A 57,671-nucleotide genomic window follows, 5' to 3' on the forward strand; every position below is an offset into this window, starting at 1 on the left:
AGGCGAACGCGAAAGCCGAGTCGGCCAGCGTGAAGATGAAGCCGCCATGGGCGATGCGCTGGCCGTTGACCATGTCGGGGCGCACCGTCATCGCCAGCGTCGCAAAACCCGGACCGATCTCGACGATCTCCATGCCAAGGCCTTTTGAGGCATCGTCCTCCGCCCACATCGCGTCGGCGCAGGCGCGAGCCACGTCTTCGGGCGACAAGGCTGCTTTGACGTTCACGCGCACCTCCCGGCTGAATGTTTTCCCATGATGTTCTGCTGCCTGGCGAAGGCTGTCAAACGTGGTCGTAATCGACCAGCACCCGCTCCGAGACGGGCTTCGCCTGGCAGGTGAGGACGAAACCGGCCTTCAGCTCCCAGGGCTCCAGCGAATAGTTGATGTCCATCGGCGCCTCGCCTTCGACCAGCTTGGCGCGGCAGGTGGAGCACATGCCGCCCTTGCAGGCGAAGGGCAGATCGACACCGGCGCGCAGTGCAGCATCGAGGATCGCCTCGTCCTCGGCGACCGGCACGTCGCGGCGCTTGCCGTCGATGATCAGCGAGGCGATCGCCTTCGGCGGCGCATCCACAGCGACGACCTTCTTCGGCCGCGGCTTGCCGCCGAACTCGGAGACGAAGCGTTCGACATGGATGCGGTCCTCGGCGATGCCGAGATCGCGGCAGGTTGTTTCGATCTCCTCGCTCATGCCGAGAGGACCGCAGATGAAGACGTGATCGACGCTGTCCGCCGGCACCAGCGCGCGCAACAGCACCCTCACCTTCTCGCCGTCGAGCCGGCCGTGCAGGATCGGGATGTCCTGATCCTCGCCCGAGATGACGTGGAAGATGGAAAGACGATCGATGAAGCGGTCCTTGAGCTCCTCGAGCGCCTCCAGGAATATGATGTTGGCACTCACGCGGTTGCCATAGAACAGGAAGAAGCGGCTGTTCGGCTCGCGCGCCAGCACGCCCTTGACGATCGACAGGATCGGCGTGATGCCAGAACCGGCGGCAAACCCGACATGGATGCGCGCATCTTCGGCGGGCGGGATCGCGCCGAAGCGGCCGGTCGGCGTCATCACGTCGAGCTCGTCGCCGCGTTTCAGCTCGTCCGCGGCCCAGCTCGAGAACGCACCGCCGTCGACCTTTTTCACGGCGATGCGAATCTCGCCGTCATCCGGGCCGGAGCAGATCGAATAGGAGCGACGCACCTCCTCGCCATCGAGCGTGGTGCGCAGCGTGAGGTATTGGCCGGGCGTGAAACTGTAGTCGTTCTCGAGCCCCTTCGGAATGGTGAAGGTCATCGACACGGCGTCGGAGGCCTCGCGACGGAGATCGTTGACGGCCAGGCGATGGAAACGTGGTGCAGCTGCGGACATCAGGGACACCCTAAATTTGAGACGCTGTCATTGCGAGGAGCGCTTGCGTCGAAGCAATCCAGATGAGGCTGGCATCGTGCCTTCTCAATGACACTTGAAGTAATCAAAGGGTTCGCGGCAGGCCTTGCAGCGCCACAGCGCCTTGCATGAGGTCGAGCCGAATTCGGACAAGAGCTCGGTGTTGCCCGAGCCGCATTGCGGGCACGTGACCGCCTGCTCGCCGAACAGAGCGCGGCGGGAGCTGGAGGCTTGCGGCGGCGCGATGCCGTAGGCGCGCAGCTTCTGGCGCCCCTCCTCGCTCATCCAGTCGGTGGTCCAGGCCGGTGAGAGCACGGTGCGCACTTTTGGGCGATGGAAACCAGCACGTTCCAGCGCGAGCTCGATTTCCAGCGCGATCATGTTCATGGCCGGACAGCCCGAATAGGTCGGCGAGATCAAGACTTCGATCTGATCACCATCCAGGGCGACGTCGCGCAGCACGCCAAGATCGGCAATCGTCAGCACCGGGATCTCCGGATCGACGACACCCGCCGCCGCATCCCAGGCGCGCTGGCGCAGCTCGGCGTCGCTGTCGAGCGCGGTCACCATGTCAGACCCGGGAAGGTGCGCTGCATCGATTGCAGCTCGCTGAGGAGATGGCCGAGATGCTCGCTGTGCCGGCCCGAGCGGCCGCCCTGCTGCATCCAGTCGTTTTGCGGCAAGGCGAGCGTCGCCTCGTTGATGATGCCGGTCACTGTCTTCAGCCAGCGATCGCGCAATCCCGCCGGATCGATGGCAACGCCGGCATCGATCAGGCCGCGCTCGCTGTCGTCGACGGCAAACATTTCGCCGGTGAAGGCCCAGAGATGATCGATCGCGGCCTGCGCGCGGGCGTGACTCTCGTCGGTGCCGTCACCGAGCCGGATGATCCATTCCGCGGAATGGCGCAGGTGATAGGCGCTCTCCTTCTCCGACTTGGCGGCAATCGCAGCCAGCGTCGCATCGCGCGAGGCCATCATCGCGCGCCAATAGAGATCGGCAAAGGCGGAATAGAAGAACTGCCGCACCAGCGTCTGGGCGAAATCGCCATTCGGCTGCTCGACCAGCAGCAGGTTGCGATACTGCCTGACGTCGCGCAAATACGCGAATTTGTCCTCGTCGTTGTCCTTGCCTTCCGCCTTGGCTGCATAGCTGTAAAGCTCGCGGGCCTGGCCGATGAGATCAAGCGCAATGTTGGAGAGCGCCATGTCCTCTTCCAGCATCGGCGCATGCCCGCACCATTCCGACAGCCGATGGCCGAGAATCAGCGCATCGTCAGCGCGGCGCAGCGCGTAGAGCACCAGCGGCGTTTCGGGGACCTGAATGTTGGCGATGGACATTGCTTCAATCCGCTGTTCACTTGCCGCTTGTTCCGACCTCATCCTGAGAAGGCGCGAAGCGCCGTCTCGAAGGATGGGCCACAGGATCCCGGGCCTCCATGGTTCGAGACGCCGCTTCGCGGCTCCTCACCATGAGGAGAGAGAGCGCTACATGTGGCCCACTTCTTCAGGCACCTCATAGAACGTCGGGTGCCGGTAGATCTTGGATTCCGCCGGCTCGAACATCATGCCTTTCTCGGCGGGATCGCTCGCGGTGATCGCGGTTGACGGCACCACCCAGATGGAGAGGCCCTCGCCGCGCCTGGTGTAGATGTCGCGCGCGGCCTGCAAGGCCATGGTCGCGTCGCTCGCATGCAGCGAGCCGACATGCTTGTGCGCGAGCCCGTTGCGGCTGCGAATGAATACTTCCCACAGCGGCGTGTTCGGCGTGGCCATCGTGATCTCCCTATTCCGCAGCTTGTGCGGTCTGACGGTGCGCGCGCTTGGCGGCATAAGCGGCTGCGGCCTCGCGCACCCAGCTGCCCTCATCGTGGGCCTTGCGGCGCGCGGCGATGCGGTCGCGGTTGCAGGGGCCGTTGCCGGCGAGCACCTGCTTGAACTCGGTCCAGTCGATCTCGCTGTAGCGCCAGTGCCCCTCGGCATCCTGCGTCATGCCGGGATCGGGAATGGTGAGGCCGAGATATTGCGCCTGCGGCACGGTGGCGTCGACGAACTTCTGGCGCAGCTCGTCATTGGAGAAGCGCTTGATCTTCCACTTCGTCGAGGTGTCGCTGTGCTGGCTGACGCCGTCCGGCGGGCCGAACATCATCAGCACCGGCCACCACCAGCGGTTCAGCGCGTCCTGCGCCATCGCCTTCTGCTCGTCGGAGCCGCGGCATAGCGTGAGCATGATCTCGTAGCCCTGGCGCTGGTGGAACGACTCCTCCTTGCAGACGCGGATCATCGCGCGCGCATAGGGGCCGAAGGAGCAACGGCACAGCGGGATCTGGTTCATGATCGCAGCGCCGTCGACCAGCCAGCCGATGGTGCCGATATCGGCCCATGTCAGCGTCGGATAGTTGAAGATCGAGGAATATTTTGCCTTGCCCGCGAGCATGGCGTCGACCAGCTCCTCGCGCGAGGAGCCGAGCGTCTCGGCGGCGGCATAGAGATAGAGGCCGTGGCCGCACTCGTCCTGCACCTTGGCGAGCAGCGCGGCCTTGCGGCGCAGGCTCGGTGCGCGCGTGATCCAGTTGCCCTCGGGCAGCATGCCGACGATTTCGGAATGGGCGTGCTGGGAGATCTGGCGGGTGAGCGTCTTGCGATAGGCCGCCGGCATCCAGTCATTCGGCTCGATGCGCTCCTCGGCATCGATGCGCGCCTGGAACTGCGTGGCCTTCGCCGCGTCCTCGAGGCCGCGATCCTCGGCCTCGGCCGTGTTCAGCGCCTGCGTATACATGCGCATCCTCCCGTTTGGTTGGAAGGCAATATATAACAGAAATTAGATCATGCAAGATATTTCTGTAACATAAAATCAGACACCGAACCTCCGCTCGAGGAGCTTGCGCGCCGGCGGCAGCGGCCCTGTTTCATTGGTTCCATGGCCATCGAGCCATCGTTCCGATGGGGCAAGCAGCGCGCGATAGATCTCGCCGCAGAGCTCGCGGGCGGCCCTGCCCGGCCAATCCCCCGGCAGCAGGCTGTCCGGCAGCAGCGGATCGCGCAGCACGACGCGGCGGTAGTAGTGGATCAGCAGAATCCGCGCGGTGAAGGCATCGGCGTCGGACAAACCCGTGCCGCGGCCGATCGCTGCGTGGAGCGGCTCGAACATCTTCATGAACTTGAGATAGGCGTCAGCCGTGCGATCCAGCGGCCAGCTCGCGCTGAGCAAACGGCGTCCGCTGTCATCCTCGGCTGAGACTTCGAGGCGAATGGCACCGGCAGCCTCATCCGGCACGGGCACGCCCGACGGCGCGACCCAGACGCCCGGCAGCGGGCTGCCGAAGCCGGCATTGCGCAGCGCCTCGCGCGAGGCGTCGCGACCCTCACCATTGCCGATCAGCAGCAGCTCGAAACGCCCGGTCCAGTCCGACGGCGGCGGATCGTAGATGTGGCGCGTGGCGGCCTCGAAGGTCTGCCGCCCTTTCTCAGCGAGCCGGTAAAAGCTGTTGCGGCCGACCTTTTCGCGGGTCAGCCAACCGTCGGCCGCAAGGCGCGACATTGCGGTGCGCACGACGCTACTGTCGACGGCGAGACCTTCGAAGAATTCGAGCAGCGTGCCAAGCCACACCGAGCCGCCACGCGGCACGATCGCGTCGCCGAACACGGTGATGACGATGGAGCCGGTGCGCGACGGCTCGCGCTTGAGCTGGTCGATGATGCGAGAAAGCGGATGCGCCATGCACGAGGCATAGCGCGTTTGCTGCGGGCGGGACAATGGAGACAGCAGGGCAGTCATCCTTCGAGACGGCGCTTCGCGCCTCCTCAGGATGAGGTCTGACGGTCTGTTTCGCGGAATCAGTCGCTCTCAACCCTCATGGTGAGGAGCGCGGCAACGCCGCGCGTCTCGAACCATGCAAGCCCGCTCACCGATGCGGGTCGGGATACGCCAGGCTGCGCCAGCCGCTGCGGTCGAAGGGCCGCCACTTGCCCTCCTCCTGCGCGAGACGATCCGCCACCGCGTAGACAGCGGCCGGGTGATGACCCATGCCGCAATGGCTGCTCTCGACCTCGATGCTCTCGCTCTGTGCGCCCGTCTTCTCCATGCAGCCCTGCCAGGCGCAGACGCCGTCGGTACGGCTGAAGATGGCGGTGGTCGGCACCGGCGGCGGGACGGCGAGCTCACCGCCGAAGCGCGGATCGACCTCGTCGGCCTTGCGCCCGCTCGCCCATTCATAGACGCGCCAGGCGTTGGTCGAGCGGGGGTCGCCCGCGAACGGGCTGCCGAGCGTGATCACATGGCGCACGCGCTCCGGCATCATCTTGGCGAGCTGGCGCGCATAGAGGCCACCGAGGCTCCAGCCAACCAGGCTGATCTTGCGGCCATGGGTGTCGCTCAGCTCCTCGACGAGGTCGACCATGGCATGCTGCACGCCCGGACGCAGGCCATAGTTGCGGCCCTGGCGCCAGCCGCTGACGGCATAGCCCTTGCTCTTCAGGAAAGCGCGCAGCGGCCGGGTGGAGATATCGGATGCAACGAGGCCCGGCAGCACCAGCACCGGATGGCCGTCGCCGCGGGGCGCGAGGCTGAGCAGCGGCAGCGCGCCGAGGAATGCGCCGAGCTCGTGGATCGCCCGCCCTTCCAGAAACATCAGGGTGCGGGACGGCGGGCTCAGCGTCTGGGCAGTAGCGGTCATCAATGTTTCCCCTGGAAGTGCCGGCCGCGATGCCGGCAATGGACATGAATTCCAATACGCCGGCTTCTTGGACGTTCCGCAGCGCAACATGAATCAGCTAGGCGGCCGGTTCCCGACATTCAAGCCGGAGAGGCAGCACGCGACAATAGGCGCGCGCGTTAATGCTAACGGCCGTGACGCAAAAGTCACAGCAATCGCAGCAGGAATTCGCCGGTGTAGAGGGCAAGCCCGGCGAGCCCGCCGATCAGAGAGCCGTTGAAGCGGATGTATTGCAGGTCGCGGCCGATGTTGATTTCGATCAGCGAAATCAGCTGCGTCATATTCCACGACTTGACCTGGTCGGAGATGAAGGTCGAGACGCCGCTCTTCTGGTCGGCGACGAAGCTGCGCAGCACCGTCACCAGGCCCTTGTTGATCTCACCGCGCAGCTCGGCATCGCCGGCAAGCGCTTCGCCGGCTGCGACGAACATGCCGGCGAGATGATGTTGCAGCACCTGCGTCTCACCGCTCGCGCTGCGCTCGATGAAGGAGCGCGTGTTGGCCCACACGGTGCGCGCCAGATCGGCGAGTTCGGGACGTGCGAGCAGATCGCGCTTAAGCCCGTCGATGCGGTCGATGTAAGTCTGATCAGTACCGAGCCGATCGACGAAGGTCAGCACCATGCGGTCAAACTCGCCGCGAAACGGATGCTTGGGATCACTGCGCACTTCCTCGAAGAACGCGGTTGCCGACGCCACGATCTTGTTCACCAGGAATTTGTCGGCGCGATAGAGCCTGAGCAGGGTCGGCAACTCCGCGCGCACCTTCTCGCGGATCATCGCCATGGTCTCCTTGCCGGTCAGCGTGTCGTGCATCACGCGCAGGAGATCGTCGAACAACACCTGGTGCCGCCTCTCCGCCACGAAGCCGCGCAGCGTGCCGGCGGCAAGCGGGGCGAGATCGATCGCCTGCAATTGCGACGACATGCGGCGGATGATGAAGGTCATCAGCCCCGAGCTTTCCGTCGCGGAGAACGCTTCCGGCAACAGGCGCAGCGCAAAGCGCGCCAGATCGTCGCTGCGTTTGCGGTCGCGCAGCCAGTCCGCGACGAAGGAGCCGAAATCGATCTCCTTCAGCTTGGCCTCGACGGGACCTGCCTCGAGGAAATGCACCTGAATGAATTCACCGAGCTTGTCGGCGATGCGGGCCTGGTTGCTCTGGATGATCGCGGTGTGCGGGATCGGCAGGCCGAGCGGCCGCTTGAACAGCGCGACCACGGCGTACCAATCGGCAAGGCCACCGATGGTCGCGGCTTCCGCGAAGGCGGCGATGAAGCCGAACACCGGATGCACATTCAACAGCGACTTCGCAACCACGAAGAGGAGAAGCGTCGAGGCCAGCACCAGCGTCGCCAGCGCCTTGACGCGGCGCAGTTCGGCCGCGCGTTCGGCGTCGCCTGGGGCATCGAAGGAGAAGGTGCTTGGTGGGGTCATGACTGCGTCACAGTAGCCGTCATTGCGAGCGAAGCGAAGCAATCCAGAATCTGCCCGCGGAAAGACCCTGGATTGCTTCGTCGCTTCGCTCCTCGCAATGACGGTCGCACAAAAACCAAGGCCCGCCGAAGCGGGCCTTAAAAATTCAGTTTCTCAACTCAACGTACAAATCACGCAGTCTTGTAGACCTTGGCGAAATTGTCCTGAGCGGCCTTTGCGCCGTTGGCGGCGAGCTTGCCGAAATAGTCGGAGGTCGCCTTGGCGCGCGAGACGAGCACTTCGCCGCGGGCACGGAGCAGACCCGACTGGATCTCGACGGCTTCGCTGATCGACTTGGCCGACGCGAGCTTGTCGATGCCGGAGAAGAACGCCTCGGCGTCCTCGTAGATCGCCTGCTGGATGTTGCGGCTGATCTTGCCGGCCTCGGTGACGGAATCGGTCACCGCGTTCTCGATGGCGGCGGTCACCCGCTCGGAGCCAGCGAAAACCTCGGCAGCACGGTCCTTGGCAGTGTTGGCAGTCTTCTTGACGAACTCGCGGGCGGCCTCGGGAACTTCCAGGTTCTGGATGTTCTTGAAAGCGTCCTTGAAGCCCTCGAAAGCGGTGTTCGTTTCAGTGGTCATGGGGTTCTCTCCATCCTCATTGGTCTGAGCTATGGGCTCACCCCGTCCGGATTGGCCCGGGGCACGGCTTATATGACACAGTTAATTGTGCGATGCAATATTCGTATTGCACTGCGATATCACGAAATCGTGAACAGCCTTAAGGAGAAGCATCCCTGATGCCTTCCTGGCCATTTTGGCCCTGAAGGTCCGTTGGGGGCTCTTTGAGTGCTGGACCGCGCTCTTTAGTTCTGGACGGCGCCTGGCAGCCCGTAAGCCTCCATCTGGGCCTGGACCCGCGCGATGTTGTGCCCGAGCACGACGATATCGTGGGTCTTGCCGTCGACATCCCGGACATGGTCCCGCAGCAAGGCCTCCGCCTTGAAGCCGAGGCTTTCGAACAGCGCGATCGCCGCCTGCTGGTCGACCGTCATCTGGACGGAGAGCTTTTCGAGGCCAGCGCCGAGCGCGAGCGCAAAGGTCTCCTGCGACAGCGCCCGCCCGACCCCCTTCCCGCGCACGTCGAGCGAGACCACCATGCGGATCTCGCCGACATGGGGCGACCAGGAGTGCGGATCGCGCACCAGGGTGCCGCAACCGACGACCGTGCCACCCCTGACCGCGAGCAGGCTCGTGATCGCGCCACGCTCGATCTCCTTGACCCAGGCCGAGAGCACCTTCGGCTCGCTGATGTTGCGCGGGAGAAACAACAGATCATGGGTCGGCAACGCCTTGCCGAAGGCGAGTACGGCGGCTTCATCCGACGGTGACATCAGGCGGATCTCGATATCGCCGGCATCCGTCTTGACGTGACGCGGATAGGAACCTGCTACGCTCATGTCGATCTCTTCCCCAGCCAGGAGTCCAGCTTCGGCCACAGCCGCTTCACCGCGTTGGCGCCGGCGACGAGGGAGACGTGACCGCCCTTCAGCATCACCTCCTCCTTGTCCTCGGACCCGATCTTCGCGATCAGGTACTTTGCCGCGTCATAGGGCACGATGTGATCGTGCTCGGCGACCGCGTGCAGGATCGGCACCTTGATGTTCTCGAGCTTTGCCGCACGGCCACCCACCGACATGGTATCGTTGAACAGCTTGTTGTCCCACATCAGATCCTTGGTGATGGCGCGGAAGTATTCGCCGGCCAGCGGCAGCGTGTCGGTCGCCCAGCGGTCGAACATCCGGTAGGACTTCACGAACTCGTCGTTCCAGATGTTCTCCCAGAGCTGGATCTGGCTCACCGTGCGCGAGGCCGGCCGCAGCATCTCGAACGATGACAGGATCATCTCCGGCGGCACGTTGCCGACGCTGTCGACGAGGCGGTCGACATCGAAATAGCGGCGGTCGGAAAAATTGGAAAATAGCTTCATCTCGCGGAAATCGATCGGCGTGGTGAAGCAGATCAGGTTCTTCATCGGTCCGTCATTGACGATCGAGCCATAGAGCAGCGACAGCACGCCGCCGAAGCAATAGCCGATGACGGAGACGTCCTGCTCGCCTGAATCCTGTTGCACGCGACGAACGCAATCTGGGATGAAATCGAGGACGTAGTCCTCCATCCGAAGGCTCTTCTCCTCCGGCCGCGGCGCGGTCCAATCTAGCATGTAGACGTCGTAGCCGCGCTTGAGGAGGAACTCTACAAAACTCTGGCCGGGAACGAGATCGAGGATGTAGCCGCGGTTGGTGGTCGCCATCACGATCAGCACCGGGACGCGGTAAATCTCGTCCGACATTGGACGATAGTGATAGAGGCTCATCGTGCCGCGCGAATGCAGGACGTCCTTCGGCGTCGAGCCGAGCGTCGGACCGGAGGTCGAGAAATATTCGACGCCCTTGATGCTGCGCATGATGGCGCGCTGCACTTCGGACTGGATGCGCTCCGGGATCTCTGCAAAATCAAGTCCCGTCGGCGCATTCATTTTCGCTCTCCGCCTTCGGAGGGGGGACGCTTGGTCCGCGGCGGCCGCGGCGCGGCACCGATCTGCGATCCGCCAGAAGCGGCTGACATCTGGCTCAGCATGGACTTGATCTCTCCGAGCTGCCCTTCGATCGATTGCAGCCGCTCGGCAATGCCGGTCATCTGCTCGCGGCTCGGCAGGTTCATCGAGAGAAGATATTTCTCCATGAGATCGCCGAACTGCTTCTGAGCACCCGCAGCAGCACCGCCGGCCCGATTCATGGCCTGCGAGAATTCGGGCGTCTCCATCGCCTTGGTGGCAAGCGAGTTGAAGCCTTTCTCCATCTCACCAATCATCCTCTGCCACAGGGCGACAGGATCGTTCATCTTGTCGGTCATCGGCGTCCTCCAGGTCACGAGGGCTCTTGGCGCCCTTCTTTTCTCGCCATACCACACCGTTGCGACGGGCCGGTCAACGGGCAAGCGGCGACCTGGTGTCGCGCGCACGGCTTCTTTGCGGCGGCAAACCGTGCGATACAACATCTGTCTACCTGCAAGGGGAACACGCCCGTGAACGCCTCCGCCCATCAGCCGCCGCAGACCGTGCGCGCCAACGGCATCGACATCTGCTACGAGATCTTCGGGAAGGACGATGCCGAGCCGCTGCTGCTGATCATGGGTCTCGGCGCCCAGATGATCCACTGGGACGACGGATTCTGCGAGCAGCTCGCCGCGCGCGGCTTTCGCGTGATCCGCTTCGACAATCGCGACATCGGCAAATCCAGCCATCTGACTGGCGGCAAGCGGCTGACGCCGCTCGAGCTGTTGAAGCTGCGCTTCCTGAAAATTCCGGTGGCCGCCACCTACAGGCTGATCGACATGGCCAAGGACACGGTCGGTCTGATGGACGCGCTCGGCATCAAGTCGGCGCATCTGGTTGGCGCCTCCATGGGCGGCATGATCGCCCAGGAGATCACGCTGTCGTTTCCGCAGCGCGTTCGCTCGCTCACCTCGATCATGTCGACCACGGGCAATCCGCGCGTGCCGCCGCCGACGCGAGAGGCGGCCGCGATGCTGATGGCACCGCCGCCGCGCAGCAAGGAGGAGTTCATCGTTCGCTTCGGGCAGACCTGGAACATCTTGCGTGCGGGCTCCTTTCCGGAAGAAGAGGCGCTCGATCCCGGCCGCGCAGAGCGCGTGTTTGCGCGCGGGCTCAATCCGGCCGGCGTGGGGAGGCAGTTCCGCGCCGTGCTCGCTTCCGGCAGCCGCAAGGAGCGGCTCTACACCGTCAAGACGCCGACGCTGGTGATCCACGGCACCGTCGATCCCCTGGTGCGGCCCGAAGGCGGCAAGGACACGGCAGCGTCGATCCCGGGCGCAAAGCTCCTGATGATCGAGGGCATGGGCCACGCGCTGCCGATGCGGTTCTGGAACGAGATCCTCGACGCCATCGACAAGCACGCGCAGGGCGCAGCGGCCAAGGCGGCGTAGAGCGACGCGAGCGGTCTCCTCACGGTAACTATGTGAGCTGGCGGATACTCTCTTACCGCGCACCGGGGCGAAAGCTATACAGACCTCCGTTAATCGCCAGAGACAGAGGCAGCGGCCTCTTGGAGTTCACATGCATCTCATCTTCCGGTCAGGCGCGATGATCGCCGCGTCAATTCTCATGCTGTCCTTCGCAAGCGGCGGCGCGATTGCCGGTAACGCGCAAGAGGAAGCCAATCGCAAGACCGTGCTTGCCTTCTACGAGAAGGGCCTCAATCAAAAGGACGCCGATGCAGCGCTTGCCTATGTCGGCGATCGTTACGTCCAGCACAATCCGAACGCAGCTGATGGCCCGGACGGCTTCCGAAAATTCATCGGCTTCCTGCGCGAGAAATTCCCGAACTCGCACAGCGAGATCAAGCGCACGTTTGTGGATGGCGACTATGTCATCCTGCACGTTCATGCGGTTCGCGAGCCCGGCACCAGGGGCAACGCGATCGTCGATATCTTCAAGCTGGAGAACGGCAAGATCGTCGAGCACTGGGACGTGGTGCAGGCCATTCCCGACAATCCCGCAAACAGCAACACGATGTTCTGACGAGTGGAGCTGGCGGGCGGGCAAAGGTGCGCAGCAGCCTAACTCTTCTTCGCCATCCAGATCACATGGCGCGCGCCACCGCCTTTGCCGGTGGCGCGGACGTTGATTTCGTTGACCTCGAAGCCCGCGGTACGAAGACGCCGTGAAAAATTCGGATGCGGCCCGGACGACCAGACTGCGAGCACTCCGCCGCGCCGCAGCGCGGTGTGAGCTATCTTCAACCCGGCGATATCGTACAAGGCGTCATTGGCCTTGCGGGTAAGACCTTCCGGACCATTGTCGACATCAAGCAGGATCGCATCGAACCTGAGCGGATGCCTTTCGATCAGCTGCGCAACGTCCACTTCACGAATGTCAACGCGGGGGTCACTGAGGCTGTTGCCGAAAAGCTCGGCCATCGGTCCTCGCGCCCACGCCACCACGGCAGGGACCAGCTCAGCCACCATGATCTGCGCCTTGCTTCCGAGCACGGCGAGCGCCGCACGCAGCGTAAAGCCCATGCCCAATCCGCCGATGAGGACAACCGGCTTGACGACCTTCTCGATGTGCTTTGCCGCGAGCGTCGCGAGCGCGGCTTCGGAGCCCGACAGGCGGCTGTTCATCAGCTCGTTGGAGCCGAGCTTGATGGAGAACTCCTTGCCGCGGCGCATCAGGCGAAGCTCGCCATCAGAGCCGGGTATCGCGGCGGTATCGATTTTTTCCCAGGGAATCATGCGTGAGCTTTAGCACGATCGGAAATCGTAGGGTGGGTTAGCCGAAGGCGTACCCCACCTCTTTGGACTCCGCTTGTCGATAGAAGGTGGTGGGTTACGCTTCGCTAACCCACCCTACGATCCACAATCTGCGGCTAGCCGCCCGCCCAGACGTCAAGCACATAGCGGTTCCCTTCACCCAACTTTTCGATCCAGCGCGTGCCGGCGGCAGCATCGCTGCCGCTCTTCTCGCGATGGATCGCGACGAGTGCCGCCTTCACATCGGGCTCCATCTTGCCACCATCGCCGCAGACGTAGATGATCGCACCCTGCTCGATCAGGGCCCAGACCTTGTCCTTTTGCGCTGCGAGCAGATGCTGCACATAGGTCTTCGGACCGTCTGCGCGCGAGAACGCGGTGAAGAGCTCGGTGATGCCGCTGGCCTCCAGCGCCTTCAATTCCTCCCTGTAAAGATAGTCCTGGTCGGGATGGCGGCAGCCGAAGAACAGCATCGCAGGACCAAGGGCGGCACCCTTGGCTTTCCGCGCCGCGCGCTCCCGGAGGAAGCCGCGGAATGGCGCCAGCCCCGTGCCGGGGCCGATCATGATGATCGGGACGGATGAATCATCCGGCAGACGGAAGCCGGCCTTGGTCTCGCGCACGGTCGCATAGACCGTATCGCCCGCACGGCGATCGCTAAGATAGTTCGAGCAGATGCCCTTGTAGATGCCGCGGCCCGAGGCGGCCGGCCCGCCGACCACGCCGACGGTGACGCTGCACCGCGCGGGATCGACCGACGGCGAGGACGAGATCGAGTAATAGCGCGGCGCGAGCAGTGACAGCATTTCGAGATAGACGTGGAACGGCAGCTCGCAGGCCGGATGTTCGATCAGCAGGTCGAACACCGATTTGCGTTGCGCCAGGATCTCGCCTCGGTAGCGCTCGCCGGCCTCCGCATCATCGCCGACGAAGGCGAGCAGCTTCGGCTTGGTCACCGGGCAGCGCGTATGCTCCGACATGATCTGGATCTGCTTGCGCGTTGCCACCTGCTGCAGCTCGACGAAATCGGTCAGGAGCTGGCCGACCGAGACACTCTCGCCGGTCGGCAATTGCGCGCGGCGTCCCTCGGCGACCTGGAGCCTGACCTGGTCAGCGGGCAGGAAGCCGAAGCGGCGCGCCACCGCCTCGACCAGCGCCGGGTCGTTGCGCGGCACCACGCTGAGATGGTCGCCAACGCGGTAGCTCGTGCCCCGCGGCAACTGCACCTCGATGTGGCGCGTCGAACGATCCGACGGATTGGGACCGTTCCTGTTCTGAAGCTCGTCGTTGACCAGCACCTTCATCGCGACAGTGCCGCCGAGCGCCGCGACCGCGTTGACGGCGCCAGGCGCAACCGGCTCGACCTTGTAAAGCGGCTCGTCGTCGGCGCTGCGGCTGAAGTTTTGAGTCAGCCCCCACTCATTCATCGCCGCGGGCGCGGCGACCGCGAACCATTTTTCGAACTGGCCGTCGAGATCGCTGCGCGCGTCACCCTCACCACGGACATAGAGGCTGCGCGCGCCGCGGGCCGCAAGCTGCTCGTCGATGAAGCGCGGCACGGATTGGTAGGTCGCGGCCCAATCGCTGTTGCCGCAGCCGAACACGACATAGCGCACCTTGGACAGCGCATCCTTCGAGGCCTCGCCGTGCAGCCATTTGACGAACTGCGTGGCGTTGTCCGGCGGCGCGCCGTTGTAGGAGGCGCAGAAGATCAAGACGCCGCCCTCTTCCGGCAGCTTGCCGGCATGGTCGTCGAGCGGCGCGAGCCTGGTGGCGAAGCCGTTGACCTCGGCAAGATCGGCGACACGCGTCGCCAACTCTTCGGCCGTGCCGAGATTGGAACCGTAGAGCACGAGCAGCGGCGTGTTGTGACCGGGACGCGTCGTGGCGCGCGGCGCGGCCGTACCGGCACTCGTCGTCACAGCCACCGGGCCAGCATAGGCGCCGCGCTCGCGATCGGCGCGCGGGCGGACCTTGAGCTTGAATCCCTCCGGCTTGATCGTCAGCGTCTCCTTCAGATGCATCTGGTAGCGCTGATGGTCGACCAGCCGGAAGCGCTGGAGGATCATGCCCAGCGCGAGCGCGGCCTCGTGCATGGCGAAGCCGCGGCCGATGCAGGCGCGCTGGCCATTGCCGAACGGCTTCCAGGCATTGACCGGCCGCTTGGCCTCCGCCTCACGGCTGAAATTTTCGGGATCGAACGCATCGGGATTGGGACCCCATACGCTGGGATCGCGATGCAGCGCCGTCACCAGGATCGTGGTGAAGGTGCCCTTTCTCAGCCTGTACTTGCCGCCGCCGATGTTCTCGTCCTTGAGCGGCGAAATGCCATATGCCGGCGCCGGCGGCCACAGCCGCAGCGCCTCTTTCAGGATCTGGGTGATGTAGGTGAGCTGCGTTACCTGCTGATAGGTCGGCCGGGCGTTGACGTCGGGGCCGAAGACGCGGTCGACCTCGTCATAGGCCTTCTTCAGGATCTCGGGATGCTTGAGCAGCGCGTAGATCGTGTAGGACAGAAGGCCGCTGGTGGTCTCGTGGCCCGCGATCAGGAAGGTGTTGATCTGGTAGCGGATGTTGACGTCATCGAGCTGCTCGCCGGTCGAGCGGTCAACGCCGGTCATCATCGCCGCGAGCATGTCTTTCTTGTCGTCGACGGCCTCCGCGCTCTTGCGCCGCTCGGCGATGATCTCGTCGACCATCTTGTTCATGAAGGCGACGTCTTCGCCCAGAGTCTTGCGCCGCTTCTGCATCCAGAGCTGCTCGAACGGCAGGCCGCGAGTCATCATGATCGTTTCGAGCGAGCGCACCAGCGACTCGACGAAGGGATGGTAGTCGCGCCGGTAGAAGGAGTTGAAGCGGTAGTCGAAGCCGCACAGCCCGATCGTATCCAGCGTCAGCGCAGTCATGTCGTGCACGACGTCGATCTCGTCGTCGGCGTTGAGCCGTTCCCACTTCTTCACGAGCTGCTCGGCAATGTCGACCATGCTCGGGTGATAGGACTGCATGGCGCGATTGCCGAACGGCTGGAGCAGGATGTTGTGCGCCTTGCTCCAGTTCGGCTCGTTGGTGTCGGCCGTGAACAGGCCGTCGCCGCCGACTGCGCGCACGCGGCGCAGCGCGCCGCGCACCGTCTTGTCGAACCGCTTCTCATCGGAGAGTTCGTCGACCAGATCATGGCCGGAGACGACGACGATCGGCGAGCCCATCATGTCGAGCCAGAAGATCGGCCCGAGCTCCTTGGCGAGCCGCGTCAGGTGCTGCACGGGCGCAGCCGAGTCCAGCGACAGCATATTGCCGACCACCGGCTTGGTCGGCGGATGCGGAATCGGGTCCAGACGGTTCTTGGATGACATTGACGTGCGTATCCCCCTGACTCAGTCGGCTATCTCGTCATTGCGAGGAGCCACCCGGTTCGGCCTTCGGCCGGCCGGATGATAAACTCCGCGACGAAGCAATCCAGACGATCCCCGCAGCTAAATTTCTGGATTGCTTCGCTTTGCTCGCAATGACGGGCTATCCAAACCGCCTTCTACGCCATTCGATCAGCTTGGCACTGACCTCTTCCGGCTTCTCCTGCTGCGTCCAATGGCCGCTGTCCTTCACCAGATATTTCTCCAGGTCCGGCACCAGCTTCTCCATGCCGTCGGCCGCCGACGGCGGCAGCACCGCGTCGTTCTCGGCCATGATCATCAGCGACGGCACGTTAACGTGATGGTCCAGTCCCTCGGAGCGCTGCCAGTTGCGGGTGTAGTTGCGGTACCAGTTGATGCCTCCGGTAAAGCCGGTCCTGGTGAACGTATCAACGAACACCTTCTTCTCCTCCGCCGACAGGATCGGCGTGCGCGGGTCATGCCTGGCATCGTAATTTTCAATCATCTGCGGAAACGCCAGGTTGATCCGGGGCGAAGCCCCGATGCCGGCGATCGGCTCTTCGGCTGGCGCGCCTGCGGGCCGCGCAACCGGCTTGCGCATGAAGGCATCAAAGGTCTCTTCGACGCGGCTGCCGAAGATCCTGTCCGGCTCGCGCGCGGGATCCTGGAACTGCACGATGTACATGTGATCGCCGAAGCGCTTGCGGAACAGCGCGATCGGGTCGGCCGGCGCGCGGTCCCAATGCGGCGTATTGACACCGACGACGCCAGCGACGCGCGCGGTATGCCGCAGCGGCATCTGCCAGACGAGGAAGCCGCCCCAGTCGTGGCCAACGAAGATCGCCTTGTCGATCCCGAGATGATCGAGCAGCCCGACGAGATCGCCGGTCAGATGTTCCAGGTCGTAATCCTCGACCTGCTCGGGCCGGTCCGTCGCGCCATAGCCGCGCTGGTCGGGCGCGATCACCCGGATCCCGGCTTCGCTCAGCGCCTTGATCTGGTGGCGCCAGGAGAAGGCGAGCTCGGGCCAGCCATGACAGAGCACCATTGGCGGCTTGTCGCTCTTCGGGCCCGCGTCGTAATAGCCCATGCGGATTCCGTTCGTCTGCACGAACTCAAGCTGCGGCATTTCAATCATTGCAAACGTCCTATTCAGCAGCGCCTTTGACGTCGGCTGCCGGCGGCGCGTAGGCGGCTTCCAGCGCGGCGAACTCCTCTGGCAGCATGTCGCACATCACCTGCACATGCGGAATGATGTTGGCGCCGACGATGAAGCCGAAATCGAGCTGGTCGCGATAGCTCTGCACGGTGATGTTGAGCGCCTGCCCGTGCGTCGAGATCGATACCGGGAAGATGTGCAGGAGCTCGGCACCGGCGGCATAGAGCGTCTGCCGTGGACCCGGCACGTTGGAGACGGTGATGTTGGCTGGCGGCGGCAGCACGTCCGAGAGGTTCGAGCGGCTGTAGAGCAAGGCCAGGATCTGCACCATGATCGGCGCGCCCAGCATCGAGATGTTAGAGACCTGCGGCATCAAGGCGCGCAAGGGGTGAGACATCTCCTTGGATTTGGTCGATTGCGCGATGATCGCCTCCAACCGCGCCTTGGGATCATCGATGTTGGTGGCGATCGAGCAGATCATGCCGAACACCTGGTTGTTGGCCTCGGTGTTACCCTCCTCGCGCAGCGAAATCGGCACCGCCGCCGTGAGCGATTTCGTCGGCAGCGTGCCGTACTGCTGGAGGTAGCGGCGGACCACGCCGGAGGCGAGAGCCAGCACCACGTCATTGAGCTTGCCGCCGGCCTGCTTGGCGAGCGCCTTGGCCCGCGACAGGGAAATCGACACGCCAGCGAAGCTGCGCTCCGAGGAGATGGTCTTGTTGAGCATGGTCGGCGGCGACACCATGCTCGCGAGGCTCTCGCGCGACCTCGGATCGGCGATCTTGCCGAGCACGTCAGAGACGCTCTTGAGCACGGTCGGGATGTTGCCGGCGAAGCGCACCGCGCTCTCGATCTGGTACATCGCGTTGTCGAACAGGATCGAGCCGATGTCGCTTTTGCCGGTGCGCGGCAATTGCAGGTTTTTCGCGGCGGCCGAAGCATCGAGCGGCTGGCTGAAGAGTTGCTGATAGGAATCGAGCAGGTTCGCCGCGATGTCGCGCGGCTCCTGTCCGGGCTTCGCGCCGCCGGTCGGCGGCTCGACCTTCCGCGGGATCGGCGAGATGTCGTAGATCATGTTCGTCAGCGCCGCGCCGGCACCGCCGTCGATGGCGGCATGGTGCATCTTGGAATAGAGCCCGACCTCGTTGTCCTTCATGCCCTCGAACACGTAGAACTCCCAGAGCGGGCGGGCGCGGTTCAGGAGCTTTGCATGCATCCAGCCGACAATGCGCTCGAGCGTGGCGCGGTCGCGTGGCGCAGGCAGGCTGGCGCGGAAGATGTGGCGATCGATGTCGAACTGACCGTCCTCGACCCAGGTCGGGTGATCGATATCAAGCGGCGCCTTCTCCAGCCGCGCCTTGAGGATTGGCGCGATGTGCAGGCGCGAGACGATCATCGCCTTGAAGTCTTCGAAGAAGTCGCCCTTGTAGTCGTCGGGCAGGCGAAAGATCGCCATGCTGCCGACGTGCATCGGCATTTCCGGCGTTTCAAGATAGAGAAACGACGCATCCAGTGACGACAGCTTCTTCCCGTCAGCCATTTATCCCTCCCGCAAATCCAACGGGCGCCTTGGTTGGCGCTTCTCGTCAGGCCGATACTGCCTGTTCCGGCGGGGCATATGCAATGGCAAACGGCCCCTCCCGGTCAAATGGCCAGAATTCCCCTTCCGGTTGCGCCAGGCGATCCGCAACGGCCCACAGGGCGGCCGGATTCACCCCGAGCCCGATGTGGCTTGCAAGGTACACCTCGATGTTCTCGGCACGCTCGGATGGGCGCAACAGACAGGTCCGCCAGTTCACGACGCCGTCGGCGCGCGAATAGAGCGAGCTCGCCGGCACCGGCAGGTCGCCGGCGATCGCCGCACGCAGCTCGGCAAAATCCTCGACGCGCTCGCCGGACAGCGCTTCGTAGAGCCGCGTGGCATTGGTTGCCCGCACGTCGTTGGCAAAGGGGCTGCCGAGCGTCACCACGTAGCGGACCATGTCGGGCGCCTGCAGCGCCAGATCGCGCGCATAGACACCACCGAGACTCCAGCCGACCAGGCTCACCTTGCGCCCCGTCGTGGCATGGATCTCGGCCAGGCGAGCGCGCAACGCATCCCGCATCCGCTCCAGGCCTCCGAGATTGCGGCCCATCCGCCAGGCATGCGTATCGTAGCCGAGCTCGCTCAAATAGCGCCGCATCGGCGCCATCGAGAGATCGCTGGCCAGAAAGCCCGGCAGCGCCAGCACCGGATGGCCGTCTCCTCTCGGCGCACGCATCAGAAGGGGCGACAAGAGGACGCTGGCATTGAATTCGAACAGGCCGCGTGCTTCGGCAAACAGCAGCCCGAGGCCCGGCGGACGAAGCCGGCCTGACGCCAGGGCTCCGTCCGGTTCGGGCGGCATTATTTCTTCTTATCGCTGCTGCGGGTGCCGCCGAGACCGGCCATCGTCACGAACATGTTCTGAAACTGCTCGGCAAGCTTCGGATCGAAGGAGAACCAGCTCTGGATCAGCGATTCCGGCGAGACCTTCTCGATGTTGCTCAGCACCTGCTGCTGCAATTTGTCCATCACCGCCGTCTGCATCGGCGCAACGTCGGGTAATCCGAAGAACTGACGGGCCTCTAAGGGGGTGCAGTCGATTTCGATGTTAACCTTCATGTCCCCTCCTAAAGAAACGGATTCGGGCGGCTGGCCCAGTATCGCCGCGACTTGGTGTGCGACGCAAGCGACCTGACGCAAGCGGCAGACCGCCGGTTTCGGCAATCGGCGGATATGGTCAATCAAATCGCTCCGCACGAATGCGCTGAGATCGCCGGGCGCATCCCCGACGAGAGTCCGGACGGACGGCCGGGGTGCCACCATTCTGGGACCTCATGGGCCGAAAGTCGAATGTCTGCCCACAGCCGCCCGCCCTCTTCATTGTTGGTCAGCATTGCTGCACAGCGGCGCAAGTTGGCGCGTTCCTTGCTGGAATGGCGCTTGCACGGGTCAGCAACTCTGGGCAACATGGATCAATAAGCCCGCCGAACAATCAAAAATCACCGGCGTGGCAGTGTGGAGAGGGTCACGGATGTCAGTAGGTCGTAGTCTGTTTGCGGCGACGCTCGCCGGTATACTCGCGTTGACGCTCTCGCCAGCGTCGGGCCAGACGCTGCGTTACGCCAACCAGGGCGAGCTCAAATCACTCGATCCGTACACGCTGAACGAAAGCACCACCCACGCCCATCTCGGTCACGTCTATGAGGGTCTGGTCGAACGCGACAAGGACCTGAAAATCATTCCGGCGCTGGCCGAAAGCTGGGAAACGCCGGAGCCAACCCGCTGGCGCTTCCATTTGCGCAAGGGCGTCAAGTTCCACAACGGCGATCCCTTTACCGCCGACGACGTGGTGTTCTCCGCCGAGCGCGTGCGCGCACAGGGCTCCAACCTGCTGAACCGCCTCCCCGCAGACGCCAAGGTCGTCAAGGTCGACGACTACACCGTCGATTTCATCCTCAGTTCGCCCAATCCCATCCTCATAGGGCAATGGGACGTCTGGTACATCATGGACAAGAAATGGGCGGAGGCGAACAATGCGGTGGCACCGACGCCGGCCGCGGCCACGACGCCGAGCTATGCCTCACTGCACGCCAACGGCACCGGCCCCTTCATGATCGACAGCCATCAGCCCGGCGTGAAGACCGTGTTCAAGGCCAATCCGAACTATTGGAAGAAGCCGGAACATAATCTCAAGGAGATCGTGTTTACCCCGATCGCATCGGACGCCACGCGCGTGGCCGCGCTGTTGTCCGGCGAGGTCGACGTGATCGAGCCGGTTCCGATCCAGGACATCCAGCGCGTCAATGCCAGCCCCAATGCGACGGTGCTGTCCGGGCCGGAACTGCGCACGATCTTCATCGGCATGGACCAGTCGCGCGACGAGCTTCTGTTCTCGAACATCAAGGGCAAGAACCCATTTCAGGACATCCGCGTCCGCGAGGCCTTCTACAAGGCGATCGATGTCGAGCTGATCAAGAACCGCGTCATGCGCGGGCTCTCCACTCCGTCCGCGCTGATGATCGCGCCGGAGCTCTATCCGCTGTCGAAGGAGTTCACGCGGCCGAAATTCGATCTCGATGGCGCCAAGAAGCTGCTGACGGAAGCAGGTTACCCCGATGGTTTCGAGGTCACCATGGATTGCCCGAACGACCGCTATGTCAATGACGCCGCGATTTGTCAGGCCGTGGTCGGCATGCTCGCCCGCGTCGGGGTCAAGGTGAACCTCTTGGCGCAACCGAAGGCGCAATATTTCGCCAAGGTGCTGAAGCCCGGCGGTTACAAGACGTCCTTCTTCCTGCTGGGCTGGACGCCGGCCACGATGGATTCCCAGAATGTGCTGCACGATATCATGGGCTGCCGCGACGATCCCAAGGATCCCAACCGCGGTGAGGCCAATCTCGGCGGCTATTGCAACAAGCAGCTCGACGAGCTCACCGACAAGGTTCTGGTAGAACCCGACATGACCAAGCGCAATCTGCTGATCAAGCAGGCGTTCGAGATCGGCAACAAGGACTGGGCCTATATTCCGCTGCATCAGCAGGCGCTCGCCTGGGGCGTGTCCAAGAAAGTGAAACTGGTTCAGCGTGCGGACAACCAGGTCCTGCTCTACTGGGCCACCAAACAGGAAGAGTAAGTATCGAGAGGTTGTGAAGTCCCGGAAGCCTTGAATTCCGGGACTTGTCATTTCGCACCTCACGCAAATGATGCGCACGTCTGAAGAGACGTGAAAGGACCATATGCTCGCTTTCACCGTTCGTAGGGCAATCCAGGCCATCGGCGTCATGATCGCCGTCGGGATCATCTCGTTCTCGATGTTCCGCTTCGCCGGAGATCCCGTGAACCAGATGGTGTCGATGGACACCTCGGGCGCCGAACGCGCCGCGATCCGCCAGTCGCTCGGGCTCGACGATCCCGTGATCGTGCAGTTCGGCCGCTATGTCGCCAATGCCGCGCAGTTCAAATTCGGTGTCTCCTACCAGTTCCGGCTGCCCGTATCGCAGCTCCTGTCGGAGCGGATGCCGGCGACGCTGGAGCTGGCGATCTGCGCCACCATCTTCGCGATGGTCTGCGGCATCCTGATGGGGGTCTATTCGGCGCTCCGCCGCGACAGCTGGCTCACCCATGCGTTCCAGGCGATCTCGCTGATTGGCATCTCGCTGCCGACCTTCCTGATCGGCATTCTCCTGATCTACCTGTTCTCGGTGACCCTGGGCTGGCTACCCTCTTTCGGGCGCGGCGAGGTCGTGCGTATCGGCTGGTGGACGACTGGCCTTCTGACGCTGTCGGGGCTGAAGGCGCTGATCATGCCCTCGGTCACGCTCGGCCTGTTCCAGTTGACGCTGATCATGCGGCTGGTGCGCGCCGAGATGCTGGAAGTGATGCGCACCGACTACATCCGCTTCGCCCGCGCTCGCGGACTGACCACGCGTGCGATCCATTTCGGTCATGCGCTGCGGAACACCCTGGTTCCCGTCATTACCGTCGCTGGCCTGCAATTTGGCTCGGTCATTGCATTCGCGATCATCACCGAGACCGTGTTCCAGTGGCCGGGAATGGGGTTGTTGTTCGTGCAGGCCGTCCAGAATGTCGATATCCCGATCATGGCCGCCTATCTGATGATGGTGTCCCTGATCTTCGTCACCATCAATCTCGTGGTTGATATCCTCTACACCATCGTCGATCCGCGTCTGCGCTCGACGGTCAGCCGGGCGCACTGAGATGAGCGAGGCAGTCGTCCCCCACAAAGTCGAGGATCGCGGCTCGCGCGCCTCCCCAGGCTGGTTCAGGCGCGCGCTCGACAGCGATCTGTTCTACTCGTTCCGCCGCTCCAGGATTACCATGATCGCGGCCGGCGTCACGCTGCTGTTCTTCCTGCTCGCAATCTTCGCCTCAGTGCTTGCCGTGCAAAATCCGTTCGATCCGGCCCAGCTCCAGTTGCTGAATTCGCGCATCTCCCCGCTGTGGACCGCCGACGGGCAGAGCCCATTCCTGCTCGGCACCGATGAGCAGGGCCGAGACGTGTTCTCCGCAATCCTCTACGGCCTGCGGATCTCGTTGTTCGTCGGTGTGCTCGGCGTCCTCTTCTCCGGCGCGCTCGGCATCCTGCTCGGGCTGACGGCGGGCTATTTCGGCGGCGCCGTCGACGGCCTGATCATGCGCATCGCCGACGTACAGCTCTCCTTCCCGGCGATCCTGATCGCGCTGCTGATCAATGGCATCGCCAAATCGGTGCTTGGCAACAGGCTCGACGAGATGAGCATGCTGGGCGTGCTCGTGCTCGCGATCGGCCTGAGCTTCTGGGTCCAATATGCCCGCACGGTGCGCGGCTCGGTCATGGTCGAAAAGAACAAGGACTATGTCGCCGCCGCGCAGCTGATCGGCCTTCCTGCTCCGGTGATCATGCTGCGCCACGTGCTGCCGAACACCATGGGGCCGATCCTCGTCATCGCCACCATCAATCTCGCGCTCGCCATCATCACCGAAGCGACGCTGTCCTTCCTCGGCTCGGGCATGCCCGAGACCATGCCCTCGCTCGGCACGCTGATCCGCATCGGCAACAATTATCTGTTTGCGGGCGAATGGTGGATCGTCGCGTTCCCCGGCCTCGCGCTTGCCGCGCTGATCCTGTCCATCAACCTGCTCGGCGACTGGCTGCGCGACGCACTCAACCCGAAACTCAGATGAATACGCCGCACCCATGACCGAACCCGTCCTTTCCGTCCGCAATCTTCAGGTGGAGTTCGCCTCCCGCCGCGGCACGCTGCGCGCCATCGACGGCGTCTCCTTCGACATCGCCAAGGGCGAAGTGCTGGGCGTGGTCGGCGAATCCGGCGCCGGCAAATCCGTCACCGGGCTTTCGGTGATCGGCCTGATCGATCCGCCCGGCCGCATCGCCGGCGGCGAGATCCACCTGTCCGGCCTGCGCATCGACAATCTGCCGCCCGAGGAGATGCGCCGCATCCGCGGCAAACGCATCGGCATGATCTTCCAGGACCCCCTCACCTCGCTCAACCCGCTGTACCGGATCGGCGACCAGATCGTGGAGACGATTCGCACCCACCTCGATTTGTCGGAGCAGGCTGCGCGTCGTCGCGCCATCGACCTCTTGGCCGAGGTCGGAATTCCCGCGCCGGAAAAACGCATCGACGGCTATCCGCACGAATTCTCCGGCGGCATGCGCCAGCGCGTGGTGATTGCGCTCGCGATCTGCGCCGAGCCGGAGCTGATCATCGCGGACGAGCCGACCACCGCCCTCGACGTCTCCGTGCAGGCGCAGATCATCTCGCTGATCAAGCGGCTCGGACGCGACCACGGCACCGCCGTGATGCTGGTGACGCACGATATGGGCGTGATCGCGGAAACCTCCGACCGCGTCGCGGTGATGTATGCCGGCCGCGTCGCCGAAATCGGCCCGGTGCAGGACGTCGTGAAGACCCCGTTGCACCCCTACGCCAAGGGCCTGATGGGCGCGATCCCGACGCTCGCGGGCGATGACAAGCGCCTGGTGCAAATTCCCGGCTCGATGCCGCGCCTGTCCGCGATCCCGCGCGGCTGCTCCTTCAATCCGCGCTGCGCCTTCGCCTTCGATCGCTGCCGGGTCGAACGGCCCGACCCGCTGCCACGCGGCGCGCAATCGGTCGCGTGCCATCTCTATGACGCGGTGCCCACGGAGAGTGCGGCATGAGCGCCCCCTTCGTCCAGGTCAGGAATCTGCGCCGTGTTTTCGACGTCTCGAAACCCTGGCTCAACCGCGTGCTGGAAGGCGGGCACCTCGAATACCTCAAAGCCGTCGATGGCGTCACATTCGACATCAGGAAGGGCGAGACCTTCGCGCTGGTCGGCGAATCCGGCTCGGGCAAGACGACCGTGGCGCGGATGGTGGTTGGGCTCCTGCCGCCGAGCTCCGGCAGCGTTTTGATCGACGGCGTCTCGATGACCGACCCGCGGCAGGCGCCGGCACGCCGCAGACTGCGGCGCCGCATCCAGATGATCTTTCAGGACCCCTACGCGAGCCTGAACCCGCGCTTCCGGGTCGACGCCATCATCTCAGAGCCGATCCGCGCCTTCGAGTTGATCCAGGGCGAGGGCGACATCCAGGCCCGCGTCGGTGAGCTGCTCAGCCTCGTGGGCCTGCACCCCGATGACCGGCTGAAATATCCGCACGAATTCTCCGGTGGCCAGCGTCAGCGCATCGCGATCGCGCGGGCGCTCGCCTCCGACGCCGAGTTCATCGTCTGCGACGAGCCGACCTCGGCGCTCGACGTCTCCGTGCAGGCGCAGATCCTGAACCTGATGCGGGATCTGCAGGACAAGTTCGGCCTGACCTATATGTTCATCAGCCACAACCTGGCCGTGGTCCGCCACATGGCGAGCCGGGTCGGCGTGATGTATCTCGGCCGTATCGTCGAGATCGCGGAAGGACGCGAATTGTTCGCCCGCCCGCGCATGCCTTACACCAGGATGCTGCTGGGCGCCGTGCCCGACCTCGCGATGAGCGGCCGCCAACGCATTCCGGTCAAGGGCGAGATCCCGAACCCGATCAACCCGCCCTCCGGCTGCGCCTTCAACCCGCGCTGTCCGCTGGCGTTCGATCTCTGCCGCAGGGAAGCCCCGGAACTGATCGACGGCGTCGCCTGCCACGCGGTTAACACCGCGCCGGTGCCAGCGTGACGCGCGCGTGCCATGCGGCCCGTGCATTGGCAGGCCGGCATCGCCTGTGATCAATTGCGCGCGCCGCAACTGAGGTAACGAATTCCATGGCCAGCAACATCAATCCCGATCCCTTCACGACCAGACCTGAGATCGAAGGCACGTTCGGGGTGGTCGCCACCACCCACTGGATCGCAACGGCCGTCGGTATGGCCATTCTGGAAAAGGGCGGCAACGCCTTCGATGCCGGCGTCGCCACCGCGTTCACGCTTCAGGTGGTCGAGCCGCATCTCAATGGCCCGGGCGGCGACGTGCCGATCATCGTGCATGACGTCAAGCGCGGCCGCACCGAGGTGATCTGCGGCCAGGGCCCCGCGCCGGCGCGCGCCACTATTGCCCACTACAAGAGCGAAGGCCTCGACATGGTGCCCGGCACCGGCCTGCTCGCGGCCTGCGTCCCCGGCACGTTCGAGTCCTGGATGATGCTGCTGCGGGACTATGGCACGATGCGGGTGCGCGACGTGCTTGAGCCCGCGATCTCCTACGCGCGTGACGGCTATCCGCTGGTCGAGCGGGCCTGCGCCACGATCCAGACCGTCGAGCAGCTATTCCGGAAATACTGGCCGACGTCAGCCGCGATCTACCTGCCGAATGGCGAAGTGCCGAAGCCCGGCACGCTCTTCACCAACAAGACGCTGGCGGCGACCTACGCGCGCATCCTGAGCGAAGCCGAGAGCGGCGGCGGTGGCCGCGACGCCGAAATCGAGCATGCGCGAAAGGCCTGGTCGCAAGGCTTTGTCGCGGAAGCCGTCGACAAGTTCTGCCGTACCCACGAGGTGATGGACGTCAGCGGCTCCCCCCATCGCGGCGTGCTTTCGGCCGACGACATGGCTCGCTGGCAGCCAACCATCGAGAGCCCGCTTACCTACGACTATGGCCGCTACACCGTCTGCAAGGCGGGCGTCTGGAGCCAGGGCCCTGTGACGCTGCAACAGCTTGCGCTGCTGAAGGGCTTTGCGCTCGACGGGCTCGATCCGACCGGGCCGAAATTCATCCATCTCCAGATCGAATGCGCCAAGCTCGCCTTTGCCGATCGTGAAAAGTTCTACGGCGATCCCAAGTTCAACGAGATCCCGATCGGAACTCTCCTGTCGGACGCCTATAACGACGAGCGCCGCAAGCTCGTCACCGACAGAGCCTCGCTCGACTTCCGGCCCGGCTCTGTCGAGGGCTTTGGCGGCGAGGTCAAGCTGCGCCGCGCCGAGGGTCAGCGTGAGGCAGTCGGCGCGCTCGGCGCCGGCGAGCCGACGGTGGGACGCTTCGGCGAGGTGCGCGGCGACACCGTGCATTTCGACATCATCGACAAAGCGGGCAACATGGTCTCCTCGACACCGTCGGGCGGCTGGTTGCAATCCTCACCCGTGATTCCCGAGCTCGGCTTCTGCCTCGGAAGCCGTGCGCAGATGTTCTGGCTGGAGGAAGGCCACCCGGCTTCGCTAGCGCCGGGCAAGCGGCCCCGCACCACGCTCTCGCCGACCATGGCGCTGCGCGACGGCGAGCCGTATCTGGCCTGGGGTTCGCCCGGCGGCGACCAGCAGGATCAGTGGATCACCCAGTTCTTCCTGCGGCACGTCCACTGCAATCTCAATCTGCAGGGGGCGATCGACGCGCCGGCCTGGCATTCCGAGCACTTCCCGATTTCGTTCTGGCCGCGCACCGCGCGCCCCGGCGTGCTCGTCGTGGAGAACCGTGTGCCCAAGGCAACGATCGAGAATTTGCGCGAACGCGGGCATATCGTCGAGGTCGGCCCCGACTGGTCCGAAGGTCGCCTCACCGCGGCCTCGCGCGTCGGTCGGCGCCGCCGCGCCGCCGCCAACCCGCGCGGCATGCAGGGTTACGCGGCGGGACGCTGACGGATAGCGACATGACCTGGTCGATCATTGCGCGAGATCCTGCCACCGGCCAGTTCGGCATCGCCGTTGCGACGCGCTTTTTCGCTGTCGGCGCGCGCGTGCCTTTCATCGCCGCGGGCCTCGGCGCCATCGCAACACAGGCTTTCGTCAATCCCTATTACGGCATCGATGGCGTCAAGCTCTTGCGCGAAGGCCTGAACGCGCACGACGTCCTCGCCGCCCTGCTCGCGACCGATGACGGCCGCGAGAGCCGGCAGATTCATATCATGGATGCGAGCGGTGCGATCGCGGCGCATACGGGGCGTGACTGCACCGCCTGGTGCGGGCACATCGCGGGCGGCGGCTTTTCGGTCGCCGGCAATATGCTCGCCGGCGCAGATGTGCTCGATGAGACCGCGAAGACCTACATCGCCAATGACAGCCTGCCCTTCCCGCGCCGCCTGCTCATGTCGATGCGCGCGGGCGAGGCCGCCGGCGGCGACAAGCGCGGCAAGCAATCCGCCGCGCTCCTGATCCACGGCGAAGAGGAATGGCCGGCACTCGATCTGCGCGCCGACGATCATCCCGACCCGCTCAGCGAGCTCGAACGGCTCGAGCAAGTCAGCCATGAGGTCTGGGTGCACTTCCGCGACTCCCTGCCGACGCGGCAAAACCCGTCCGGCAACACTGATCGCGACGTGATTGACACCAGAATCGCTGCAGCACGCACGAAAGCCCAATGAGCGCGGCCCCGCTGATCGAGATCGAGGGGCTGCGCATCCGTTTCCACGGCGACGATGGCCGCATCACGCATGCGGTCGACAGCGTCGATCTCAGTGTCGCCAACGGCGCCACGCTTGGCCTTGTCGGCGAGTCCGGCTGCGGCAAGAGCGTGACGTCGCTCGCCATCATGGGACTGCTGCCGAAGCAGAGCGCGGAGGTCACCGGCGCGATCCGCTTTGACGGCCTCGATCTGTTGCAGGCACCGGACCAGATCTTGCGCGACCTGCGCGGCAACCGGCTCGCGATGATCTTCCAGGAGCCGATGACCTCGCTCAATCCGAGCTTCACCATCGGCGACCAGATCATCGAGACGATCCTGCGTCACCGCGGCGGCTCCCGCAGAAGCGCGCGCGAGCGGGCCATCGCGCTGCTGCGCCGGGTCCACATCCCCTCGCCCGAGCGGCGGATCGACGAGTATCCGCACAAGCTGTCCGGCGGGATGCGCCAGCGCGTGATGATCGCGATGGCGCTCGCCTGCGATCCGCGGCTGCTAATCGCCGACGAACCTACCACGGCTCTCGACGTTACCCTGCAGGCCCAGATCCTGGAGCTAATGCGTGAATTGAAGGCCGCAAGCGGCGCGGCCATCATCCTGATCACGCACGATCTCGGGGTCGTTGCCGAGGTGTGCGACGAGGTGGCGGTGATGTATGCCGGCGAGATCGTCGAGCGCGCACCGGTTGGCGAATTGTTTGCTTCCCCGCAGCATCCCTATACCGTCGGCCTGCTCGGCTCGATCCCGCGCCTCGACCATCGCGCCGAGCAGCTCGCGACGATCGAAGGCATGGTGCCGAACATGGCGCAGCCGCCCGCGGGCTGCCGCTTCGCCGCGCGCTGCCCCTTCATGCGCGAGGCATGCACCGCGGCGCGGCCGCCACTCGTCGAGGTCACTCCCGGCCACCTCTCGCGCTGCATCCGCGCACCGCTCGAACTCCTGGTGTCGTGATGGCGCTGCTCGAGGTTGAAAACCTGGTCAAGCATTTCGTCGCCGAGCGTTCGCTGCTCGGCCGTCCCAAAGCCTTCGTTAGGGCGGTCGATGGCGTCAGCTTCACGCTCGAGGCGGGGAAGACGCTCGCCCTCGTCGGCGAATCCGGCTGCGGCAAGTCGACGGTCAGCCGACTCGTGCTGCGGCTGATCGAGCCGGATGCCGGTTCGGTCCGCTTCGACGGCCAGGACCTGCTCTCGCTCGACACGGCCGCCTTGCGCGCATTCCGCCGCCAGGCGCAGATCATCTTTCAGGACCCTTACGCCTCCCTCAACCCGCGCATGACGGTCGACCAGATCCTGAGCGAGCCGCTGGCCTTGCATGACCTTGTGCCGTCGCCGCGGCGGCGCGCACGTGTCGATGAGCTGCTGCGGCTGGTCGGGCTCGAGCCGCGGCTGGCGCGTCGGTTTCCGCACGAATTCTCCGGCGGCCAGCGCCAGCGCATCGCGATCGCCCGCGCGATCGCGGTCGAGCCGAAGCTGATCATCTGCGACGAGCCGGTCTCGGCGCTGGACGTCTCGATCCGCTCGCAGATCCTCAACCTTCTGCGCGAGCTCCAGGACCGGCTGGGACTTGCCTATATCTTCGTCTCGCACGACCTCGCGGTGGTCAAGCACATCGCCGATCGCGTGGCCGTGATGAATCTCGGCAGCATCGTCGAGGAGGCCGAGGCGGATGCGCTGTTCGCCGCGCCACGCCACCCCTATAGCCGTGCACTGCTGTCCGCGATCCCCCTGCCGCAACCCCACGCCAAGCGAACCACGGTCCTGCTGGAGGGCGAGATTCCAAGCGCGCTCAATCCGCCGTCAGGCTGCCGCTTTCACACCCGCTGCCCGTTCGTGGTTGCACGCTGCCGCACCGTGCCGCCGGAACTGGTTGCTGACGGCACCGGCCACGCCACCGCCTGTCACCGCGTCGCCGAGCTTCCGTCCGCCGACGCGATCCTGCCGGCCGCGGGCGGCTTTTCGCCGTCACTGGCGAAATTGGTCGCGGCCTTCAGCCAAAAGGCGGAAGGCGCTGCCCCCTCCGGTGTTGGTATACAGGCTGCAAGGCCGACAGCGACGTAGCCGCAGCAATGGGGACTGTCCGATGAAGAAATTTCGCCTCGCCACAATAGCCGCTGCTCTCGCATTGTCGTTTGCGGCAGCCGCCCAGGCCCAGACCACGCTGCGTGTTGGCCTCGCCGAGGACCCTGACGTCCTCGATCCGACCATGGCACGTACCTATGTCGGACGCATCGTGTTCGCCGCGTTCTGTGACAAGCTGTTCGACATCGACGAGAAGCTCAACATCGTGCCTCAGCTCGCGCTGTCGAGCGAGACGGCCGACGACGGCAAGGCTCTCGTCATCAAGCTCAGGCCCGGCGTAAAATTCCACGACGGCGAACCCTTCGATGCGGAAGCCGCAAAGTTCTCGCTTGAACGGCACCTGACGTTCCCGGGCTCCTTCCGCAAGCCCGAGCTCGCCTCGGTCGATCACATCGAGGTCATCGATCCCCTCACCGTGAGGCTGGTGCTGAAGGCGCCGTTCTCGCCCCTGCTCGCGCAGCTCACCGACCGTGCCGGCATGATGGTGTCGCCTAAGGCCGCGAAGGCGGCCGGCGACAAATTCGGCCTGCATCCGGTCTGCGCCGGTCCCTACAAATTCGTCGAGCGCGTACAACAGGACCGCATCGTGTTCGAGAAGTTCGCGGACTATTGGAACAAGGACAACGTCTTCATCGACCGCATCGTGTTCCAGCCGATCGTCGACGCCACCGTGCGGCTGGCGAACCTGAAATCGGGCGGGCTCGACCTGATCGAGCGCGTGCTCGCCACCGACCTCAAGGAGGTGCGCGCGGACTCCCGCCTGAAGGTCGCGACCGCCATCGAGCTCGGCTATCAGGGCGTCACCCTCAACATCGGCAAGGACAAGGCCAAGGGTCCCCTCAGCCAGTCCGCAAAGGTCCGGCAGGCGCTCGATCTTTCGATCGACCGCGACGCAATCAACCAGGTCGTGTTCAACGGCGAATTCCAGCCCGGCAATCAATGGGTCAATCCCGACCATCCCTACTATCAGAAGTCTCTTCCGATCCGCGCCCGCAATGTCGAGAAGGCCAAGGCGCTGCTGAAGGAAGCCGGCGTGACGCCGCCGGTCAGCGTCGATTTCCTGGTGCCGAAGGGCGCAGAGACGGAGACCCCCGCGCAGGTGATCCAGTCGATGGCGGCAGAGGCCGGATTCGACATGAAGATCCGTCTCACCGAATTCGCGACCGGGCTCAAGCAGGCCGAGGCCGGCGACTATCAGGCCTATATGCTCGCTTGGAGCGGCCGCGTCGATCCCGACGGGAACACCTACGTCTTCCTGCACAGCGGCGCGCCGCAGAACTACGGCGGGTGGGACAACGCGCAGGCTGACAAGGCCCTCGATGACGCGAGGCTGGTCACCGACCTCGACAAGCGCAAGGCCAGTTACGAAGTGCTGGCGAAACTTGTCCATGACGAGGAACCGATCCTCTACCTCTACCACCGCCGCATCATCATCGCGCACACGACCAAGCTCGAAGGCTATCGGCAGATGCCCGATGGCCTCGTGCGCGTGATCGGGCTCAAGCTGAAGTGACGCCGAGAGGATGCTGAACTTTCTCGCCCGCCGTCTTGCCCAGATCGTGCCGACGCTGTTCTTCGTCTCGGTGCTGATCTTCTCGCTGCAGCAATTGCTGCCGGGCGACCCCGCGCTGGTGATGGCGGGCGAAGAGCGCGATCCGGCGATCATCGAGCAAATCCGCCATCAATACCGGCTCGACCAGCCTATACCGGTGCAATACGCCTATTGGGTCGGGGGCGTGCTGAGGGGCGATTTCGGCGAGTCGCTGCGCAACAAGATGCCGGTGCGCGAGCTGATCACGCAGAAGCTTCCCGTCACGCTCCAGCTCGGCTCGATGGCGATCCTGATCGCGTTCCTGATCGGCATTCCCGCCGGCATCATCGCCGCCGTGAAGAAAGGCACCGCCTGGGACTACGGAGCCAATTTGTTCGCGCTGTGGGGCATCTCGACCCCGAATTTCTGGCTCGGCATCATGCTGATCTTCCTGTTCTCGATCGAGCTCGGCTGGTTGCCGGCCTCGGGCTACGTGTCGCTCACCGAGAACTGGCGCGCGAGCCTTGCCGCCACCATCATGCCCGCCTTCGTGCTCGGCAATGCGATTTCCGCCATCCTGATGCGGCACACCCGCAGCGCGATGCTGCAGGTGCTGGAAAGCGACTACGTCCGCACGGCGCGCGCGAAGGGACTCCTGGAGCGCTCGGTGATTCTCAAGCATGCCATGCGCAACGCGCTGACGCCGGTGATCACGCTGGGAGCGCTCGAGCTCGGCACGCTGTTGTCCGGCGCCGTGCTGACCGAGCAAATCTTTTCCATCCCCGGCTTCGGCAAGCTGATCGTGGATGCCGTCTTCAACCGCGACTACGCCGTGGTGCAGGGCGTTGTCCTGGTGACGGCGACGATCTACATCACGCTTAACCTGATTGCCGACATCGCCTATATCCTCGTCAATCCGCGGCTGAGGGGCTAGGCCATGACCGACGCCGCTCTTGCGATCAACGCCGACGCCAGCGAGCTGGACAGCCCCGCGCGCAGGGCGCGCCGGCGCCTGTTCAAGCGCAAGGCCGCGGTCGCGGGGCTCATCGTGCTCTGCTTTTTCATCATCCTTGCGCTGTTTGCACCCCTTATCGTGCCCTACGATCCCATCGCCACGAGTTGGAGCCTGGTCCGAAAACCGCCCACTGCGCTGCACTGGTTCGGCACCGACGAGCTCGGCCGCGACATTCTGAGCCGGGTCATCTACGGCGCTCGTGCCTCGCTGCTTGCGGGCCTGATCTCCGTCGCGATCGCGCTTGGGATTGGCGTGCCGCTTGGCCTGCTCGCCGGCTATCGCGGCGGCTTCATTGATGCGCTGATCAGCCGGATCACCGACGCCATGCTGGCCTGCCCGTTCCTGATCCTCGCGATCGCGCTCGCGGCATTCCTGGGACCAAGCCTCGGCAACGCCATGATCGCAATCGGCATCTCGGCAACGCCGGTGTTCATCCGCCTGACCCGGGGCCAGGTGCTGAGCGTCAAGGCTGAGGACTATGTCGAAGCGGCGCGCGCGCTCGGCAATCCGCCGTGGCGGATCGCCTTCGCGCATATCCTGCCGAATATCCTGCCGGCGCTGCTGGTGCAGGCGACGCTCTCGATCGCCGCCGCCATCATCGCCGAAGCTGCCCTGTCGTTCCTCGGTCTCGGCCAGCAGCCGCCGGCGCCGTCCTGGGGCAGCATGCTCAACGCCGCGCAGCGCTTCCTGACTCAGGCGCCCTGGATGGCGATCTGGCCGGGCCTTGCGATCTTCCTGGTGGTGCTGTCGCTGAACCTGCTCGGCGACGGTTTGCGCGACGCGCTTGATCCGCGCCAGCGCTAGATCACCGCTTCCCGCATCACGCGCCTGCAATCCATCTCATATTCGAGATCGATCACTGGTGGCCGTGCGAAGTGCCAGGTGAGGCCCGAACGCAGCGCGCCGCGCCGGACGAGCTCGTCCACAAGCGCGTGATGGAAGTCGTGCACGGAATAGGCCTGCACGCCCGTGGTATCCTTCCAGCCGAAGCCGAAGGCGGTCATCCGGTTCTCCATCTGGCAGGTCGTCGTGAAGCGCACCTTCTCCCGCAGGCCTTCCGGGCTGAGATCGCGGTAGCGCACGGTGCGCTCGACATAGCTGCCGCCGCCCTCGCGCGCTTCCGCGCCACCAGCGATCACAAAGGTCGGAGACTTTGCCGCCGTCGGCCGCGTGAAGGAGAACGCATAGAACGACGGCTCGGACGGCGGATCGATCTCGGGACAGACATTGCTGCGCGCGACCGGATTGGTCGTTCCGTCAAAGATGCCCCATTCGGACAGCGTCTTCACATAATGCAGGTTGAACGCACGAAAGCCGTCCTCGCTGAACGCGGCGGGCGAGCGCAGCTCGCAGGCGCAGAAGGCAGTCAGCGGACGACCTGCTTCCTGGATGAATTTTGCAGCGCGCGCAAATCCTTCAGCCAGTGGCACCAGCCGGTCGAAACGAACGCGCTCGATCTCGTAGCCATCATCCGCCGCTGCGCCAGCAGAATACTGGAACACGGACGGGATGAACCGATAATTGCCGGCGGAGAATTCGCGCGTCATGTCGAGCTCCTATTCCAGTTGCATGCGGACGCCCTTGGCACCGTTGAGCAGGCGTTTGAGATGAAGGCCGGCCAGGGGATCGTCGGCATGCACGCCGATCAGGGCGGCGAAGGCGGGCATGGCCGCGGCATCGCCTGCCTCGAGTTTTGCAAAGGCCTCGGAGTATTGCGCCGTTGCCGGCGCTTCAAATTTTGCCTGCGGCAGCGGCTCGAACGCGCGCAGGGGCTCGCTGCGCCCGCGCAGCATCAGGTCTCCCACCGGGCGTCCTTGAAAATTCTCGGCGCTTCCGGCAACGCTGGCGCTCACGCAAATCCGCGTGCCCAGATATTTGTTGGCGGCTTCCAGCCGCGCCGCGATGTTGATCGTATCGCCATAGGCGGTGTAGTCGAAAAAGCGGTTTCCGCCGAAATTGCCGACCAGTGCGGGCCCGGCATGGACACCGATGCGGGTGGTTCCGAAATTCACGCCCTTCGTCCTCTGGCGTGCGCAAAAGTCCTGCGCCCAGGCATCGAGGTCGTGGGCACAGGCGACTGCGCGCGTCGCATAGTCCGGCTGATCACCGGGCGCGTTGAACAGCACCTGGATCGCGTCGCCGATGATCTTGGCGACCGTTCCCTCATGCCCGAACACGACCTCGGCCATCCCTCCGACATATTCGTTGAGGAGCGCGCCGAGCGTCTCGGGCGGCGCGCTCTCGATCAGCGACGTGAAGCCGGTAATGTCGGTGAAGATGGTGGCGACGTCGCGCCACTGCACTTCCATCCCGTCGCCCTCGCCGCTTGCCGCCAGGCGCTTGGCGAGCTCCGGCGAGAAATGGCGCGACAGGGCGGCATGGGCCCGCTCCGCCTCCATCTGGCGTCGGCGCGCCTCGCGCAGCATCTCGATATGGCGGAGGGTCTTCTCGATCGTCGTCTCCAGGTCGACGAAGTCGATCGGCTTGGTGAGGAAATCGAATGCGCCGCGGTTCATGGCAGTGCGGATATTGCTCATGTCGCCATAGGCCGAGACGATGATGGTCGACTTCTTGTCCTCGGCCTCCTGCAGCTTCTGCAGCAGCGACAGCCCGTCCATCCGCGGCATGTTGATGTCGGAGACGACCATGTCGACGTGCGGATGCCGCGCGATCGACTCGAGCGCCTCGACGCCGTCGCGCGCGAACATGAAGTTGACGTGCCCCTCGCGAAGCTGCCTGCGGAATTTCTGCAGGACCAGCGCTTCGAGATCGGGCTCGTCGTCGACGAAGAGGATGGTCGCCGTCATGCCGCCTGCTCAAGCCTGGTGTCGATCTCCTGGCGCAGCTGCGCGAAGTCGATCGGCTTGGTGAGGAGCGCAACGGCGCCCCGCTCGATCGCCTTCCGGTGTGTCTCGGCGTCGCCATAGGCCGTGATCATGATGACGGGAACGTGCGGATGTTCGGCCCGCACCTTCGGCAGCATGTCGAGCCCACTCATCCCGGGCATGTTGATGTCGGAGAGGATCAGGATCAGCGCGGGATCACGGACCTCGGCGGCACGCCTGAGCGCATCGGGCGCGGATGGAGCAAACTCCATCTGAAAGCGGCCGGCGCGCAGGTCGCGCCGGAAATGCTGCCGGAACAGCGCCTCGACATCGGGCTCGTCATCCACGACCAGGATGTAAACGTTCACGTCTTGCCTCCGGTAGTGCCTCCCGCCGCCAGCTTACGCGGCAGCGTGATGATGAATTCGGTAAATGCGCCGGGCTCGGTATTCACGTCAATCGTTCCGCCGTGCTGTTTCACGACGATGTCATGGCTCATGGACAGGCCAAGCCCGGTGCCCTCGCCGGCCGGCTTGGTGGTGAAGAAGGGATTGAACATCTTCTCCTTCACCTCGGGCGGAATGCCGGTGCCGTTGTCGCGGATGCGAATCTCGACCTTGCCGCCGAGATTCCGTGTCGTCGCGCTCAAGGTCGGCTCGAAGCCGTCCCCGGCGCTCTCCTTGCGTTTGGCCGAGGCATAGAAGCCGTTCGAGATCAGATTGAGGAGGACCCGCGTGATCTCCTGCGGATAGATGTTGACAGCACCGGCCGCGGGATCCAGGTCGCGCTTGAGCGTGACATTGAAGCTCGGCCTTTCGGCGCGCGCGCCATGATAGGCCAGATTCAGGCTTTCTTCGACGACCGCGTTGATGTCGACGTGGCGATGCTCGCCGGAGCCTTCGCGCGAATGCAGCAACATGTTCCGGACGATGGAATCGGCGCGCTTACCATGCTGCACGACCTTTTCGAGATTGCTCTTGAGCATGCCGGTCAACTCGTCGACATCCTCCCTCGTCTTGTCGTCGAGCACGGCCGATCGCAAGGTCTCGTTGAGCTCCCCAATCAGCTCTGTCGACACCGAGGAGAAGTTGTTGACGAAGTTGAGCGGGTTCTTGATCTCGTGGGCGATGCCCGCGGTGAGCTGGCCGAGCGAAGCGAGCTTCTCGGTCTGGATCAGGCGGTCCTGCGCGGTGCGCAAATCGTCAAGGGACCGCGACAACTCTCTAGTGCGTTCCTGGACTTCTTCAAACAGTCGGGCATTCTCGATCGCGATAAGCGCCTGATCGGCAAACGTGGCCGCCAGTTCGATCTGCTTCTCGCTAAAGGGCCGCACCATGTGCCGCGTCAAGACGAACACGCCGATCGGCGCACCCTCACGGAGCAGAGGCACACCAAGCATCGTACGTACGTCAGAACGCCTTCGAGCAGAAGAAGGCGCGAATTCCGGGTCGGCCTGCACGTCCGGGACATGAACCGTCTTGCGATCGAGCAGCGTGCGTCCGACCACACTTCCTCGCTCGGGCACGGAAGCGAACGTCCGAAGATGACTTTCCTGCTCAGCTCCGAGGCCGCAGCTTGCTGCCAAATAGAAAACGCCGTCCTTGGGCCGAAAGATCGTGCCTTCGTCCGCGTCACACAGACGGGCCGCCGACTCGACAAGCGTGTTCAACACCATTTGCAGATCGAACGCCGAACGGCTGATCACCTTCAGCACATCGGCAGTCGCCGTCTGCTGCTGTAACGACTCGCTCAATTCCGCCGTGCGCTGCTCGACCTTCCTTTCCAAGGTCGCATAGGATTCCTGCAAGCGGGCGCCCATGTCGTTGAACTGGTCGGCGAGCCCTTCGAGTTCGTCGCCGGTCCTGATCGAGATGCGCTGGGAGAAATCGCCGCCGCCGATGCGCTCGGCCCCGCTGCGCAGCGCCTGGATCGGGCCGACCATGCGGCGCGCGAGAAAAATCCCGGCGAGCACGGCGAAGATCGATGCCACGAGCAACACGATCGCGAGCCGCTCCAACGAGGCATGGAGGGCGGCATAGGCTTCCTCCACCGGCAACTCGACGAACATGGTCCAGCCGAGCGGCGCGATCGGCGCGGACGCCGTCAGAACCTTCTGTCCCTGGATGTTGGTCGCTTCCTGAAGCGAATCCGGCATGACGCCGTCGCCGGCTTGCGCCGCACGCACCTGCGCCAGCCCCGACATGTCGGTGTTGCGCAGCACGAGGCTGATGTCGGGATGCGCAATCAGGCGTCCCTCCGGGCCGACCACATAGGCATGTCCGTGCTCGCCGACCCTGATCTGGGAGACCACGTCCCAGATCAGCTTGAGGTTCACCTCCGCGATGCTGACACCGGCATCCTTGCGCGCGCCGGCCAGCGCCAGCGTCATGTACGGCTCGGACTCCCGGCGGAAATAGACCGGCCCGTAATAGACCTTGTGCGCGACGGCCTCGGTGAATTTCGGATTGCTCGACAGGTCCACCCCGCTGTCGATGGCGTCCATGGCGAGCCGCGAGACGCGCAGGCGCTCCTTGCCGGTCGCATCGACCTGGGCGAGCTCGGTAATGGCCGGCACCTGCCGCAAGAGCCGCAGCGCATCGAATCGGCGCTGCTCAATGGAGCCCGCCGACCACGGCAGTTGGGTGGTCCAGCCGAGCTGGTTCTCGATCTCCTTGACGAACTGGCTGATCTTGGCCGCCGCGGCTTCGGCCTGCTCGTGCTGAACCCGGATCAGCGACGCCTTGTGCTCACGATAATAGAAAAAGACCTCGAACAGTCCATTGGCGAGCAGCGCGATGGCCACGACCGCCACGAACAGCGCGACGTATTTGGTGAACAGCCGGACTCTGATCCGTGACTCTTCCGCCCCATCGGACGCGCTGCCACGGGCCGCGCTTGGCAGCGTCCGGGCTTGCGGGGTGTCGGGATGGAGGGAGATGGTCATCCCCCCAAGCCTAGCAAGAAGGCTGGACCTTGTCTCTCGCAGGGGCGGGAAAAGAGGTCGTCCAATACCGAGGCGCCGCTGCGCGGAATAATCGGCGATGGCGGCCACAGAAAAAGGGCGGCAACGGTGTCAGCCGATGCCGCCCTTTCTTCGTTCAGTTAGCCTTTCGTATCAGGTCGGCCGCAGCGCCTTGGAGCCGAGGTCCATGGCCTCGATCTGCTTGTTGCGCTCCGATTCGGCCTCCTTGCTGTGGTCGGTTGCCAGCACAACGTAGACCGCCGGCAGCACGAACAGCGTGAACAGAGTGCCGATGGACATGCCGGCCACGACCACGAGTCCGATCGAGAAGCGGCTGGCGGCGCCGGCGCCGGTGGCGGTCAGCAGCGGGATCAGGCCGGTGACCATCGCGGCCGTCGTCATCAGGATCGGACGCAGACGGATGCGGGCCGACATTTCGATGGCCGAGCGGCGGTCGAGCCGTTCCTTGATCTGGAGCTCGTTGGCGAACTCCACCATGAGGATGCCGTGCTTGGTGATCAGGCCGACCAGGGTGAGCAGACCGACCTGGGTGTAGATGTTCATGGTCGCCACGCCGAAGAACAGCGGGATCAGGGCGCCGACGATCGCCATCGGCACCGAGATCATGATCACCAGCGGGTCACGCAAGCTCTCGAACTGCGCCGCCAGCACCAGGAAGATGATGATCAGCGCGAAGCCGAAGGTGATCGCGAGCTGATTGCCTTCCTGCACGTACTGCCGGCTGTCAGCGAGATAGTCGTGGCTGAAGCCCTGCGGCAGCTTCTTGGCCTCGCTCTCGAGGAAGTCGACCGCAGCACCGATGGTCACGCCCGGCATCGGCACCGCCGAGAACGTCGCCGAATTGAGCTGATTGTAGTGCGTCAGCGAGTTCGGGTCGGTGGTGGTCTTGATCGACACCACCGTCGACAGCGGGAGCTGCTGGCCGGTGTTGGTGGTCACGTAGTAGCCGCCGAGCGAATCCGGCGAGAGCCGCTGACCGCGCGGCACCTGCGGGATCACCTGGTAGGAACGGCCCTCCAGATTGAAGCGGTTGATGTAGTTGCCGCCAAGCAGAACCGCGAGCGTGCTGCCGAGGTTCTGCATGTTGACGCCGAGATCCTGCGCCTTGGTCCGGTCGATCGTCACCTTCACGTTCGGCTGATTGTAGGCGAGGTCGCTGTCGGAGACGATGAACATGCCGCTCTTGCGCGCAGCGTCCTTCAGCTTCTCCATTTGCTCATAGACCGTCTGGAACCCTGCGGTGGAGTTGATCACCATCTGCACCGGCAGGCCGCCCGGGCCGCCCGGCAGCGGCGGCAGGTTGAATGCGAACGCCTGGACGCCCTCGATCTTGGACAGCTCCGCCTGCACCAGCGGCTTCAGCGCGATCGAAGAGCGCTTGCGCTCCTCCCAGGGCTTCAGCAGCATGCCGGCGATACCACCCTGCGGACCGTTGATGCCGTTCAGCACGAAACGCAGATCGGTCTCGGGGAACTTCTGGAATTCCTTGTCGAGCTTGTCGCCGTAGAAATCGACATAGTCGATGTTGGCGTATTTCGGAGCCTTGGTCACCGCGAAGACAATGCCCTGATCTTCTTCGGGCGCGAGCTCCTTCGAGGTGTGCATGTAGAGGAAGCCAACGAGCCCGAGGATCGTCACCGCGAACAGACCGGTGATCGCCTTGTAGTCGAGCGACCGGTCGAGCCTGCGTCCATACCACCGCGTCACTGCGCCGAACACCTTGTTGACGAACTTGGCGAAGCGGCCTTCCTCGGTGTTCTTCAACAGCACCGAGCACATCATCGGCGACAGCGTCAACGCGATCACGCCGGATACGATCACCGAGCCCGCCAGCGTAAAGGCGAACTCGCGGAACAGCGAGCCGGTGAGGCCGCCGAGGAACCCGATCGGCGCGTACACGGCCGCGAGCGTGATGGTCATCGAGACCACCGGACCGACGATTTCGCGCGCGCCTTGTAGCGCCGCCTGTACCGGCGTCTTCCCTTCTTCCAGATGTCGATGGATGTTCTCCACCACGACGATGGCGTCGTCGACCACCAGGCCGATCGCGAGCACCATGGCGAGCAGCGTCAGCAGGTTGAAGCTGAAGCCCAGCGCCAGCATCAGCGTGCAGACGCCGATCATCGACAGCGGGATTGTCACCACCGGAATAATGACCGAGCGGAGCGAGGCGAGGAACAGGAAGATCACGACGATGACGATGATGACGGCTTCGCCCAGCGTCTTCTCGACCTCGTCGATCGACGACTGGATGAACTTGGTCGAGTCGTAGGCGACCTTCATCTTCATCGACGGCGGCAGATTGCGCTCGAGCTCGGGGAACAGCGCGCGCACGCCCTTGACCAGCGTCAGCGGGTTACCTTGCGGGGTCGCCTGCACGCCGATGAAGATCGCGTGCTCGCCGTTGAAGGCGACGCTCGCATCCGTGCTCTGCGCGGCAAGCTCGACGGTCGCGATGTCCTCCATCCGCACGAAGCCGCCGTCCTTGGCCTTGATGATCATCTTCTTGAACTGGTTGACGTCGGTGAGGCCCGTATTCGTCGAGACGTTCGAGACGATGAGATAGCCCTTGGTCTGGCCCGCCGCGGACTGGAAGTTATTGGCGGTGATCGCCGCGGCGACGTCGGCCGGCGACACGTTGCGGCCTGCCATCTTCACCGGATCAAGCCACAGCCGCATCGCGAAGGTCTGGCCGCCCAAAATGTCGGCGGAGGCGACGCCGTCGACGGTCGACAGCACTGGTTGCACCACGCGCGTCAGATAGTCGGAGATCGCCGAGCCCGACAATTCCTCGGATGAGAAGCCGAGATACATCACGGCCGTGGTCTGGCCCGTGGTCTTGGTGACGATCGGGTCGTTGGATTCCTTCGGGATCAGGTATTTGACCGAGTTGGTCTTGGCGAGCACCTCGGTGAGCGCCTGGTTCGGATCGAAATTGAGCTTGATGTAGACCTGGATCGTCGAGGTGCCGAGCACCGAGGACGAGGTGATGTAGTCCACGCCTTCGGCGGAGGCGACCGCCTGCTCGATCGGCGTGGTGATGAAGCCCTGAATCAGGTCCGCGGACGCGCCGGGATAGACGGTCGTGATGTTGATGACCGTGTTCGACAGTTTTGGATATTGCCGGATCGGCAGCACCATCGCCGCGCGCAGACCTATCAACAGGATCAGCAGGCTGACGACGACCGACAGAACCGGGCGCTTGATGAAAATATCGGTAAAGGCCATCGCGGCAATCTCGATTTCTTTGTCTCAAGAAGCATGATCCGGCCGGGCCGGATCATGCGAGCGTTATGTCAGTAGCGCGGCGGCTGCGCCGGGATTTGCGGTGCCGGGTCGTTCGAAATCGACACCGGAGCGCCCGATTGCAGCTTGAGCTGGCCGACGGCGACGACCTTGTCACCCGCCTTCAGCCCTTTCAGGATCTCGGCGCGACCGTCGACCCGGTTGCCGGTCTGCACGAAGGTGCGCACCGCACTCAGGCTGGTCTTGCCGTCGTCTTCCTTTTTCTCGGTGATCACGAACACCGCATCGCCATAGAGCGTGTAGTCCACCGCCGTTTCCGGCACGGTGATCACCGCCGGCTTGTCCGGCAGCACCACCGTGGTGGTCACGAACATGCCGGGCTTCAGGATCTTCTCTGGATTGGCAATCGTCGCCTGCACGCGAATGTTGCGGGTGTCGGTCGAGATCTGCGGCTCGATCGTCGTGATCTTGCCCTCGAAGGTGCGGCCTGGATAGGCGTCGACCTTTAGCCGGACGGGCTGGCCGACCTTGAGGTTGCCAGAGTCCTTTTCCGTCACCGTGAAGTTGGCCCACAGCTCCGACAGATCGGTCAGCGACACGATGGCCGTGCCTGCAGTGAGATACTGACCGAGTTCGACCTTGCGGACGCCGAGATCGCCGGAGAACGGCGCGCGCACCAGCTTCTGCGAGATCAGCGCCTCGGTCTTGGCGATGCCGGCCAGCGCCTGGTCGTAGGCGGCCTGCGCGGTATCGACGGTCGCCTGCGGACCGAACTGGCGCGACGCGAGCTGCTTGGCACGGTCGAGCGAAAGCTGCGCCACGGTCGCCTGCGCCTTGTAGTTGGCGAGGTCGCCCTGCTCCGGCGCGTCGAACAGCTGCACCAGCGGCGTGCCTTCATCAACATGCGCGCCCGGCTCGAACTTGATCTCGGTGACGCGGCCGTTGACGTCGGTGGTGACGTTGACCTGGTGCACGGCAGCGAGTTCGCCGACCGCGGTCAAGAGGTTCGGCACCACCTCCGACTTCGCCTCGGCGGCGCTGACGGCCACCGGCGGCGGCTTGTTGTTGGCGAAGAACTGCTTGATCATCTGGCCGCGGAAAGAGTTGAACCAGACGAGGCCGCCGACGAGCACGCCCAGCAGCGTGCCGACGATGAGGAACCAGCGCACCGGCTTGACGGGACGCTTGGCAGCCTTGTTGTCGATCGGTTCGCCCGAAATCTTGTGTTCGGCTACGATGTTCATGTCATGCACTTTCTGCAATCGCCGTCTTGCCGGCACCCGGCGCCAAAGCGCGGTCCAGATGCGAAGCAATTGCGGCGTCGTTAAGTCCTATACCCCTCAGAAGAAACTCACAGAGCTGCCGCTCCAGATCGTTCGCCTTGCCGTAAGCGAGACAGGGCGTGGCCGGCAGCCTGGTCAGCGCAGCCGTCATCACCGAATGATGCGCAAACCAGAACAGGTTGAGCGGCTCGCCGCCGCAAGGCCGCGCATCGCCCGCGGCGACCGCGCGCTCGAGCGAGGCGACGAAGACCGCGCCGATCAGCTTCTCGATCTTGGCATATAGCAGGCGCGCGAACTCGCCATCATCCAGATGGCTCGTGGCCATCAGTCGCAGGCGCTGCGCCTCCTCCTGGTCGGGACCGTCGGCGATCTCGAGGAAATGCTGGACCATGCCGCGGATCAGCTCGACCAGGGCGGCGGTCGACGGCTCGCGCTCGAGCAGCTCCATCAGCGCCGGGTCGGCCTCGCATTCGTCGCTCAGGATTTCGGCATAGAGCGCCGCCTTGGACGGGAAATGCTTGAACAGCAGCGCCTCGGAAATGGCAGCAGCGGCCGCCACGCTCTTGGTCGTGGTGCCGTTATAGCCATGTCGGGCAAAGCAACGTTTGGCGGCACCGAGGATCAATTGACGCCTCAGGTCGCTCGTCATGCGTAATGAGCTCATGCTAGTGAGTAAGCACTCACCCACGCAAAAGTCAAGCAAAATGCTGCGTCGCAACCTAAATGGGTTGTAGATTCAACGGAAATTTACGAGCAGCGGCCGCCTGCCGGCACGATCCGGCGGGTCCCATTGAGGGTCGATTCGAACGGGGGCCTAGATCGGCTGGAAACCGAGGTCGCCGCGGATCCGGTTGACGATATAGGTCCCGTCCCGGCTTGGCAAAATCCGCTCTACGTTGGCGCTGTCGATCTTCACATTGGCAAAGCGCGGCCCGGCCGAGACGTCATGGACGGTTTTGGCGAAAGCCTCCACCTCGGCCATGGTCGAGATCGCCCGGCTGTCCGGAATGCCGCAGGCCCTGGCGACGCCGACGAGGTCGGCGGCCGCGGAGGTGTGGCTGGTCTGGCCGCCGGTCTCACCATAGCACTCGTTGTCGAGCACCACGATTGAGAGATTCGACGGCTTCTGCAGGCCGATGGTGGCAAGGCTCCCCATGCCCATCAGCATCTCGCCGTCCCCGGTGATGACCAGCACCGGGAGCTTCGGCTGCGCCAGCGCGAGCCCGAGGCCGATCATCGGCGCGCCGCCCATGCCGCCCCAGAGGTAGAAATTGCGCGCATGGTCGCCGGCGGCGGTGATGTCGTTGGTGGAGGCGCCGAGGCCGCCGATCGCGACGACATCCTTGCGGTTCGCAAGCAGCGCGGACACCACCTGGCGGCGGTCGAGGAGATTGGCCTTGCTCATTTGGTGAAAACCTTCGCGCCGATCAGGCGCTGCGACAACAGGACTGCGGTCGGCGTAAGGGCATTGTAGGCTTGTGCCGCGGCCGCTTCGAGCACCGCGGGCACCTCGGCTGCGTTCGATGCCCGCAGCACCTTGACGCCCGAGAGTTCGAAGACGCCTTGCGTGGTCGAGCCCATCGGCACCTGCCAGGGATTGAACTCGCCCCACTCTCCGCGCATGGTCACGAGGGTGAGGAACGGGTAGCGCAGGATCGGGATCAGCGACAACATGTTGATGCAGTTGCCGACCCCGCTCGACTGCATCAGCAGCACGCCACGCTGTCCGCCGGTCCAGGCACCGGCCAGAAGCGCCACGCCCTCCTCTTCCGTCGTCAGTGGAATGCCGCGCATGGTGGACGAGCCCTGCACGCGTTGGATCAGCTTCGAATGTCCGGCATCAGGCACGTAAGGCACCTGCCGGACGTCGAAGCGTTGCAATGTCGCGAAAATATCATCGGGCCAAAGAGTGCTCGATTCGGGTGCCGTGTCGGCAGCATCAGCGCGGGCGTGCATTTTCCTGTCCGGTCAGAGCAAATCGTGGCACGACTGTAGACGGTGAGCCGCATCGCTCGAAACAGCGAAAACGGCATATCGGTCTCAACCGGCGAGTATGGCGGCATGAACGCAGATGCGAGAGAACTGGCGGCCAATTTCGATCTGGAGAAGCTGACGCCCGAGTTCTACGACAATCCCTACCCGACTTATCGTGCACTGCGGGAGAACGAGCCGGTCAAGCGCCTGCCGAACGGCACCGTGTTCCTGACCCGCTACGACGACCTCGTCACCACCTACAAGAACACGAAGTCTTTCAGCTCGGACAAGAAGCGCGAGTTCGCGCCGAAATACGGCGACTCCCAGCTCTACGAGCACCACACCACAAGTCTCGTCTTCAACGATCCGCCCTCTCACACTCGGGTACGGCGCCTGATCATGGGCGCGTTGTCGCCGCGCGCGATTGCAGGGATGGAGCCGGACCTCATCAAGCTGGTCGATAGCCTGCTCGACGCCATCGCTGCCAAAGGTAGTTGCGAGCTGATCGACGACTTCGCGGCCTCCATCCCGATCGAAGTGATCGGCAATCTGCTCGATGTTCCCCACGAGGAACGCGAGCCGCTCCGCGGCTGGTCGCTGGCGATCCTGGGAGCGCTCGAACCCGTCGTGTCGACCGAAGCCGCCGCGCGCGGCAACAAGGCCGTGAAGGACTTCCTCGCCTATCTCGAGACGCTGGTCGCGCGCCGGCGTCAAGAACCCGGCAATCCCGACCGCGACGTGCTGACGCGCCTGATCCAGGGCGAGGAGAACGGCGAGCGGCTGACCGAGAAGGAATTGCTGCACAACTGCATCTTCCTGCTCAATGCCGGGCACGAGACCACCACCAACCTGATCGGCAATGGCCTGGTGGCGCTGCATCGGAACCCGGATCAGAAGCAGCGGCTGATCGACAATTCGGACCTGATCAAGACCGCAGTGGAAGAGATCCTGCGCTACGAGAGCTCGAACCAGCTCGGTAACCGCATGACCACGGAGCGAGTCGAGCTCGGCGGCGTCATGCTCGACGCCGGCACATCGATCACGCTGTGCATCGGCGCGGCCAATCGTGATCCCGCGCAGTTTCCGGATCCGGAACGCTTCGACATCGCGCGCACGCCGAACCGCCATCTCGCCTTCGCGACGGGGGCGCATCAATGCGCCGGCATGGCGCTGGCGCGACTCGAAGGCGCGATCGCGATCTCTCGCTTCCTGGCGCGCTTCCCGAACTACGCCTTGAGCGGCCAACCGTTGCGGGGCGGACGGGTGCGTTTCCGCGGCTTCCTGAGCGTGCCCTGCTCCATCGGCTGAGGCCCTCGCCAGCACCCATCATTTTGAACGAACCACGCATTATCGGTTAGAATGCATGAAATACATGAGCTGGAGTGACGAAGGATGAGTAGTCCGCCAGTTGCTGATTTCATCACGAGGGAGGCGCGCTTCGGCGCCCGCAATTACGAGCCGCTAGGCGTTGTCCTGTCGCGCGGCGAAGGCGTCTTCGTTTGGGACACCCAGGGCAACCGTTACCTGGATTGCCTCTCCGCCTATTCGGCGGTCAACCAGGGCCACTGCCACCCGAAAATCCTGGCCGCGATGGTCGAGCAGGCCGGCCGACTGACCCTGACCTCGCGCGCATTCCACAACGACCAACTCGCTCCCTTCTACGAAGAGATCGCAGAGCTGACCGGCTCCCACAAGGTGCTGCCGATGAACAGTGGCGCCGAGGCCGTGGAGAGCGCGATCAAGTCCGTGCGCAAATGGGGCTATGAGGTGAAGGGGGTGCCCGACGGGCAGGCCGAGATCATCGTCTGCGCCAACAATTTCCATGGACGCACCCTCGGCATCGTCGGTTTCTCGACCGATGCGGCCACGCGCGAACATTTCGGCCCGTTTGCGCCGGGCTTCAAAATCATCCCCTTCGGCGATCTCGCAGCGCTGGAAGCCGCGATCACACCGAACACCGTCGCCTTCCTGGTAGAGCCGATCCAGGGCGAAGCCGGCGTCATCATTCCACCGGCAGGCTATTTCACGGGGGTGCGCGAGCTCTGCACTGCGCACGAGGTGATGCTGATCCTCGACGAGATCCAGACCGGGCTCGGCCGCACCGGCAAGCTGCTTGCGGAACAGCACGAGGGTATCGAGGCGGATGTGACGCTGCTCGGCAAGGCTTTGTCCGGCGGTTTCTATCCCGTCTCGGCCGTGCTTTCCAACAACGAGGTCCTCGGCACGCTGAAACCAGGTCAGCACGGCTCGACATTTGGTGGCAACCCGCTCGCCTGCGCGGTGGCGCGGGCGGCGCTCCGCGTTCTCGTCGAGGAAGGGATGATCGAGAACGCTGCGGTGCAGGGTGAGCGCTTCCTGCAAGGGCTCAAAAGCATTCGTGCCAACACCGTCCGCGAGGTGCGCGGACGCGGGCTGATGCTGGCGGTCGAGCTCAATCCCGAAGCCGGCCTTGCGCGCCGCTACTGTGAGGCCCTACAGCTCGAAGGCATCCTCGCCAAGGATACCCACGAGCATACGATCCGCTTCGCCCCGCCGCTGGTGATCACTGGCGACCAGGTTGATTGGGCGCTGGAGCGGATCGCGACCACGCTTACGCAGGATTTCACGTGAGGCCTGCCTGCGTCGGAATGGCGCATGCCGGAGGCGAGCGAACGATTTCGTCGCCTGCGCGTTGACAGTCACGGGCGACTGGACGAGCGAAGAGCTGCTGTCATGCTTCCGCGTGGCGTTTGCCTTATGGCTTTCCTGGTTGGCGTCTTCATGCTGGCGGCGAATGTCGGCGTGCACGCCCAGCAACATGGAAGAGGTGGACCACCGGGACCCGCTGCCCGACCGGCAGCGCCACCGGCGATGGCCCGTCCCGCGGCGCCGCCAGCGATGTCGCGTCCCGCCGCACCGGCATTCCATCCACCGGCCATGCCGCAGCGACCGGCCATGGCGCCGCATCCGGTGCCCCACTTCGCTTCGCCACCGCCGCGTCCGGCCCCACACTTCGCCGCACCGCCGCCGCGAGCGGCCCCGCACGTGGCGGCACCGCGGCCTGAGATCCGTCGGGCGCCGGCGGCACCGCAGCGTCCGGCCATGGCACCGCAGCGGACGCCGCATATCGCAGCCCCCTCGCGCCCCAGCGCGCCACCAGCCATCAGCGCACGGCCGTCGCGACAGGAGCGGATCGAACAGCGAGCGCAACAGCATCAGCAACAGATCCAGCAGCGCCAGCAGATCACGCAACAACATCAGCGCGACGCGCTGACACGCCAGAGCGCGGAACGTCAGACCCGCATCGACCGGCTGCAACAACGCATGCAGCAATTGCAGTCGAGCAAGCCGGAAGGCCGGCGGGCGCAGCATGCACAGGAGCGAGCGCTGCAGACACAGAATCGCCTGCTGCAGCGCGAGCAGAGCATGCAGCAGCGCGATCAGGCGCGCCTGCAGCGGTTGGGACCCGAGCCAACGACAGTTGGCCGAGCCGCCGCGGCCACTGCCGTCGCCGCGCGGACCGCTGAGCGCGGGCGGTTTGCGGAGCGTTTCCGCGAGCACGCGACTCCGCAAAGCCAAGCGGCACTCGTCACCCGCCAGAGCGGCTGGGCTCCCCGGCAGGCTTGGCGACACCGTCATCCCGCGGTCTTCGTGGCCTGGCTTGGGCCGGTGTTCTGGCCGTACGCCTATTCCGATATTTTTGACTACACATTCTGGTCCTACGCGTACGAGCCCGGCTATTGGGCCTATGCCTACGACGACTTCGTCGACACCGTGTTCTGGGGCGGGGATGGCGCCTATTCCGCCTATGCCAGCATCAACCCGTATGACTATCCGCAAGCCGGTGGCAGCTACCGCGCGCGCCGCACCGCCAGCGTAAGCCAGCAGACGGTGCGGCAATTGTGTGACGCTCCGGACAAGGGCGTGACCGCGTGGCCGTTCGCGTCGATCACCCAGGCAGTACGGCCGACGCCCGAGCAGCGTACCCTGCTCGACGACTTGAAGGCCGCCGCGGCACAGGCCGCCGATGCGTTCAAGCAATCCTGCAATGATTCATATGCTCTGACGCCGCCCGGCCGCTTGCGTGCGATGACGAACCGCGTCAGCGCCACGCTCGAGGCGGTGAAGATCGTGCGGCCGGCGCTCGAAAAATTCTATGGTTCACTCAGCGATGAGCAGCAGGCGCGTTTCAACGCGCTCGGCCCCAATATCGGCGAGCGCTCGCAACAGCAGTCGCAGCACCAGGAAGCGAATGCTCAGCCCGAAAGCTGCGGCGATCCGAAATCCAGCCTGACGCAGCTCCCGATCGAACGGATCGAGGCGGCAATACATCCGGCGGGCAAGCAGAAGGAAGCGCTCGAGCGATTGGGCGATGCGACCAATCAGGCAGTTAAGGCCCTGCAGGCAGCCTGCCCGGATGAGGTGCCGCTGACCCCGGTGGGGCGACTCGAAGCGATGCAGAAGCGGCTCGAGGCCATGCTGGAGGCAGCCAATCGGGTGCAGCCGGCATTGGACGAGTTCTACGCGACGCTGAGCAGCGAGCAGAAAGCGCGCTTCAACACGCTGCCGCAGACCGCAAGCCAGTGACCGCCAGCAGCATTGCTTGAGATGCCGATCCTAAACCACGCTTCGGTGCCGCTCGATGCAGGTGCGCAGCACCTCGTCCATCGGCTTGCCCCACCAGTCGTTGGAGAATATCTCGATCTCCGAATAACCAGCATAGCCTTGCGCCTCGACCGCCGCGCGCACCGACTTGATGTCGATCACGCCGTCACCCATCATGCCTCGATCGTTGAGGATGTCCTTGGTCGGCACCAGCCAGTCGCAGACATGAAACGCCAGCAGGCGATCCTTGCCGACGCGCGCGATCTGGCCCATCAGCTCCGGATCCCACCAGATGTGATAGACATCGAGCGCGACGCCGAGCATGCCGCTGCGGCTGGGATCGAGCCGGTCGCAAATATCCAGCGCCTGCTTGGTCGTGTTCACGCAGGCGCGATCGGCCGCATAGGCCGGATGCAGAGGCTCGATCGCCAGCGGCAGTTCCGCCTGCCTGGCGTATTCGAGCATCTCGGCCAAGGCATCCTCGACCTGTCCCCGCGCCGCCGAAATATCCTTCGACGCGGCGCTGCCCGGCCGCGAATATTGCGGCAGGCCGCCAACGACGAGCACGATACAGGAGGCGCCCAGCGCCTTGGCTTCGTCGACACAGCGCCGATTGTCGTCGCGCACTTCGGTCCAGCGCGCAGCGTCGGAGGTGAACATGCCTCCGCGGCAATAGCCCGAGAGTTCCAGACCAGCATCGCGTACTGCGCGCACGGCGCGGTCAAGCCCGACGGCCGCGACCTGGTCCCGCCAGGGATCGATAGCGCCGATGCCATGCCTTGCACAGGCCTCAACGATCTGAACGAGATCACCCTGCTTGCGGACTGTCGCCGTGTTCAGCGACAGCCAGCGATGGTCAGACGAAAAATCACGCATCAGGATTCTAGTCCGTGCGAGGCCAGCACGGTCTTCATCCGCCGCGTCGCAAGTTCGGGATTGGCGAGCAAGCCGGCTTGATCCGCGAGGCGGAACAGCTCGGCCAGATGCAGCATCGACCGCGCGCTCTCCTGGCCGCCGACCATGGTGAAGTGATCCTGGTGGCCGTTCAGGTAGGCCATGAAGACCACACCGGTCTTGTAGAAGCGCGTCGGCGCCTTGAAGATGTGGCGCGACAGCGGCACGGTCGGCCCCAGCACGTCGTGGAAGCCGGCCTCGTCGCCGACCGCAAGCCGCGATAGCGCGTAGGAGGCCGCCGGCGCGATGGCATCGAAGATGCCGAGCAGCGCGTGCGAAAAGCCGTGTTCGTCGCCGGCGATCAGCTCCGCGTAGTTGAAGTCGTCGCCGGTGTACATCTTGATGCGCTTGTCGAGGCGAAGGCGCATGTCGATCTCGCGCTGCTTGTCGAGCAGCGAGACCTTGACGCCGTCGACCTTGGCGGCGTTGCCGTTGATGATGGCGACCGCCGTGCCCATCGCCTTGTCGAGATCCTTGGTGCCCCAATATCCCGTCAGCGCCGGATCGAACATATCGCCGAGCCAGTGGATGATCACGGGCTCGCGGACCTGCGAGAGCACACGGTCATAGACTTTTGCATAGTCATCGGCGTTGCGGCCGAGCTTGGCGAGCGCGCGCGAGGCCATCAGGATGATGCGGCCGCCGACCTTCTCGACCGCGGAGATCTGCTCTTCATAGGCGCGGATCACGTCATCGAGGCTCTTGGCATCGTCGACCGCGAGATGATCCGTGCCCGCGCCGGAGAACACCAGCGCGTTGCGCTGCTTTGCGGCTGCGACCGAACGCGTGATCAGCTCCAGTGAGGTCGGCCAGTCCAGCCCCATGCCGCGCTGCGCGGTGTCCATGGCCTCCGCGACGCCGAGACCGAGGTCCCAGACATGCTCGCGGAAGGCGATGGTCTTGTCCCAGTCGACGGACACCGAGAGCCAGGGATCGTTGTCCGCGAAAGGATCGGCCACCGTATGCACGGCCGAGAACGCGATGCGGTTCAGCGTGCCCTCGAGCTTCGCCGGGAAGCTCCGGGAGGCAGCGAGCCGGTAGGTCTCGATCGAGCGGTCGGCCTTCGGCAGTTGCAGTGAGAGCGATGACATCGGCTGGACAGGCTTGTTCATGTCAGCCTCCTCAGACCTTGATCGGCGCGACGTCGACCCAGCGCCGCTCCTTCCAGCTCTTCAGCGCGCATTCGGCGAGCTGCACGCCCTTGGCGCCTTCAAGCAGCGTAAACTTGTACGGCGCGTCTTCATAGACATGGCGGATGAACATCTCCCACTGCTCCTTGAAGCCGTTGTCGTAGGTGACATTGTCCGGCAGCTTCTGCCAATCGCCGTAGAAATCGTACTGCCGCTTCTCGTCGGGATTCCAGACCGGACGGGGCGTCGCCTGCCGCGCCTGGATCATGCAGTCGGAAAGGCCCGCAACGGCCGAGCCGAGCGTGCCGTCGACCTGGAAGGTGACGAGGTCGTCGCGATAGACGCGCGTCACCCAGGACATGTTGATGTGGGCGATGATACCGCCCTTGAGCTGGAACGTCGCATAGGCGGAATCGTCGGCGGTCGCCCTGTACTTTTCCCCCTGCTCATCAAAGCGCTCGGGAATATCGGTGTTACCAATGCAGACCACGCTCTCGACGTCGCCGAAAAGGTTGTCGAGCACGTAGCGCCAGTGGCAGACCATGTCGAGAATGATGCCGCCGCCGTCCTCGCTGCGGTAGTTCCATGATGGCCGCTGCGCCTCCTGCCAGCCGCCCTCGAACACCCAATAGCCGAACTCGCCGCGCACCGAGAGGATGCGGCCGAAGAAGCCGGAGTCGCGCAGGAAGGCGATCTTCTTCAGGCCGGGCAGGAACAGCTTGTCCTGCACCGTGCCGTGCTTGACGCCCTTGGCGTTGGCGAGTTTGACCACCTCGACAGCCTCTTCGAAGTTGGTCGCAATCGGCTTCTCGCAATAGACGTGCTTGCCGGCGTTGATCGCGCGGGACAGAAGGCCGGGCCGCGCCTGCGTGGTCGCGGCGTCGAAGAACATGGTGTCGTTCTTGTCCGCGAGCGCGGCATCGAGGTCCGTGGTCCAGCGCGCAATGTTGAACTGCTTGGCCAGCCGCTCGACCTTGTCGGCGCTGCGGCCGACCAGGATCGGATCGGGCATCACGCGATCGCCGTTCTTCAGCCTGACGCCCCCCTGGTCGCGGATCGCGACGATCGAGCGGATCAGATGCTGGTTGAGCCCCATGCGGCCGGTGATGCCGTTCATGATGAGGCCGAGGCGTTGTGTGGTCATGCCAATTGCTCCTGACGTGATTTTGGCTGTTCGAGCGGGCGTAGCGCCGACCAGTCCGGATGGACCGACGTCGCAAAGCCCGTTGCGGTCAGCGATCCCGTGAGGAGATCGCCGTCGTGAATGGAGAGCCGGACGCCTTGCCCGCTGTCGGCGTAGAGATCGGGATGGGCCTTTGCGAAGGCCTGAGCTTCAGCGGCAGGCGCCTCACCGAAGCCGTCGACATAATGATGGCCGTTGCGCTCGGCATGCGTGACGCCGATCAGGGCGCCGAGCGCGAGGTCCTGCTGCACGGCAAGTCCGGCCTGGCAGGTCAGGTCCTCGCCGGTCACGAAGAACGTCTCTCCGCCAACACTCCACTTTGCGGCGCGCGTCGCGTTGACGACGGACTTGTAGAGCCCCTTGCAGGATTTCGAGGAAATGCCGCGATAGCCGAGCGCTCGCGCGGCCGGAAACGCGTCATAGGAATCGTCGGCCTCATCGATGATGAAGCCACGCGCCGCGAGTGACCCGAGCGGCGACTGCCGCGTGATATCGCGCGGCATCGGCTGCTCAACATAGAGCAGGCGCGATGAGATCGATCGCAGTGCGGCGTCACGATCGAGCCGGTCGATCAGTGCACGCAGCGCGGCCAGATCGGCGTACTGCTCGTTCGCGTCGAGCGTCACCTTGTAGTCATGCCCCAGCGTATCGAGCTCCTTGCCGATGCGCGCCAACCTTGCCGCATCGGCCATTGGGTCGCCCGACAGCTTCAGCTTGAAATACCGCGCACCGGCATTCTCCCGGGCGTCGGCGACACCGCCCTCGCCTTCGACAATGTCGTCGAGACCTACGGTGTGACGGACCACGACGCGCGGCAGCGGCGTCCGCTTCGCAAGAAACTGAGCGATGTCGGAGTCCTGCAGATCAGACGACAAGCGCGCATCGATACCGGCGACGTTGCCCGCCATGCCGTCGAAGAAATTCGTATCAGCGGCGCGCAGCAATGCATCGAGAATGGCCTTGTCGATCTCGGCTGGCCCATAGGCGGCCGCGAGCGGCGGGATGTTCTGCTGCGTGCAGGCGACGACCTGCGCACCGATGCAGGCAGCATGCAGCCCGAACGCCGTGTCAAAGCCGGTCTGCGCCAGATAGAGATCACGTGCGATCGCAAGTGAACGCCGGAGCCCGTCGACCGTCTGCGCCGGCGACAGCTCCGGCCGCTTGTCGAACCACTTTGGCACCAGCAACTCGGCGCTGGCGCCGATCGCAACACCCTTGCCCTTGCCCTTGCCCTCGACCTCGATCTCGACCCCTACGAAGAGCTGCGGGGTCGCGTGGATCGTGATGGCGCCGAAGCGGAACGGCCGCGCGAAACGCACGGGCCGTTCAAAAAATGCGATATCTCGCAGCTTCAGGCGCACAGGCATGGCTCTAGTCCAGCGAACCCTGCGAGAAGAAATGCTTGCGGATGCGCTGCACGAGCTCGGTGAAGACCGGGTCGGCCATCACGTCGAGCGAGCGCGGGCGCGGCAGCGGCACATCGTAGATCGCGGCGACCGCACCGGGCCGCTCGGTCATGACCAGCACGCGGTCGGCGAGGAACACGGCCTCCGGAATCGAGTGCGTGATGAGGAGCACCGTCTTCTTCGTTTCACGCTGGATCCGCATCAGCTCGACATTCATGCGCTCGCGCGTCAGCGCGTCCAATGCACCGAACGGCTCGTCCATCAGCATGATCCTGGGATCGTGCACCAGTGCGCGGCAGATCGAGGCGCGCTGCTGCATGCCGCCGGAGAGCTGCCAGGGCAGCTTCTTCTCGAACCCTTCGAGACCGACCAGCTTCAAGAGTTCCTTGGCTCGGGCGAGATATTCGGCCCGCGGCAGCCGCTTCATGTCGATCGGCAGCATCACGTTTGAGATGATGTTGCGCCAGGGCAGAAGCAGCGCATTCTGAAAGACGATGCCGACATTGCCGTGCGGCGTCGTCACCTTCTCGCCCTCGACCAGGATCTCGCCGGTGGTCGGCGGCAACAGGCCGGAGATCAGCTTGAGCAGCGTGGACTTGCCGCAGCCGGAGGGGCCGACCACGACGAAGAACTCGCCGTCATTGATGTGAAAATCCAGCGGCCGCAGCGACGGCACATCGCCGTCGCGCGTCCGATAGGTTTTCGACACGCCGAACAGCTTGATGCCCGACGCTTCGCTCCCCGCCCGGTCGCTCACCAGTCTGAGATGCGCGGCCGGTTGCAATTCATCACTCGGTCTTGTCGCTGGTTTCACGAGTTGCCCTTCGGCAGGTAATCGTTGGTGTAGAAGGCCTTCGGGTTCTCCTTGGCCTTGGCATCGAGCCCGCCATATTCGACCATCAGATTGACGGAGTCGGTCATGTTCTGGTCGGTGACCTGGAACGGCCGCTTGCTCTTGGTCTCCGCGGTCCGGTAGAGCGGGATGGTCAGCTCAAAACCCTGCGTCAGCGTGTCGATCTTGCCGCCCTTCGGGTTGGCATCGAGGATCGACTGCGCCGCCGCCTTCGGCTCCTTCTCGGCGGCTTCCACCGCCTTCGTCGTCGCCGACATGAAGCGGCGGACGAGATCGGCATTGGCCTTCACATAGTCGGAATTGGCGATGATGCCCGACGACACCATGTTGATGCCGTAGTCGGCGAACTTGATCGGATAGACGTCCTTGCCGGTGGCATCCTTGATCTTCATCGACTGGTCCATGACGTAGCCGAGCAGGAGATCGGCCTGGCCGTTGATGACGGCGTTGAGCTTGGTCTGGCCGTCGCCGGCGACGGTGTGGAAGTCGCTCTCCTTCAGCCCGGTCTTCTTCAGGAACAGCGGCCAGATCTGGGTCATGGAGTCAGCGGGCGTGATCGCCACCGTCCTGCCCTTGATATCCTCGGGCTTCTTGATGTTCTTGTCGGCGAAGCCCATGGCGGACATCGGGCTGGTCTGGAGCAACACGCCAGTCGCGATCACCGGCGCGCCCTTGATCGCGGCGCGCATCATGGTGGGAACGTCGACATAGCCGAAGTCGGCGGTCTTGGCGGCAACGGCCTGCGTGGTCGCGGCAGAGCCGCGGCCTTCCTGGATCTCGAGGTCGATGCCCTCGGCCGCATAGATGCCCTTGGCCTTGCCGTAATAGAACGGCGCGTGCTCGCCATAGACGTACCAGTTCAGCATCAGCACGACCTTGTCGGCCGCCTGCGCCGGCACAACCGAAAGCGCCATCAGCGCCGCCGAGACAGCTCCTATCCACCGCTTCATCGCTACTCTCTCCCTTGTGCTTGTTGCTTTCGGCCGTTGGTGGCCGTTCGTTGCTTTAGTTTTTGTTTGAGCATGATCTTATCGGAAAACCGCCGCACACTTTGCGCTAACGCGGCCCTCCGAGTCCGGATCATGCTCTAAGAGGCGAAAATCACGTCCTCGCGCTGGCTGACATGCCAGGGAATGACCAGCTTCTCGATGCGATCCACGATCCAGAACAGAATGACGCCGAGCAGCGCCAGGATCACGAGGGCCGCGAACATCGTCGGCAGATCGAACGTTCCGATCGAGCGCTGCATCACGTAGCCGATGCCGGAATTGGAGCCGACGAACTCGCCGACGACGGCGCCGACCACGGCGAGCGTCACCGACACCTTGAGCCCCGAGAAGATCGCCGGCAGCGCATGCGGCAGGTTGACCGCGCAGAACACCTGCAACCGGCTGCCCTGCATGGCGCGGGCGAGATCGACCATGTCGGGATCGACCGACTTGAAGCCCTGCACGGCCGAGACCACCACGGGGAAGAACCCGAGCAGGAAGGCCGAGATCACCTTCGGCAGGATGCCGAAGCCGAACCAGACCACGAACAGCGGCGCGATCGCGATCTTCGGCACGGATTGAGAGAATACCAGCAGCGGATAGACGTAGCTCTCCACCGTCTTGGACCCCGCGATCAGCATCGCCACGGGAATGCCGAACAATGCGGAGAGCACGAAGCCCCAAATGGTCGCGTAGGTGGTGGGCCAGGACTGGCGCAGCAGCTCGGGCCAATCGGTGCGCAGCACGGCCACGACGTCGGCCGGCGCCGGGATCTGATAGGCGGGGATCTTGAACAGCCGGATCGCGAGGTCCCAGGCCACGACGATGAAGACCAGGAACAAGAGCGGCCGCACCCAGGCCGCATTCAGCATCTTGGACACCGCACTCTGCGGCTTCGGCTCAGCCACGTCTCACTCCC

The 57,671-nt window shown here is 64.3% G+C and carries 52 protein-coding genes (1 of these 52 running past the window's edge); 17 read left to right on the forward strand and 35 right to left on the reverse strand.

All coding sequences use genetic code 11. From position 1 onward, the window contains the following. From paaI to AXW67_RS30365, 13 genes are all read right to left on the reverse strand, one after another. Positions 1–226, reverse strand: partial view of a hydroxyphenylacetyl-CoA thioesterase PaaI gene (paaI, locus tag AXW67_RS30305; RefSeq protein WP_027550308.1) — the 5' portion only. 224 nt of this gene lie to the left of the window's left edge; only the first 226 of its 450 coding nucleotides appear in the window; it begins with the start codon at positions 224–226; the stop codon falls past the left edge of the window. 55 nt (positions 227–281) lie between these two features. Further along, positions 282–1,364: a 1,2-phenylacetyl-CoA epoxidase subunit PaaE gene (paaE, locus tag AXW67_RS30310; protein WP_063680841.1), complete on the reverse strand. Its 1,083-nt coding sequence runs from the start codon at positions 1,362–1,364 to the stop codon at positions 282–284. Positions 1,365–1,448: 84 nt separating this feature from the next. Continuing rightward, the gene (gene paaD, locus AXW67_RS30315; RefSeq protein ID WP_063680842.1) at positions 1,449–1,952 is read right to left on the reverse strand and encodes a 1,2-phenylacetyl-CoA epoxidase subunit PaaD; all 504 of its coding nucleotides are present in this window, start codon (positions 1,950–1,952) and stop codon (positions 1,449–1,451) included. Continuing rightward, positions 1,946–2,722 carry a 1,2-phenylacetyl-CoA epoxidase subunit PaaC gene (gene paaC, locus AXW67_RS30320; RefSeq protein WP_063680843.1) on the reverse strand — a complete coding sequence of 259 codons (777 nt, stop codon included), beginning with the start codon at positions 2,720–2,722 and terminating at the stop codon, positions 1,946–1,948. The genes paaD and paaC overlap by 7 nt, the downstream gene beginning before the upstream one ends. A 147-nt stretch (positions 2,723–2,869) precedes the next feature. After that, positions 2,870–3,157, reverse strand: coding sequence for a 1,2-phenylacetyl-CoA epoxidase subunit PaaB (paaB, locus tag AXW67_RS30325; RefSeq protein WP_008136594.1), 288 nt, complete (start codon positions 3,155–3,157; stop codon positions 2,870–2,872). Positions 3,158–3,167: 10 nt separating this feature from the next. Next, a complete protein-coding gene (gene paaA, locus AXW67_RS30330; RefSeq protein ID WP_063680844.1) occupies positions 3,168–4,160 on the reverse strand; it encodes a 1,2-phenylacetyl-CoA epoxidase subunit PaaA in 993 nt (330 codons plus the stop codon). A gap of 75 nt (positions 4,161–4,235) precedes the next feature. Beyond that, on the reverse strand, positions 4,236–5,102 hold the full coding sequence (gene paaX / locus AXW67_RS30335) for a phenylacetic acid degradation operon negative regulatory protein PaaX (RefSeq protein WP_063680845.1): 867 nt from the start codon (positions 5,100–5,102) through the stop codon (positions 4,236–4,238). Between the two features lie 184 nt (positions 5,103–5,286). After that, positions 5,287–6,057 (reverse strand): esterase/lipase family protein, encoded by a 771-nt coding sequence (locus AXW67_RS30340; RefSeq protein ID WP_063680846.1) that lies wholly within the window; start codon positions 6,055–6,057, stop codon positions 5,287–5,289. A gap of 185 nt (positions 6,058–6,242) precedes the next feature. Next, positions 6,243–7,529, reverse strand: a complete 1,287-nt coding sequence (locus AXW67_RS30345; RefSeq protein ID WP_027550301.1) for a DUF445 domain-containing protein — start codon at positions 7,527–7,529, stop codon at positions 6,243–6,245. A 170-nt stretch (positions 7,530–7,699) separates the two neighbouring features. Further along, positions 7,700–8,152: a phasin gene (locus tag AXW67_RS30350; RefSeq protein WP_063680847.1), complete on the reverse strand. Its 453-nt coding sequence runs from the start codon at positions 8,150–8,152 to the stop codon at positions 7,700–7,702. 224 nt (positions 8,153–8,376) lie between these two features. Continuing rightward, on the reverse strand, positions 8,377–8,970 hold the full coding sequence (locus tag AXW67_RS30355; RefSeq protein WP_063680848.1) for a GNAT family N-acetyltransferase: 594 nt from the start codon (positions 8,968–8,970) through the stop codon (positions 8,377–8,379). Continuing rightward, the gene (locus AXW67_RS30360; protein WP_063680849.1) at positions 8,967–10,049 is read right to left on the reverse strand and encodes a PHA/PHB synthase family protein; all 1,083 of its coding nucleotides are present in this window, start codon (positions 10,047–10,049) and stop codon (positions 8,967–8,969) included. The genes AXW67_RS30355 and AXW67_RS30360 overlap by 4 nt, the downstream gene beginning before the upstream one ends. Continuing rightward, complete coding sequence (locus AXW67_RS30365; RefSeq protein ID WP_063680850.1) at positions 10,046–10,426, reverse strand: hypothetical protein; 381 nt, start codon at positions 10,424–10,426, stop codon at positions 10,046–10,048. Before AXW67_RS30365 ends, AXW67_RS30360 begins: the two co-directional genes overlap by 4 nt. 171 nt (positions 10,427–10,597) lie before the next feature. On the opposite strand from AXW67_RS30365, the gene AXW67_RS30370 reads away from it, so the two are divergent. Next, a complete protein-coding gene (locus tag AXW67_RS30370) occupies positions 10,598–11,518 on the forward strand; it encodes an alpha/beta fold hydrolase (RefSeq protein WP_063680851.1) in 921 nt (306 codons plus the stop codon). 130 nt (positions 11,519–11,648) lie between these two features. Next, entirely contained in the window at positions 11,649–12,113 is a 465-nt protein-coding gene (locus AXW67_RS30375) for a nuclear transport factor 2 family protein (protein WP_063680852.1), read from the forward strand. 38 nt (positions 12,114–12,151) lie between these two features. On the opposite strand, the gene AXW67_RS30380 is transcribed toward AXW67_RS30375, so the two are convergent. The 6 genes from AXW67_RS30380 to AXW67_RS30405 all read right to left on the reverse strand — a co-directional run bounded on the left by AXW67_RS30380 (position 12,152) and on the right by AXW67_RS30405 (position 20,018). After that, positions 12,152–12,826, reverse strand: a complete 675-nt coding sequence (locus AXW67_RS30380) for a spermidine synthase (protein WP_063680853.1) — start codon at positions 12,824–12,826, stop codon at positions 12,152–12,154. Positions 12,827–12,960: 134 nt separating this feature from the next. Next, entirely contained in the window at positions 12,961–16,197 is a 3,237-nt protein-coding gene (locus AXW67_RS30385) for a bifunctional cytochrome P450/NADPH--P450 reductase (protein WP_063680854.1), read from the reverse strand. 160 nt (positions 16,198–16,357) lie between these two features. Further along, a complete protein-coding gene (locus AXW67_RS30390) occupies positions 16,358–17,353 on the reverse strand; it encodes an alpha/beta fold hydrolase (protein WP_063680855.1) in 996 nt (331 codons plus the stop codon). A 10-nt stretch (positions 17,354–17,363) separates the two neighbouring features. Continuing rightward, positions 17,364–18,914 (reverse strand): WS/DGAT/MGAT family O-acyltransferase, encoded by a 1,551-nt coding sequence (locus AXW67_RS30395; RefSeq protein ID WP_063680856.1) that lies wholly within the window; start codon positions 18,912–18,914, stop codon positions 17,364–17,366. A gap of 46 nt (positions 18,915–18,960) precedes the next feature. Then, a complete protein-coding gene (locus AXW67_RS30400) occupies positions 18,961–19,761 on the reverse strand; it encodes an esterase/lipase family protein (RefSeq protein ID WP_027550290.1) in 801 nt (266 codons plus the stop codon). Further along, the gene (locus AXW67_RS30405; protein WP_027550289.1) at positions 19,761–20,018 is read right to left on the reverse strand and encodes a DUF6489 family protein; all 258 of its coding nucleotides are present in this window, start codon (positions 20,016–20,018) and stop codon (positions 19,761–19,763) included. The genes AXW67_RS30400 and AXW67_RS30405 overlap by 1 nt, the downstream gene beginning before the upstream one ends. Before the next feature lie 412 nt (positions 20,019–20,430). On the opposite strand from AXW67_RS30405, the gene AXW67_RS30410 reads away from it, so the two are divergent. The 12 genes from AXW67_RS30410 to AXW67_RS30465 all read left to right on the forward strand — a co-directional run bounded on the left by AXW67_RS30410 (position 20,431) and on the right by AXW67_RS30465 (position 34,146). Continuing rightward, positions 20,431–22,032, forward strand: coding sequence for an ABC transporter substrate-binding protein (locus AXW67_RS30410; protein WP_063680857.1), 1,602 nt, complete (start codon positions 20,431–20,433; stop codon positions 22,030–22,032). A gap of 103 nt (positions 22,033–22,135) precedes the next feature. Then, a complete protein-coding gene (locus tag AXW67_RS30415; RefSeq protein WP_063680858.1) occupies positions 22,136–23,116 on the forward strand; it encodes an ABC transporter permease in 981 nt (326 codons plus the stop codon). A 1-nt stretch (position 23,117) separates the two neighbouring features. Next, the gene (locus AXW67_RS30420; protein WP_063680859.1) at positions 23,118–24,083 is read left to right on the forward strand and encodes an ABC transporter permease; all 966 of its coding nucleotides are present in this window, start codon (positions 23,118–23,120) and stop codon (positions 24,081–24,083) included. A gap of 13 nt (positions 24,084–24,096) precedes the next feature. Beyond that, the gene (locus AXW67_RS30425; protein ID WP_063680860.1) at positions 24,097–25,083 is read left to right on the forward strand and encodes an ABC transporter ATP-binding protein; all 987 of its coding nucleotides are present in this window, start codon (positions 24,097–24,099) and stop codon (positions 25,081–25,083) included. Next, complete coding sequence (locus tag AXW67_RS30430) at positions 25,080–26,069, forward strand: ABC transporter ATP-binding protein (RefSeq protein ID WP_063680861.1); 990 nt, start codon at positions 25,080–25,082, stop codon at positions 26,067–26,069. The genes AXW67_RS30425 and AXW67_RS30430 overlap by 4 nt, the downstream gene beginning before the upstream one ends. 86 nt (positions 26,070–26,155) lie before the next feature. Next, positions 26,156–27,961, forward strand: a complete 1,806-nt coding sequence (locus tag AXW67_RS30435) for a gamma-glutamyltransferase family protein (protein ID WP_063680862.1) — start codon at positions 26,156–26,158, stop codon at positions 27,959–27,961. A gap of 11 nt (positions 27,962–27,972) precedes the next feature. Next, positions 27,973–28,683: a DUF1028 domain-containing protein gene (locus tag AXW67_RS30440; protein WP_063680863.1), complete on the forward strand. Its 711-nt coding sequence runs from the start codon at positions 27,973–27,975 to the stop codon at positions 28,681–28,683. After that, on the forward strand, positions 28,680–29,669 hold the full coding sequence (locus AXW67_RS30445) for an ABC transporter ATP-binding protein (protein ID WP_063680864.1): 990 nt from the start codon (positions 28,680–28,682) through the stop codon (positions 29,667–29,669). The genes AXW67_RS30440 and AXW67_RS30445 overlap by 4 nt, the downstream gene beginning before the upstream one ends. Then, entirely contained in the window at positions 29,669–30,775 is a 1,107-nt protein-coding gene (locus AXW67_RS30450) for an ABC transporter ATP-binding protein (protein WP_063680865.1), read from the forward strand. Before AXW67_RS30445 ends, AXW67_RS30450 begins: the two co-directional genes overlap by 1 nt. A gap of 22 nt (positions 30,776–30,797) precedes the next feature. Next, positions 30,798–32,309 (forward strand): ABC transporter substrate-binding protein, encoded by a 1,512-nt coding sequence (locus AXW67_RS30455; protein ID WP_063680866.1) that lies wholly within the window; start codon positions 30,798–30,800, stop codon positions 32,307–32,309. 10 nt (positions 32,310–32,319) lie between these two features. Further along, positions 32,320–33,261: an ABC transporter permease gene (locus AXW67_RS30460; protein WP_063680867.1), complete on the forward strand. Its 942-nt coding sequence runs from the start codon at positions 32,320–32,322 to the stop codon at positions 33,259–33,261. A 3-nt stretch (positions 33,262–33,264) separates the two neighbouring features. After that, positions 33,265–34,146, forward strand: a complete 882-nt coding sequence (locus AXW67_RS30465; RefSeq protein WP_063680868.1) for an ABC transporter permease — start codon at positions 33,265–33,267, stop codon at positions 34,144–34,146. On the opposite strand, the gene cnbZ is transcribed toward AXW67_RS30465, so the two are convergent. From cnbZ to AXW67_RS30510, 9 genes are all read right to left on the reverse strand, one after another. Then, entirely contained in the window at positions 34,143–34,889 is a 747-nt protein-coding gene (gene cnbZ, locus AXW67_RS30470; RefSeq protein WP_063680869.1) for a 2-amino-5-chloromuconate deaminase CnbZ, read from the reverse strand. The two genes, AXW67_RS30465 and cnbZ, sit on opposite strands and share 4 nt — an antisense overlap. 9 nt (positions 34,890–34,898) lie before the next feature. Next, complete coding sequence (locus tag AXW67_RS30475; RefSeq protein WP_063680870.1) at positions 34,899–36,149, reverse strand: adenylate/guanylate cyclase domain-containing protein; 1,251 nt, start codon at positions 36,147–36,149, stop codon at positions 34,899–34,901. Then, positions 36,146–36,535: a response regulator gene (locus tag AXW67_RS30480; RefSeq protein WP_063680871.1), complete on the reverse strand. Its 390-nt coding sequence runs from the start codon at positions 36,533–36,535 to the stop codon at positions 36,146–36,148. Before AXW67_RS30480 ends, AXW67_RS30475 begins: the two co-directional genes overlap by 4 nt. Further along, complete coding sequence (locus AXW67_RS30485; protein ID WP_063680872.1) at positions 36,532–39,111, reverse strand: sensor histidine kinase; 2,580 nt, start codon at positions 39,109–39,111, stop codon at positions 36,532–36,534. Before AXW67_RS30485 ends, AXW67_RS30480 begins: the two co-directional genes overlap by 4 nt. Before the next feature lie 171 nt (positions 39,112–39,282). Continuing rightward, positions 39,283–42,378 carry a MexW/MexI family multidrug efflux RND transporter permease subunit gene (locus tag AXW67_RS30490; protein ID WP_027550272.1) on the reverse strand — a complete coding sequence of 1,032 codons (3,096 nt, stop codon included), beginning with the start codon at positions 42,376–42,378 and terminating at the stop codon, positions 39,283–39,285. 68 nt (positions 42,379–42,446) lie between these two features. Continuing rightward, complete coding sequence (locus AXW67_RS30495; protein ID WP_027550271.1) at positions 42,447–43,640, reverse strand: efflux RND transporter periplasmic adaptor subunit; 1,194 nt, start codon at positions 43,638–43,640, stop codon at positions 42,447–42,449. A gap of 1 nt (position 43,641) precedes the next feature. After that, positions 43,642–44,343 (reverse strand): TetR/AcrR family transcriptional regulator, encoded by a 702-nt coding sequence (locus AXW67_RS30500; protein ID WP_082908098.1) that lies wholly within the window; start codon positions 44,341–44,343, stop codon positions 43,642–43,644. Between the two features lie 150 nt (positions 44,344–44,493). Then, the gene (locus AXW67_RS30505; RefSeq protein ID WP_063680874.1) at positions 44,494–45,084 is read right to left on the reverse strand and encodes a thiamine pyrophosphate-dependent enzyme; all 591 of its coding nucleotides are present in this window, start codon (positions 45,082–45,084) and stop codon (positions 44,494–44,496) included. Further along, a complete protein-coding gene (locus tag AXW67_RS30510; RefSeq protein ID WP_063680875.1) occupies positions 45,081–45,635 on the reverse strand; it encodes a phosphonopyruvate decarboxylase in 555 nt (184 codons plus the stop codon). Before AXW67_RS30510 ends, AXW67_RS30505 begins: the two co-directional genes overlap by 4 nt. Before the next feature lie 105 nt (positions 45,636–45,740). Here AXW67_RS30510 and AXW67_RS30515 point away from each other — a divergent pair, with 105 nt between their 5' ends. The 3 genes from AXW67_RS30515 (at position 45,741) to AXW67_RS30525 (ending at position 50,219) form a co-directional block, all read left to right on the forward strand. After that, entirely contained in the window at positions 45,741–46,961 is a 1,221-nt protein-coding gene (locus AXW67_RS30515) for a cytochrome P450 (RefSeq protein ID WP_063680974.1), read from the forward strand. Positions 46,962–47,045: 84 nt separating this feature from the next. After that, positions 47,046–48,263 carry an ornithine--oxo-acid transaminase gene (gene rocD / locus AXW67_RS30520; RefSeq protein WP_063680876.1) on the forward strand — a complete coding sequence of 406 codons (1,218 nt, stop codon included), beginning with the start codon at positions 47,046–47,048 and terminating at the stop codon, positions 48,261–48,263. 471 nt (positions 48,264–48,734) lie between these two features. Beyond that, a complete protein-coding gene (locus AXW67_RS30525) occupies positions 48,735–50,219 on the forward strand; it encodes a Spy/CpxP family protein refolding chaperone (protein ID WP_063680877.1) in 1,485 nt (494 codons plus the stop codon). A 30-nt stretch (positions 50,220–50,249) separates the two neighbouring features. On the opposite strand, the gene AXW67_RS30530 is transcribed toward AXW67_RS30525, so the two are convergent. From AXW67_RS30530 to AXW67_RS30560, 7 genes are all read right to left on the reverse strand, one after another. Then, entirely contained in the window at positions 50,250–51,113 is an 864-nt protein-coding gene (locus AXW67_RS30530; RefSeq protein WP_063680878.1) for a sugar phosphate isomerase/epimerase family protein, read from the reverse strand. After that, positions 51,113–52,303 carry a dihydrodipicolinate synthase family protein gene (locus AXW67_RS30535; protein WP_063680879.1) on the reverse strand — a complete coding sequence of 397 codons (1,191 nt, stop codon included), beginning with the start codon at positions 52,301–52,303 and terminating at the stop codon, positions 51,113–51,115. The genes AXW67_RS30530 and AXW67_RS30535 overlap by 1 nt, the downstream gene beginning before the upstream one ends. 10 nt (positions 52,304–52,313) lie before the next feature. Further along, positions 52,314–53,465, reverse strand: coding sequence for a Gfo/Idh/MocA family protein (locus tag AXW67_RS30540; RefSeq protein ID WP_063680880.1), 1,152 nt, complete (start codon positions 53,463–53,465; stop codon positions 52,314–52,316). Beyond that, complete coding sequence (locus tag AXW67_RS30545; protein WP_063680881.1) at positions 53,462–54,871, reverse strand: enolase-like domain-containing protein; 1,410 nt, start codon at positions 54,869–54,871, stop codon at positions 53,462–53,464. Before AXW67_RS30545 ends, AXW67_RS30540 begins: the two co-directional genes overlap by 4 nt. A 4-nt stretch (positions 54,872–54,875) precedes the next feature. Next, positions 54,876–55,724 carry an ABC transporter ATP-binding protein gene (locus tag AXW67_RS30550; RefSeq protein WP_063680882.1) on the reverse strand — a complete coding sequence of 283 codons (849 nt, stop codon included), beginning with the start codon at positions 55,722–55,724 and terminating at the stop codon, positions 54,876–54,878. Continuing rightward, on the reverse strand, positions 55,721–56,713 hold the full coding sequence (locus AXW67_RS30555) for an ABC transporter substrate-binding protein (protein WP_063680883.1): 993 nt from the start codon (positions 56,711–56,713) through the stop codon (positions 55,721–55,723). The genes AXW67_RS30550 and AXW67_RS30555 overlap by 4 nt, the downstream gene beginning before the upstream one ends. A 137-nt stretch (positions 56,714–56,850) precedes the next feature. After that, positions 56,851–57,660, reverse strand: coding sequence for an ABC transporter permease (locus AXW67_RS30560; protein WP_063680884.1), 810 nt, complete (start codon positions 57,658–57,660; stop codon positions 56,851–56,853). Positions 57,661–57,671 lie beyond the last annotated feature (11 nt).

The sequence above is a fragment of the Bradyrhizobium neotropicale genome, assembly GCF_001641695.1.
GTDB lineage: Bacteria > Pseudomonadota > Alphaproteobacteria > Rhizobiales > Xanthobacteraceae > Bradyrhizobium > Bradyrhizobium neotropicale.

Coding starts and splice junctions, on each gene's coding strand:
- paaB (WP_008136594.1), bottom strand. CDS start 3,157: ATGGCCACGCCGAACACGCCGCTGTGGGAAGTATTCATTCGCAGCCGC.
- AXW67_RS30485 (WP_063680872.1), bottom strand. CDS start 39,111: ATGACCATCTCCCTCCATCCCGACACCCCGCAAGCCCGGACGCTGCCA.
- AXW67_RS30465 (WP_063680868.1), top strand. CDS start 33,265: ATGACCGACGCCGCTCTTGCGATCAACGCCGACGCCAGCGAGCTGGAC.
- AXW67_RS30555 (WP_063680883.1), bottom strand. CDS start 56,713: ATGAAGCGGTGGATAGGAGCTGTCTCGGCGGCGCTGATGGCGCTTTCG.
- AXW67_RS30425 (WP_063680860.1), top strand. CDS start 24,097: ATGACCGAACCCGTCCTTTCCGTCCGCAATCTTCAGGTGGAGTTCGCC.
- paaC (WP_063680843.1), bottom strand. CDS start 2,722: ATGTCCATCGCCAACATTCAGGTCCCCGAAACGCCGCTGGTGCTCTAC.
- paaX (WP_063680845.1), bottom strand. CDS start 5,102: ATGGCGCATCCGCTTTCTCGCATCATCGACCAGCTCAAGCGCGAGCCG.
- AXW67_RS30410 (WP_063680857.1), top strand. CDS start 20,431: ATGTCAGTAGGTCGTAGTCTGTTTGCGGCGACGCTCGCCGGTATACTC.
- AXW67_RS30380 (WP_063680853.1), bottom strand. CDS start 12,826: ATGATTCCCTGGGAAAAAATCGATACCGCCGCGATACCCGGCTCTGAT.
- AXW67_RS30400 (WP_027550290.1), bottom strand. CDS start 19,761: ATGCCGCCCGAACCGGACGGAGCCCTGGCGTCAGGCCGGCTTCGTCCG.
- AXW67_RS30365 (WP_063680850.1), bottom strand. CDS start 10,426: ATGACCGACAAGATGAACGATCCTGTCGCCCTGTGGCAGAGGATGATT.
- AXW67_RS30345 (WP_027550301.1), bottom strand. CDS start 7,529: ATGACCCCACCAAGCACCTTCTCCTTCGATGCCCCAGGCGACGCCGAA.
- AXW67_RS30360 (WP_063680849.1), bottom strand. CDS start 10,049: ATGAATGCGCCGACGGGACTTGATTTTGCAGAGATCCCGGAGCGCATC.
- AXW67_RS30505 (WP_063680874.1), bottom strand. CDS start 45,084: ATGAGCAAGGCCAATCTCCTCGACCGCCGCCAGGTGGTGTCCGCGCTG.
- AXW67_RS30450 (WP_063680865.1), top strand. CDS start 29,669: ATGGCGCTGCTCGAGGTTGAAAACCTGGTCAAGCATTTCGTCGCCGAG.
- AXW67_RS30440 (WP_063680863.1), top strand. CDS start 27,973: ATGACCTGGTCGATCATTGCGCGAGATCCTGCCACCGGCCAGTTCGGC.
- AXW67_RS30415 (WP_063680858.1), top strand. CDS start 22,136: ATGCTCGCTTTCACCGTTCGTAGGGCAATCCAGGCCATCGGCGTCATG.
- AXW67_RS30490 (WP_027550272.1), bottom strand. CDS start 42,378: ATGGCCTTTACCGATATTTTCATCAAGCGCCCGGTTCTGTCGGTCGTC.
- AXW67_RS30475 (WP_063680870.1), bottom strand. CDS start 36,149: ATGACGGCGACCATCCTCTTCGTCGACGACGAGCCCGATCTCGAAGCG.
- paaE (WP_063680841.1), bottom strand. CDS start 1,364: ATGTCCGCAGCTGCACCACGTTTCCATCGCCTGGCCGTCAACGATCTC.
- AXW67_RS30375 (WP_063680852.1), top strand. CDS start 11,649: ATGCATCTCATCTTCCGGTCAGGCGCGATGATCGCCGCGTCAATTCTC.
- AXW67_RS30500 (WP_082908098.1), bottom strand. CDS start 44,343: ATGAGCTCATTACGCATGACGAGCGACCTGAGGCGTCAATTGATCCTC.
- AXW67_RS30495 (WP_027550271.1), bottom strand. CDS start 43,640: ATGAACATCGTAGCCGAACACAAGATTTCGGGCGAACCGATCGACAAC.
- cnbZ (WP_063680869.1), bottom strand. CDS start 34,889: ATGACGCGCGAATTCTCCGCCGGCAATTATCGGTTCATCCCGTCCGTG.
- AXW67_RS30395 (WP_063680856.1), bottom strand. CDS start 18,914: ATGGCTGACGGGAAGAAGCTGTCGTCACTGGATGCGTCGTTTCTCTAT.
- AXW67_RS30525 (WP_063680877.1), top strand. CDS start 48,735: ATGGCACCGCAGCGGACGCCGCATATCGCAGCCCCCTCGCGCCCCAGC.
- rocD (WP_063680876.1), top strand. CDS start 47,046: ATGAGTAGTCCGCCAGTTGCTGATTTCATCACGAGGGAGGCGCGCTTC.
- AXW67_RS30445 (WP_063680864.1), top strand. CDS start 28,680: ATGAGCGCGGCCCCGCTGATCGAGATCGAGGGGCTGCGCATCCGTTTC.
- paaD (WP_063680842.1), bottom strand. CDS start 1,952: ATGGTGACCGCGCTCGACAGCGACGCCGAGCTGCGCCAGCGCGCCTGG.
- AXW67_RS30340 (WP_063680846.1), bottom strand. CDS start 6,057: ATGACCGCTACTGCCCAGACGCTGAGCCCGCCGTCCCGCACCCTGATG.
- AXW67_RS30515 (WP_063680974.1), top strand. CDS start 45,741: ATGAACGCAGATGCGAGAGAACTGGCGGCCAATTTCGATCTGGAGAAG.
- AXW67_RS30510 (WP_063680875.1), bottom strand. CDS start 45,635: ATGCACGCCCGCGCTGATGCTGCCGACACGGCACCCGAATCGAGCACT.
- AXW67_RS30385 (WP_063680854.1), bottom strand. CDS start 16,197: ATGTCATCCAAGAACCGTCTGGACCCGATTCCGCATCCGCCGACCAAG.
- AXW67_RS30350 (WP_063680847.1), bottom strand. CDS start 8,152: ATGACCACTGAAACGAACACCGCTTTCGAGGGCTTCAAGGACGCTTTC.
- AXW67_RS30405 (WP_027550289.1), bottom strand. CDS start 20,018: ATGAAGGTTAACATCGAAATCGACTGCACCCCCTTAGAGGCCCGTCAG.
- AXW67_RS30530 (WP_063680878.1), bottom strand. CDS start 51,113: ATGCGTGATTTTTCGTCTGACCATCGCTGGCTGTCGCTGAACACGGCG.
- paaA (WP_063680844.1), bottom strand. CDS start 4,160: ATGTATACGCAGGCGCTGAACACGGCCGAGGCCGAGGATCGCGGCCTC.
- AXW67_RS30545 (WP_063680881.1), bottom strand. CDS start 54,871: ATGCCTGTGCGCCTGAAGCTGCGAGATATCGCATTTTTTGAACGGCCC.
- AXW67_RS30355 (WP_063680848.1), bottom strand. CDS start 8,970: ATGAGCGTAGCAGGTTCCTATCCGCGTCACGTCAAGACGGATGCCGGC.
- AXW67_RS30420 (WP_063680859.1), top strand. CDS start 23,118: ATGAGCGAGGCAGTCGTCCCCCACAAAGTCGAGGATCGCGGCTCGCGC.
- AXW67_RS30390 (WP_063680855.1), bottom strand. CDS start 17,353: ATGATTGAAATGCCGCAGCTTGAGTTCGTGCAGACGAACGGAATCCGC.
- AXW67_RS30460 (WP_063680867.1), top strand. CDS start 32,320: ATGCTGAACTTTCTCGCCCGCCGTCTTGCCCAGATCGTGCCGACGCTG.
- AXW67_RS30535 (WP_063680879.1), bottom strand. CDS start 52,303: ATGAACAAGCCTGTCCAGCCGATGTCATCGCTCTCACTGCAACTGCCG.
- AXW67_RS30435 (WP_063680862.1), top strand. CDS start 26,156: ATGGCCAGCAACATCAATCCCGATCCCTTCACGACCAGACCTGAGATC.
- AXW67_RS30430 (WP_063680861.1), top strand. CDS start 25,080: ATGAGCGCCCCCTTCGTCCAGGTCAGGAATCTGCGCCGTGTTTTCGAC.
- AXW67_RS30540 (WP_063680880.1), bottom strand. CDS start 53,465: ATGACCACACAACGCCTCGGCCTCATCATGAACGGCATCACCGGCCGC.
- AXW67_RS30455 (WP_063680866.1), top strand. CDS start 30,798: ATGAAGAAATTTCGCCTCGCCACAATAGCCGCTGCTCTCGCATTGTCG.